Annotated in this window: 58 protein-coding genes, 2 tRNA genes and 1 pseudogene (1 of these 61 only partly in view); 39 read left to right on the top strand and 22 right to left on the bottom strand. The window is 73.2% G+C overall.

All coding sequences use genetic code 11. The annotated features are described in order from the left end of the window. Both ACIGNX_RS04405 and ACIGNX_RS04400 read left to right on the top strand, forming a co-directional pair. A protein-coding gene (locus ACIGNX_RS04405; protein WP_396536209.1) for a P-loop NTPase fold protein crosses the window boundary here: on the top strand, positions 1–340 show its 3' end. It extends 2,351 nt beyond the left edge of the window; 340 of the gene's 2,691 nt are visible here — the last part of the coding sequence; its start codon lies off the left edge, out of view; its stop codon occupies positions 338–340. Positions 341–489: 149 nt separating this feature from the next. Next, on the top strand, positions 490–906 hold the full coding sequence (locus ACIGNX_RS04400; protein ID WP_396536207.1) for a DUF2690 domain-containing protein: 417 nt from the start codon (positions 490–492) through the stop codon (positions 904–906). Between the two features lie 6 nt (positions 907–912). Here ACIGNX_RS04400 and ACIGNX_RS04395 read toward each other — a convergent pair whose 3' ends face one another. After that, entirely contained in the window at positions 913–1,782 is an 870-nt protein-coding gene (locus tag ACIGNX_RS04395; RefSeq protein ID WP_396536206.1) for a helix-turn-helix domain-containing protein, read from the bottom strand. Positions 1,783–1,942: 160 nt separating this feature from the next. On the opposite strand from ACIGNX_RS04395, the gene ACIGNX_RS04390 reads away from it, so the two are divergent. After that, positions 1,943–2,953 (top strand): permease, encoded by a 1,011-nt coding sequence (locus ACIGNX_RS04390; protein WP_396536204.1) that lies wholly within the window; start codon positions 1,943–1,945, stop codon positions 2,951–2,953. Further along, entirely contained in the window at positions 2,950–3,654 is a 705-nt protein-coding gene (locus ACIGNX_RS04385) for a TIGR03943 family putative permease subunit (RefSeq protein WP_396536202.1), read from the top strand. The genes ACIGNX_RS04390 and ACIGNX_RS04385 overlap by 4 nt, the downstream gene beginning before the upstream one ends. Before the next feature lies 1 nt (position 3,655). Here ACIGNX_RS04385 and ACIGNX_RS04380 read toward each other — a convergent pair whose 3' ends face one another. From ACIGNX_RS04380 to ACIGNX_RS04370, 3 genes are read right to left on the bottom strand one after another with little or no spacing between them, the layout of a single operon-like run. After that, on the bottom strand, positions 3,656–4,081 hold the full coding sequence (locus ACIGNX_RS04380) for a Fur family transcriptional regulator (protein WP_396536200.1): 426 nt from the start codon (positions 4,079–4,081) through the stop codon (positions 3,656–3,658). After that, positions 4,078–4,482, bottom strand: coding sequence for an ArsR/SmtB family transcription factor (locus tag ACIGNX_RS04375; protein WP_396536198.1), 405 nt, complete (start codon positions 4,480–4,482; stop codon positions 4,078–4,080). The genes ACIGNX_RS04380 and ACIGNX_RS04375 overlap by 4 nt, the downstream gene beginning before the upstream one ends. A 45-nt stretch (positions 4,483–4,527) precedes the next feature. Further along, positions 4,528–4,794, bottom strand: a complete 267-nt coding sequence (locus ACIGNX_RS04370; RefSeq protein WP_396536196.1) for a DUF6703 family protein — start codon at positions 4,792–4,794, stop codon at positions 4,528–4,530. A gap of 17 nt (positions 4,795–4,811) precedes the next feature. On the opposite strand from ACIGNX_RS04370, the gene ACIGNX_RS04365 reads away from it, so the two are divergent. Beyond that, positions 4,812–5,192 carry an antibiotic biosynthesis monooxygenase gene (locus ACIGNX_RS04365; RefSeq protein WP_396536194.1) on the top strand — a complete coding sequence of 127 codons (381 nt, stop codon included), beginning with the start codon at positions 4,812–4,814 and terminating at the stop codon, positions 5,190–5,192. 102 nt (positions 5,193–5,294) lie between these two features. Then, positions 5,295–6,680: a glycine--tRNA ligase gene (locus ACIGNX_RS04360; protein WP_396536192.1), complete on the top strand. Its 1,386-nt coding sequence runs from the start codon at positions 5,295–5,297 to the stop codon at positions 6,678–6,680. A gap of 104 nt (positions 6,681–6,784) precedes the next feature. Here ACIGNX_RS04360 and ACIGNX_RS04355 read toward each other — a convergent pair. Next, a pseudogene (locus ACIGNX_RS04355) lies at positions 6,785–6,978 on the bottom strand (cupin domain-containing protein); the annotation flags it as partial. Between the two features lie 356 nt (positions 6,979–7,334). Here ACIGNX_RS04355 and ACIGNX_RS04350 point away from each other — a divergent pair. Beyond that, on the top strand, positions 7,335–7,670 hold the full coding sequence (locus ACIGNX_RS04350) for a hypothetical protein (RefSeq protein ID WP_396536190.1): 336 nt from the start codon (positions 7,335–7,337) through the stop codon (positions 7,668–7,670). Positions 7,671–7,869: 199 nt separating this feature from the next. Then, entirely contained in the window at positions 7,870–9,312 is a 1,443-nt protein-coding gene (locus ACIGNX_RS04345) for a SulP family inorganic anion transporter (RefSeq protein WP_396536188.1), read from the top strand. Positions 9,313–9,358: 46 nt separating this feature from the next. On the opposite strand, the gene ACIGNX_RS04340 is transcribed toward ACIGNX_RS04345, so the two are convergent. The 3 genes from ACIGNX_RS04340 to ACIGNX_RS04330 all read right to left on the bottom strand — a co-directional run bounded on the left by ACIGNX_RS04340 (position 9,359) and on the right by ACIGNX_RS04330 (position 11,500). Beyond that, complete coding sequence (locus tag ACIGNX_RS04340; RefSeq protein WP_396536186.1) at positions 9,359–9,823, bottom strand: DUF6194 family protein; 465 nt, start codon at positions 9,821–9,823, stop codon at positions 9,359–9,361. A gap of 72 nt (positions 9,824–9,895) precedes the next feature. Further along, entirely contained in the window at positions 9,896–10,753 is an 858-nt protein-coding gene (locus ACIGNX_RS04335; protein ID WP_396536184.1) for a serine hydrolase, read from the bottom strand. Between the two features lie 15 nt (positions 10,754–10,768). After that, on the bottom strand, positions 10,769–11,500 hold the full coding sequence (locus ACIGNX_RS04330; RefSeq protein ID WP_396536182.1) for a Type 1 glutamine amidotransferase-like domain-containing protein: 732 nt from the start codon (positions 11,498–11,500) through the stop codon (positions 10,769–10,771). Between the two features lie 52 nt (positions 11,501–11,552). On the opposite strand from ACIGNX_RS04330, the gene ACIGNX_RS04325 reads away from it, so the two are divergent. From ACIGNX_RS04325 to ACIGNX_RS04310, 4 genes are all read left to right on the top strand, one after another. Beyond that, on the top strand, positions 11,553–12,191 hold the full coding sequence (locus ACIGNX_RS04325) for a YdcF family protein (RefSeq protein ID WP_396536180.1): 639 nt from the start codon (positions 11,553–11,555) through the stop codon (positions 12,189–12,191). Positions 12,192–12,216: 25 nt separating this feature from the next. Beyond that, complete coding sequence (locus ACIGNX_RS04320) at positions 12,217–13,479, top strand: deoxyguanosinetriphosphate triphosphohydrolase (RefSeq protein WP_396536178.1); 1,263 nt, start codon at positions 12,217–12,219, stop codon at positions 13,477–13,479. A 247-nt stretch (positions 13,480–13,726) separates the two neighbouring features. Then, positions 13,727–14,773 carry a serpin family protein gene (locus tag ACIGNX_RS04315; RefSeq protein WP_396536176.1) on the top strand — a complete coding sequence of 349 codons (1,047 nt, stop codon included), beginning with the start codon at positions 13,727–13,729 and terminating at the stop codon, positions 14,771–14,773. Positions 14,774–14,834: 61 nt separating this feature from the next. Continuing rightward, positions 14,835–15,401 (top strand): carboxymuconolactone decarboxylase family protein, encoded by a 567-nt coding sequence (locus tag ACIGNX_RS04310; protein ID WP_396536174.1) that lies wholly within the window; start codon positions 14,835–14,837, stop codon positions 15,399–15,401. On the opposite strand, the gene ACIGNX_RS04305 is transcribed toward ACIGNX_RS04310, so the two are convergent. Continuing rightward, positions 15,398–16,312, bottom strand: a complete 915-nt coding sequence (locus ACIGNX_RS04305) for a sigma-70 family RNA polymerase sigma factor (protein ID WP_396536172.1) — start codon at positions 16,310–16,312, stop codon at positions 15,398–15,400. The genes ACIGNX_RS04310 and ACIGNX_RS04305 overlap by 4 nt on opposite strands. A gap of 34 nt (positions 16,313–16,346) precedes the next feature. Here ACIGNX_RS04305 and dnaG point away from each other — a divergent pair, with 34 nt between their 5' ends. From dnaG to ACIGNX_RS04290, 3 genes are read left to right on the top strand one after another with little or no spacing between them, the layout of a single operon-like run. Continuing rightward, positions 16,347–18,236 carry a DNA primase gene (gene dnaG, locus ACIGNX_RS04300; RefSeq protein ID WP_396536170.1) on the top strand — a complete coding sequence of 630 codons (1,890 nt, stop codon included), beginning with the start codon at positions 16,347–16,349 and terminating at the stop codon, positions 18,234–18,236. Further along, positions 18,236–18,739, top strand: a complete 504-nt coding sequence (locus ACIGNX_RS04295) for a hypothetical protein (RefSeq protein ID WP_396536168.1) — start codon at positions 18,236–18,238, stop codon at positions 18,737–18,739. The genes dnaG and ACIGNX_RS04295 overlap by 1 nt, the downstream gene beginning before the upstream one ends. A 59-nt stretch (positions 18,740–18,798) precedes the next feature. Further along, positions 18,799–19,545 (top strand): trans-aconitate 2-methyltransferase, encoded by a 747-nt coding sequence (locus tag ACIGNX_RS04290; protein ID WP_396536166.1) that lies wholly within the window; start codon positions 18,799–18,801, stop codon positions 19,543–19,545. 48 nt (positions 19,546–19,593) lie between these two features. Here ACIGNX_RS04290 and ACIGNX_RS04285 read toward each other — a convergent pair whose 3' ends face one another. Further along, positions 19,594–19,824, bottom strand: a complete 231-nt coding sequence (locus ACIGNX_RS04285) for a hypothetical protein (RefSeq protein WP_396536164.1) — start codon at positions 19,822–19,824, stop codon at positions 19,594–19,596. Positions 19,825–19,962: 138 nt separating this feature from the next. Between ACIGNX_RS04285 and ACIGNX_RS04280 the strand changes: the two genes are divergently transcribed. From ACIGNX_RS04280 to ACIGNX_RS04270, 3 genes are all read left to right on the top strand, one after another. Then, positions 19,963–20,034, top strand: a tRNA-Asn gene (locus ACIGNX_RS04280). 122 nt (positions 20,035–20,156) lie between these two features. After that, positions 20,157–21,002, top strand: coding sequence for an oxygenase MpaB family protein (locus ACIGNX_RS04275; protein ID WP_396536163.1), 846 nt, complete (start codon positions 20,157–20,159; stop codon positions 21,000–21,002). Positions 21,003–21,088: 86 nt separating this feature from the next. Continuing rightward, a tRNA-Ile gene (locus tag ACIGNX_RS04270) sits at positions 21,089–21,163 on the top strand. 63 nt (positions 21,164–21,226) lie between these two features. On the opposite strand, the gene ACIGNX_RS04265 is transcribed toward ACIGNX_RS04270, so the two are convergent. Beyond that, a complete protein-coding gene (locus ACIGNX_RS04265) occupies positions 21,227–21,619 on the bottom strand; it encodes a hypothetical protein (protein WP_396536161.1) in 393 nt (130 codons plus the stop codon). Between the two features lie 478 nt (positions 21,620–22,097). Here ACIGNX_RS04265 and ACIGNX_RS04260 point away from each other — a divergent pair, with 478 nt between their 5' ends. The 5 genes from ACIGNX_RS04260 to ACIGNX_RS04240 all read left to right on the top strand — a co-directional run bounded on the left by ACIGNX_RS04260 (position 22,098) and on the right by ACIGNX_RS04240 (position 26,638). Beyond that, positions 22,098–23,159 carry a sigma-70 family RNA polymerase sigma factor gene (locus tag ACIGNX_RS04260; protein ID WP_396536159.1) on the top strand — a complete coding sequence of 354 codons (1,062 nt, stop codon included), beginning with the start codon at positions 22,098–22,100 and terminating at the stop codon, positions 23,157–23,159. A gap of 147 nt (positions 23,160–23,306) precedes the next feature. Continuing rightward, positions 23,307–24,767 (top strand): MFS transporter, encoded by a 1,461-nt coding sequence (locus ACIGNX_RS04255; protein WP_396536157.1) that lies wholly within the window; start codon positions 23,307–23,309, stop codon positions 24,765–24,767. 216 nt (positions 24,768–24,983) lie between these two features. Continuing rightward, positions 24,984–25,949, top strand: coding sequence for an LLM class flavin-dependent oxidoreductase (locus ACIGNX_RS04250; protein ID WP_396536156.1), 966 nt, complete (start codon positions 24,984–24,986; stop codon positions 25,947–25,949). Positions 25,950–26,073: 124 nt separating this feature from the next. After that, entirely contained in the window at positions 26,074–26,304 is a 231-nt protein-coding gene (locus ACIGNX_RS04245; protein ID WP_396536154.1) for an antitoxin, read from the top strand. Beyond that, a complete protein-coding gene (locus ACIGNX_RS04240; protein WP_396536152.1) occupies positions 26,291–26,638 on the top strand; it encodes a type II toxin-antitoxin system PemK/MazF family toxin in 348 nt (115 codons plus the stop codon). Before ACIGNX_RS04245 ends, ACIGNX_RS04240 begins: the two co-directional genes overlap by 14 nt. Positions 26,639–26,708: 70 nt before the next feature. Here the strand turns inward: ACIGNX_RS04240 and ACIGNX_RS04235 are convergent, their stop codons facing one another. Then, entirely contained in the window at positions 26,709–26,903 is a 195-nt protein-coding gene (locus tag ACIGNX_RS04235) for a ferredoxin (RefSeq protein ID WP_396536150.1), read from the bottom strand. Continuing rightward, a complete protein-coding gene (locus tag ACIGNX_RS04230; protein ID WP_396536148.1) occupies positions 26,900–28,099 on the bottom strand; it encodes a cytochrome P450 in 1,200 nt (399 codons plus the stop codon). The genes ACIGNX_RS04235 and ACIGNX_RS04230 overlap by 4 nt, the downstream gene beginning before the upstream one ends. A 186-nt stretch (positions 28,100–28,285) precedes the next feature. Between ACIGNX_RS04230 and ACIGNX_RS04225 the strand changes: the two genes are divergently transcribed. From ACIGNX_RS04225 to ACIGNX_RS04215, 3 genes are read left to right on the top strand one after another with little or no spacing between them, the layout of a single operon-like run. Continuing rightward, positions 28,286–29,158 carry an ABC transporter ATP-binding protein gene (locus ACIGNX_RS04225; RefSeq protein ID WP_396536982.1) on the top strand — a complete coding sequence of 291 codons (873 nt, stop codon included), beginning with the start codon at positions 28,286–28,288 and terminating at the stop codon, positions 29,156–29,158. Then, a complete protein-coding gene (locus ACIGNX_RS04220) occupies positions 29,155–30,006 on the top strand; it encodes an ABC transporter permease (protein WP_396536146.1) in 852 nt (283 codons plus the stop codon). The genes ACIGNX_RS04225 and ACIGNX_RS04220 overlap by 4 nt, the downstream gene beginning before the upstream one ends. Beyond that, a complete protein-coding gene (locus ACIGNX_RS04215; RefSeq protein WP_396536144.1) occupies positions 30,003–30,242 on the top strand; it encodes a helix-turn-helix transcriptional regulator in 240 nt (79 codons plus the stop codon). Before ACIGNX_RS04220 ends, ACIGNX_RS04215 begins: the two co-directional genes overlap by 4 nt. A gap of 41 nt (positions 30,243–30,283) precedes the next feature. Here the strand turns inward: ACIGNX_RS04215 and ACIGNX_RS04210 are convergent, their stop codons facing one another. Both ACIGNX_RS04210 and ACIGNX_RS04205 read right to left on the bottom strand, forming a co-directional pair. Then, positions 30,284–31,438, bottom strand: coding sequence for a macrolide family glycosyltransferase (locus ACIGNX_RS04210; RefSeq protein ID WP_396536142.1), 1,155 nt, complete (start codon positions 31,436–31,438; stop codon positions 30,284–30,286). 137 nt (positions 31,439–31,575) lie between these two features. Continuing rightward, on the bottom strand, positions 31,576–32,190 hold the full coding sequence (locus ACIGNX_RS04205; RefSeq protein WP_396536140.1) for a TetR/AcrR family transcriptional regulator: 615 nt from the start codon (positions 32,188–32,190) through the stop codon (positions 31,576–31,578). A gap of 65 nt (positions 32,191–32,255) precedes the next feature. On the opposite strand from ACIGNX_RS04205, the gene ACIGNX_RS04200 reads away from it, so the two are divergent. The 5 genes from ACIGNX_RS04200 to ACIGNX_RS04180 all read left to right on the top strand — a co-directional run bounded on the left by ACIGNX_RS04200 (position 32,256) and on the right by ACIGNX_RS04180 (position 37,586). Beyond that, complete coding sequence (locus ACIGNX_RS04200) at positions 32,256–33,386, top strand: FAD-dependent monooxygenase (protein WP_396536138.1); 1,131 nt, start codon at positions 32,256–32,258, stop codon at positions 33,384–33,386. A gap of 171 nt (positions 33,387–33,557) precedes the next feature. After that, positions 33,558–34,727, top strand: coding sequence for a nitric oxide synthase oxygenase (locus ACIGNX_RS04195; RefSeq protein WP_396536136.1), 1,170 nt, complete (start codon positions 33,558–33,560; stop codon positions 34,725–34,727). A gap of 83 nt (positions 34,728–34,810) precedes the next feature. Then, a complete protein-coding gene (locus tag ACIGNX_RS04190) occupies positions 34,811–35,908 on the top strand; it encodes a Re/Si-specific NAD(P)(+) transhydrogenase subunit alpha (RefSeq protein WP_396536134.1) in 1,098 nt (365 codons plus the stop codon). Then, on the top strand, positions 35,905–36,219 hold the full coding sequence (locus ACIGNX_RS04185; RefSeq protein WP_396536132.1) for an NAD(P) transhydrogenase subunit alpha: 315 nt from the start codon (positions 35,905–35,907) through the stop codon (positions 36,217–36,219). The genes ACIGNX_RS04190 and ACIGNX_RS04185 overlap by 4 nt, the downstream gene beginning before the upstream one ends. Next, positions 36,216–37,586, top strand: coding sequence for an NAD(P)(+) transhydrogenase (Re/Si-specific) subunit beta (locus tag ACIGNX_RS04180; RefSeq protein ID WP_396536130.1), 1,371 nt, complete (start codon positions 36,216–36,218; stop codon positions 37,584–37,586). The genes ACIGNX_RS04185 and ACIGNX_RS04180 overlap by 4 nt, the downstream gene beginning before the upstream one ends. On the opposite strand, the gene ACIGNX_RS04175 is transcribed toward ACIGNX_RS04180, so the two are convergent. Both ACIGNX_RS04175 and ACIGNX_RS04170 read right to left on the bottom strand, forming a co-directional pair. Continuing rightward, positions 37,583–39,628: a putative bifunctional diguanylate cyclase/phosphodiesterase gene (locus ACIGNX_RS04175; protein ID WP_396536128.1), complete on the bottom strand. Its 2,046-nt coding sequence runs from the start codon at positions 39,626–39,628 to the stop codon at positions 37,583–37,585. The genes ACIGNX_RS04180 and ACIGNX_RS04175 overlap by 4 nt on opposite strands. Positions 39,629–39,634: 6 nt before the next feature. After that, the gene (locus ACIGNX_RS04170; protein ID WP_396536126.1) at positions 39,635–40,441 is read right to left on the bottom strand and encodes an SAM-dependent methyltransferase; all 807 of its coding nucleotides are present in this window, start codon (positions 40,439–40,441) and stop codon (positions 39,635–39,637) included. Between the two features lie 511 nt (positions 40,442–40,952). On the opposite strand from ACIGNX_RS04170, the gene ACIGNX_RS04165 reads away from it, so the two are divergent. From ACIGNX_RS04165 to ACIGNX_RS04155, 3 genes are read left to right on the top strand one after another with little or no spacing between them, the layout of a single operon-like run. After that, positions 40,953–41,390 (top strand): MarR family winged helix-turn-helix transcriptional regulator, encoded by a 438-nt coding sequence (locus ACIGNX_RS04165; RefSeq protein ID WP_396536124.1) that lies wholly within the window; start codon positions 40,953–40,955, stop codon positions 41,388–41,390. Further along, on the top strand, positions 41,380–41,733 hold the full coding sequence (locus ACIGNX_RS04160) for a fluoride efflux transporter FluC (protein WP_396536122.1): 354 nt from the start codon (positions 41,380–41,382) through the stop codon (positions 41,731–41,733). Before ACIGNX_RS04165 ends, ACIGNX_RS04160 begins: the two co-directional genes overlap by 11 nt. Then, positions 41,730–42,062 carry a fluoride efflux transporter FluC gene (locus ACIGNX_RS04155; protein ID WP_396536120.1) on the top strand — a complete coding sequence of 111 codons (333 nt, stop codon included), beginning with the start codon at positions 41,730–41,732 and terminating at the stop codon, positions 42,060–42,062. Before ACIGNX_RS04160 ends, ACIGNX_RS04155 begins: the two co-directional genes overlap by 4 nt. Here ACIGNX_RS04155 and ACIGNX_RS04150 read toward each other — a convergent pair. Then, complete coding sequence (locus tag ACIGNX_RS04150; protein WP_396536118.1) at positions 42,052–44,304, bottom strand: HelD family protein; 2,253 nt, start codon at positions 44,302–44,304, stop codon at positions 42,052–42,054. The two genes, ACIGNX_RS04155 and ACIGNX_RS04150, sit on opposite strands and share 11 nt — an antisense overlap. Positions 44,305–44,538: 234 nt before the next feature. After that, positions 44,539–45,378, bottom strand: coding sequence for an SGNH/GDSL hydrolase family protein (locus ACIGNX_RS04145; protein ID WP_396536116.1), 840 nt, complete (start codon positions 45,376–45,378; stop codon positions 44,539–44,541). Between the two features lie 210 nt (positions 45,379–45,588). Between ACIGNX_RS04145 and ACIGNX_RS04140 the strand changes: the two genes are divergently transcribed. The 4 genes from ACIGNX_RS04140 to ACIGNX_RS04125 all read left to right on the top strand — a co-directional run bounded on the left by ACIGNX_RS04140 (position 45,589) and on the right by ACIGNX_RS04125 (position 48,973). Continuing rightward, positions 45,589–46,278, top strand: a complete 690-nt coding sequence (locus ACIGNX_RS04140; RefSeq protein WP_396536114.1) for a hypothetical protein — start codon at positions 45,589–45,591, stop codon at positions 46,276–46,278. 224 nt (positions 46,279–46,502) lie between these two features. Next, complete coding sequence (locus ACIGNX_RS04135; RefSeq protein WP_396536112.1) at positions 46,503–47,069, top strand: TetR/AcrR family transcriptional regulator; 567 nt, start codon at positions 46,503–46,505, stop codon at positions 47,067–47,069. Positions 47,070–47,123: 54 nt separating this feature from the next. Further along, positions 47,124–48,485, top strand: a complete 1,362-nt coding sequence (locus ACIGNX_RS04130) for a dihydrolipoyl dehydrogenase family protein (protein WP_396536980.1) — start codon at positions 47,124–47,126, stop codon at positions 48,483–48,485. Positions 48,486–48,601: 116 nt separating this feature from the next. Beyond that, positions 48,602–48,973 carry a hypothetical protein gene (locus tag ACIGNX_RS04125; protein WP_396536110.1) on the top strand — a complete coding sequence of 124 codons (372 nt, stop codon included), beginning with the start codon at positions 48,602–48,604 and terminating at the stop codon, positions 48,971–48,973. A 33-nt stretch (positions 48,974–49,006) separates the two neighbouring features. On the opposite strand, the gene ACIGNX_RS04120 is transcribed toward ACIGNX_RS04125, so the two are convergent. Continuing rightward, positions 49,007–50,251, bottom strand: coding sequence for a hypothetical protein (locus ACIGNX_RS04120; RefSeq protein ID WP_396536108.1), 1,245 nt, complete (start codon positions 50,249–50,251; stop codon positions 49,007–49,009). Between the two features lie 433 nt (positions 50,252–50,684). On the opposite strand from ACIGNX_RS04120, the gene ACIGNX_RS04115 reads away from it, so the two are divergent. Further along, the gene (locus tag ACIGNX_RS04115) at positions 50,685–51,188 is read left to right on the top strand and encodes a DUF3145 domain-containing protein (RefSeq protein WP_396536106.1); all 504 of its coding nucleotides are present in this window, start codon (positions 50,685–50,687) and stop codon (positions 51,186–51,188) included. A gap of 144 nt (positions 51,189–51,332) precedes the next feature. Here ACIGNX_RS04115 and ACIGNX_RS04110 read toward each other — a convergent pair whose 3' ends face one another. Continuing rightward, positions 51,333–53,051 (bottom strand): ABC transporter ATP-binding protein, encoded by a 1,719-nt coding sequence (locus ACIGNX_RS04110; protein WP_396536104.1) that lies wholly within the window; start codon positions 53,049–53,051, stop codon positions 51,333–51,335. Further along, positions 53,051–54,643 carry an ABC transporter ATP-binding protein gene (locus ACIGNX_RS04105; RefSeq protein ID WP_396536102.1) on the bottom strand — a complete coding sequence of 531 codons (1,593 nt, stop codon included), beginning with the start codon at positions 54,641–54,643 and terminating at the stop codon, positions 53,051–53,053. Before ACIGNX_RS04105 ends, ACIGNX_RS04110 begins: the two co-directional genes overlap by 1 nt. Positions 54,644–54,807: the final 164 nt, after the last annotated feature.

Below are 54,807 nucleotides of genomic sequence, written 5' to 3'. Positions count from 1 at the left end.
CCGGCCGGGCGAGTTCCAGGCGGTGGTCGTGCTGCTGGGCATCACCACCGCGGCACCCGGGCTCGCCGCCGACGTCCTGGCCGCTCCGCCCGAGTCCGCCGACGTCCGGGGCGGCCTCGCCCACCGCGACCCGGGCACGTCGTGGGCGTCGTTCGCCGCCGACCTCCTGCCGCGCGACGGGCGTTCGCCGGTCACCGGCCGGGTCACGCCGGAGCGGGCGGCTGCGTGGCTGCGGCTGCACCACGGCCTCCACGGCGTCACCGACCTGGTGACCCTGCCCGACCTGACCGTGTTCCAGGCGTGGGTGCCGCACGTTCGGCGGTTCTCCTACCTGCGCTGAGGACCCACCGCCGCCGGCCACCCGTCCGGAACCGCCCGACCGGTTGATTGTCCGGTGTCCACCGTGCTTCCCGGTCATCAAATCCGGGCCTATCCCGGTGGTGGGACCGCCGGTCGGCGCGTCCCACGGCTCCGAAGGAGGGAACGGTCATGGTGAACTTCGCGAAGGCGTTCGGCGCGGTGGCGGTGGCGGGACTGGTGGCGGCCGGGGCGTTCGCCGGGTCCGGCAGCGCGGCGGCGTCCGCCGGCGACCCGATGGTGACCAGGTGCGCGTCCGACGCGTACACCGTCACCACCCAGCCGATCACCAACGGCGGCGGCGGGGTGGTCGGGCAGGTGCAGTTGCGCTACTCCCCGCGCTGCGGCACCAACTGGGCCCGGGCGGTCAGCTACATCGGCTCGGCCTACCTGCAGGCGGACGTGGCCTCGCCGTCGGACTACGTCTGGTTCACCGCCACGTCGACCTCGATCTACACCGACATGGTGTACGCGCCCAACGGCACGTGCGCGCGGGCGAGCGCCTCGATCAACAACGGTCCGTGGAGCGCCTACGCCGTGGGTTGCTGACGCGCGTCACGTCGCCGGCGGCGCGACCGCGGTCATGCCCCGGTAGCACGCGGTGACGCCGTCGGTGGTGCTCCAGCCCGGGCCGGTCAGGCCGACCCGGGCCCGGACGCACTGCCTGGTGCTGTTGACGACGTTGCCGAACACCGGCAGGCCGGTGTAGCGGGTGGTGAACGCCTGCTCCCGCGCCGGCTCGTCGTCGGGGCCCACGGTCAGGCGCGCCTCGATCGGGCCCGGCTTGGTGATCGTGGAGTAGCGGGGGTCGCCGGGCGTGAACCGGGGCCAGCTCACCCCGCACACGGGCGCGTAGCGCAGCTCGACGACCCCGACGGGCACGCCGTCGAGGTTCACCTCCCTCGCGTCGAGCGTCACCGCGCCGGGGTCGTTGGCGCACCCGGTGTCCTCCGGGTCGGCGCCGTCGGCGACCTGCCGCGTGGCCGCCGTCGGCGGTGGCGGGGCGTCGTCCGTGCCGGAGACGGCCTTGGTGAGCACCAGCGCGGCTGCCGCGACGACGAGCACCGCGCCGATCGCGACGCCGATGAGGCGGCGACGGCCCGCAGGCGGCTGGTCGGGCGGCGGCGGGTCGGGCGGTGGCTGGTCGGGCACCGGGTCGGGCTCGTCGCGCAGCTCGTCCCAGCGCCGCCGCCACTCGGCGTGGTCGGTGACGCCGCAGGCGAGCAGGAAGGCCTCGACCGTGGGCCAGCTCGGCACCGCGCGCCCGCCGGCGGCCTCGGACAACGTGGTGGGCGAGCGGTGGGCCTTGCGCGACATGGCCCGGTAGGTCGGCTTGCCGGCCGCGTCCCGGGCCCGCCGCAGGTCCGCGGCGAACCGGGTCAGCGGATCGTCGCCGGCGTCCAGTGAGCGCTCGGACCTGCCCATGGTCGGCTCCTCGTGCGGCGGGCCTTCGATTGTGGTTACGACCGCGCCCGCCGGGGATAGGCCGATCAGGTTCGTTCGGCGGGCGGCGACCGGGTGCCGACCACGACGCCCCGGTGGAGGTCGGCGAGCGCGGGGCGCCGGTTCTGGCATCATTTCGAAAGTGACAATCACTGGCGAGATCCGCGGCGAGCGCCGGCGCCGCACGCCACCGCGCTGGAAGGTCACTTCGCTCGAAGTGCTCTGCGTGCTGCTCGTGCTGGCGCTGGTGTTCCAGGACTGGCTGGTCGGCGTGCTGGACGTGCCGGTCCTGCGCACGGCGTCCACGGTGTTCGTCGCGGTCTGCGTGCAGGCCCTGCCGTTCCTCGTCCTCGGCGTCCTGATCAGCGGGGTGATCGCCGCGTTCGTCCCGGCCGGTGTGCTGCGCCGGGCGCTGCCGGGCAGGACGGCGCTGGCCGTGCCCGTCGCCGGCGTCGCCGGGGTCGCGCTGCCGGGCTGCGAGTGCGCGTCCGTGCCCGTCTCCCGCCGGCTGATGCAGCAGGGCGTGGCGCCCGCCGTGGCGCTGACGTTCCTGCTCGCCGCGCCGGCGGTGAACCCGATCGTGCTGGTGTCCACGGCCGTGGCGTTCCCCAACGCCCCGGTGATGGTGCCCGCGCGGTTCGCCGGGGCGCTGCTCACCGCCGTGGCCATGGGCTGGCTGTGGACCCGGTTCGGCAAGGCCGGGTGGATCGCCGAACGGGCCCTGCGCCGCCTGCCCGACCACGACGGCACGTCCCGCTGGGTCGTGTTCGCCGAGACCGCGCGGCACGACCTGGTCGACGCGGGCGGGTTCCTGGTGCTCGGCGGCGTGTTCGCGGCGGCGTTCAACGTCCTCGTGCCGCAGGCGTGGCTGGAGACGCTGGGCGGTCAGGTCGTGCTCGCCGTGGTGGTGCTGTCGCTGCTGGCCGTGGTGCTGGCGCTGTGCAGCGAGGCCGACGCCTTCGTCGCGGCGTCGATGTCGGCGCTGCCGCTGCTGCCCCGGCTGGTGTTCCTGGTGGTCGGCCCGGCGGTCGACGTCAAGCTCGTCGCGCTCCAGGCGGGCGCGTTCGGCAGGTCCTTCGCGGCGCGGTTCGCCCCGGCCACGTTCGTGGTGGCGATCGCGTCCGCCCTGGTGGCGGGAGCGGTGTTCCTGTGAGGCGCGAGACGCAGAACATCCTGCTGGTCCTGCTCGGCGGCGCGCTGCTCAAGCTCGCGCTGACCGGCACGTACCTGCGCTACGTCAAGGAGTCGTTGCAGCCCTGGCTCGTCGTGACGGGCGCGGTGGTGGTGGTGCTCGCGCTCGTGTCGATCGCGCGTGACGTCCGGGGTGGCGTTGAGCACCACGGCGGGCACGAGCACGGCACGTCCCGCAGCCCGTGGATGCTGCTGCTGCCGGTGCTCGCCGTGTTCCTGATCAGCCCGCCGGCGCTGGGCGCGGACACGGTCAACCGGTCCGACCGCAACGCCGTCCAGGAGGGCCGGGCGGCGAGCGGGTTCGCGCCGCTGCCCTCCGACGAGGTCGTCCCGCTGACCCTCGGCGAGTTCGTCACCCGCACCGCGTGGGACGACTCCGGATCCCTGGACGACCGCACGGTCAAGCTCACCGGGTTCGTCGTGCGCAAGGACGCCGACGTGCTCCTCGCCCGGCTGACGATCTCCTGCTGCGCGGCGGACGCCTCGCCGGTCAAGGTCCGGATGACCGGTCAGGACTTCGCCGCGCTGCCGACCGACCAGTGGGTCGAGGTCACCGGCCGGGTGGTGCCCGGCTCGGCGACCAGGGAGAACGCGTTCGTGCCCACGCTGACCGCGACCCGGGTCGTGCCGATCGCCACGCCCGAGGACACCTACGAGGGGTGAGCTACGACGACGTCCTGCCGCAGCACTCGCGGCACGTGCCGAAGATCTCCACGGTGTGGCTGACCTCGACGAACCCGTTCTCGGCCGCCACCCGGTCCGCCCACTTCTCCACCGCCGGGCCCTCGACCTCGACGGTGCGCCCGCAGCCCCGGCACACCAGGTGGTGGTGGTGGTGCTGGGAGCAGCGGCGGTAGATCGCCTCGCCGGAGTCGGTGCGCAGCACGTCCACCTCGCCGGCGTCGGCCAGCGACTGCAACGTGCGGTAGACCGTGGTCAGGCCGATGCCCTCGCCGCGCTTGCGCAGCTCCTCGTGCAGCTCCTGGGCCGAGCGGAACTCGCCGAGCGAGTCGAGCAGCTTCGACACGGCGGTGCGCTGCTTGGTCGACCGCAGCCCGGGCACCGCGGTCGGACGTTCGCCGGTGGTCACATCTCCTCCGTCCGCGAGGGCCGTCCGGTCTGGTCGTCGCCACGCGGCTGCCCCTCGTCCACGTGGGTCACCGCGTCCACCACGATGTGCGCGAGGTGCTCGTCCACCAGCCGGTAGACGACCTCGCGGCCGTGCCGCTCGCCGTGCACCACGCCCGCCGCCTTGAGCACCCGCAGGTGCTGGCTGATCAGCGGCTGCGCCACGCCCAGCGACTCGACCAGCTCGTGCACGCACCGGTCGGCCTCGCGCAGCTGCAGCACGATCGCGATCCGCACCGGCGCGGCGAGCGCGCGCAGCAGCTCACCGGCCGCGGACAGGGTCCGGGTCGGCTGCCGCGGCGCGGGTGGTGGTACCCCCCGCTCCGGCGAGTGCACGTGCTCGCCCCGCACACCGACCGTCACGGCGCCTCCCACGTGGTATGGATTTTCACCACCGATACTACGGCGCTAGAGCACCGACACCGTGATGAGCACCAGGACGCCGAGGACGAGCACCCTGAGCACGCGGGCGCTCGGCGTGAGCAGCGGCCACGTGGTGGCCAGCAGCGCCGCCACGCCCAGCGCGAGCAGGCCCAGCAGCAGCGCGCCGACCGTCCCCCGCAACCACACGCCCAGCAGGAACACCGCCAGGACCAGCGCGAACGCCGCCGGCGCGGGCACCCGGGAGAGCGGTCCGGCGCCGGGGATCAGGGTCCGCTTGTTGTCACGTGCCACCGTGGCATCCTTGCACCGTGCTGCTCGTGTGCCGCTTCACCGTGGCGGAAACCGGCGTCGAGGCGTTCACCGGGCGCGTCGACCGGGCGTTGGCCCTGCTCACGGCCCAGGCGGGCTGCCGGCGGGCCCAGCTGTCGCGGTCGACCGACGAGGCGGACCGGTTCGTGCTCACCGTCGAGTTCGACTCGGTGGTGGCCTACCGGCGGGCGCTGTCGCCGTTCGAGGTGCGCGAGCACGTCGTCCCGCTGCTGTCGGAGGCCGCCACCGACGAACCGGCCGCCTACGAGCCGCTCCTGGTGGCCGCCGACGGTGCCGTGCGCCGCGAGGTGAGCCTGCTGGCGCGGGACGCCGGCACCGTGCGGCTGGGCGAGGCCGCCGGGCCCAGCTCTCCCCGCTGACCTGCGCCACCCGGTTGCCCGCCACCCGGTCCCCTGAGGGAGGTCGGACGGGGAGGACTACCCTGGTCCCCTCCCCGTTCTGCATCTCCCGATGGAGTGTCCGTGGCAGCCGATCGCATCGAGACCGTCGTCAGCCTGTGCAAGCGCCGCGGGTTCGTGTACCCGTGCGGCGAGATCTACGGCGGCACGAGGTCGGCCTGGGACTACGGCCCGCTCGGCGTTGAGCTGAAGGACAACATCAAGCGCCAGTGGTGGAACTTCATGGTCCGCGGCCGCGAGGACGTCGTGGGCCTGGACTCGTCGGTGATCCTGCCCCGCGAGGTGTGGGTGGCGTCCGGGCACGTCGAGGCGTTCGTCGACCCGCTGATCGAGTGCAACTCGTGCCACAAGCGGTTCCGGCAGGACACGCTGGTCGAGGAGTACGCCGAGCGCACCGGCAAGCAGGTCGCCGAGGGCGACGTGTCCGACGTGCCGTGCCCGAACTGCGGCACCCGCGGCCAGTACACCGAGCCGAAGATGTTCAACGGCCTGCTCAAGACCCACCTCGGCCCGGTGGAGACCGACGAGGGCCTGCACTACCTGCGCCCGGAGACCGCGCAGGGCATCTTCACGAACTTCCTGAACGTGCAGACCACCTCGCGCCGCAAGCCGCCGTTCGGCATCGGCCAGATCGGCAAGAGCTTCCGCAACGAGATCACGCCGGGCAACTTCATCTTCCGCACCCGCGAGTTCGAGCAGATGGAGATGGAGTTCTTCGTCGAGCCGGGCACGGACGAGGAGTGGCACCAGTACTGGATCGACGAGCGCACCCGCTGGTACACCGAGCTGGGCCTGTCCAAGGAGAACCTGCGGCACTACGAGCACCCCAAGGAGAAGCTGTCGCACTACTCGAAGCGGACCGTCGACATCGAGTACCGGTTCCGGTTCGGCGGGCAGGAGTGGGGCGAGCTGGAGGGCATCGCCAACCGCACCGACTTCGACCTGACCACGCACTCGAACCACTCGGGCGTCGACCTGTCGTACTTCGACCAGGCGACCAACTCGCGCTACCGGCCGTTCGTGATCGAGCCCGCCGCGGGCGTGGGCCGGCCGATGATGGCGTTCCTGCTGGAGGCCTACACCGAGGACGAGGCGCCCAACGCCAAGGGCGGCGTGGACAAGCGCGTCGTGCTCCGGCTGGACCGCAGGCTGGCGCCCGTGAAGGCGGCCGTGCTGCCGCTGTCGCGCAACGCCGAGCTGTCGCCGAAGGCGCGTGACCTGGCCAACGCCCTGCGCAAGCACTGGAACATCGAGTTCGACGACGCCGGCGCGATCGGCCGCCGCTACCGCAGGCAGGACGAGATCGGCACGCCGTTCTGCGTGACGGTGGACTTCGACAGCCTCACCGACCACGCCGTGACGGTGCGCGAGCGCGACACGATGTCGCAGGAGCGCGTGTCGATGGACCAGCTCGAGGGCTACCTGGCCGCCCGCCTGATCGGCGCGTGACCGGTACCGCCGGTCCTGAGCGTTGAACTCGGGGGTCCTGAACGTAGGACTCTCGGGTCCTGGACGTAGGACTCTCGCGCTCTGAGCGTAGGACTCTCGCCGTGCAGCAGCCGCAGCGCGCGCCCGACGACGGGATCGGCGTGCGCCGAGTACCAGGCGGGAAGGCGCGCCCCGGCTAGCGGAACCGCACCCGCAGCACCGGGATGAGCAGCAGGTCGAGCAGGCGGTCCAGCACGGCGGACCGACCGGGTTCGTCGCGGGTGACCTCGGCGGCCGGCAACGGCACCAGGGGCAGGTCCGCCGGCGGTACCACGCCGTCAACGGCGCGCGGTCCGCCACGCGCAACGACCATGGCGGTTCCAGCACCGTGCGCATGAGGAACGCGCCACGGGCGAGCAGTGGGCGCGGTACCTGCGCGAGCGGGTGCCCGCGAACCACCTCCGGGCGCTGCTGTCGCTCGCCGCCGTCGCGTCCTGCGCCGTCGACTCCCTCCCCTGATCATCACTCTCAGTTAGATTGCACCCTTTCGGTGGCCTTCGTCACGAACCAACGAGTGAATATCCGGCCGGATTCGAGAAAGACGGTTCCGGATTAACCGCCGCGTCACCCTGCTTTGTGACACTGGACCACGGACGCGGCTCATCGGGGGGTGTCATGGCGCGCGTAATCGTCATCGCGCTCGCACTGGCCCTCGTCGGCGTGCTCGCGCCCTCGCCGTTCGGGCCCGTCGGCGTGGTGCGGTCCGCGCCCGTCGGCCACACCGCGAGCGCGCCGGAGGAGGAACCCGTCCGCGAGTGCCGCGGCGGGCCCGAGGCGCGATCCCTCGGCACCCGGTCCTCGCCCGCCGGAACGATCCCGAGGCCGCGCCGCGCCCTCCCCGCCGCGCACCGCCGCCCCGCGCCGACCACCACCCCTCCCGTGAGCCGGAACCGGGACGACTGCCTGCGCGCCTGGTCCACCCCATCGGCTTTGCAGGTGTTCCGGAACTGATCGACACCCCACCACCGGTAGATCGCATCGTCCGCACGCAGACGAGTGGGGTAAATCGAATGCCGTTCCGTCAACGTCCCCGGCCCGCCCGCACGCATTCACCACGCCGTTCCCAGGAAATGGGACGAGCGGGCGCGAGCCGACCGAATCGAGCCACCCGCGCGCCCTCACGCCCGGTCACCGGCCCGGGAGCCGCGCCATGAGCACCCGGACCGAACGACCGGCCACGTCGACCCTCTGGCCCGACGTCGGCGCTTCGCTGGTGGTGTTCCTGGTGGCCGTCCCGCTGTGCGTGGGCATCGCCGTCGCCTCCGGCGTGCCCGCCGAACTGGGCATCGTCACCGGCGTGGTGGGCGGCCTCGTCGTCGGCCTGCTGCCCGGCAGCACGATGCAGGTCAGCGGCCCGGCGGCGGGCCTGACCGTCCTGGTCGCCGACACCGTGGCCGCGCACGGCCTGCGCGCCCTCGGCCTCATCGTGCTCGGCGCGGGCCTGCTCCAGGTGGCCATGGGGCTGCTGCGCCTGGGCCGCTGGTTCCGCGCCATCTCGCCCGCCGTGGTCCAGGGCATGCTCGCGGGCATCGGCCTGGTGCTCGTGCTGGGCCAGCTCTACCCGTTCGCCGGGCAGGACCAGCCCACCACGACCGCCGCGAAGTTCGCCGGGCTGGCCGACCTCTTCCCGACCGCGCTGACCACCCCGGCGGGGTTGAGCGGTCTCGCCGTCGGCGCGCTCACGCTCGTCGTGGCGTGGCTGTGGAAGCGCACGCCGTGGCGCGCCGTGCCCGGCATGCTGGTGGCCGTCGTGGTCGCCGCCGCGGTGGGCGCGCTGCTGCCGCTGCCGCGCATCGAGGTCGGCTCGCTGACCGACGTCGTCGCGCTGGTCGACTTCTCCCTGCTGGACGCGGGCCTGCTGGGCTCGGTGCTCACGATCGGGCTCGTCGCCTCGGCGGAGAGCCTGTTCAGCGCGGCGGCCGTGGACCGCATGCACAGCGGTCCGCGCACCCGGTACAACCGGGAACTGGTCGCGCAGGGCGTGGGCAACACGCTGTGCGGCGTGCTCGGCGCGCTGCCGATGACGGCCGTGATCGTGCGCAGCGCGGCCAACGTGGACGCCGGCGCCCGCACCCGGCTGTCCCGGGTGCTGCACGGCGTGTGGCTGCTGCTGTTCGCCGTGCTGCTGCCCGGCGTGCTCGCGTACGTGCCGCTCGCGGTGCTGGCGGCGCTGCTGGTGCAGGCGGGCTGGAAGCTCCTGGCGCCGGGGCGGGTCCTGGCGCTGGCCCGCGAGGACCGCGCGGAGGCCGGGGTGCTGGTGCTCACCGCGGGCCTGATCGTGGTGACGGACCTGCTCACCGGCACCCTCGTCGGCCTGCTGGCCGCCGTGGTGAAGACCGCCTGGGACATGTCCCGCCTGACCGTCACGGTGACCGCGCACGACGAGGACCACCACCACGTGGCGGTGCGCGGCAACGCGACGTTCCTCAAGCTCCCGGGCCTGCTGGAGACCCTGGAGGCCGTGCCGGACGGCAAGCACGTCCGGGTCGACCTGACCGGGGTCCGCCACCTCGACCAGGCGTGCGGCCAGGCGATCGACCAGTGGGCCGCCGGGCGCGTCGGCGTCGAGCTGATCCGCCCGGTGTCCGACTGAGCGACGGGTGCCCGGCGCGGGACCGCCCCCGCGCCGGGCCCCCGGCTCACGCCTTCGCGCGCCGCGCGTGGTTGGCGTGCTTGCGCGCCGCGAACCCGTGCGCCTCGACGAGCATCGACCGGACGGCGTCGAGCGTCTCGGCGATCGGCGCGACCACGCACACCCAGTACTGGGACGCGTAGTGCGGGTGCGGCATCACCAGGTCCTGGCGGGCGTAGTCGAACCCCGTGTCGAGCACGCCCCGCTCGTCGCGACGGGTCGGCGGCGCACCGAACAGCGCCGTGTACGTCGCCTTGGTCAGCCCGATGTTCAGCCGGTACACGCCCGGCCTCGTCAGGTCGGACACCCGGTCGTAGTTGTCGGCCGTGACGATCGTGGCGAACGGCAGCTGCCGCTCCGGCGGGAGGTCGCCGTCCGGGTCGTAGAGGAAGAACACGTCGCCGCCCGCTTCGAGGACGCGGGTGCCGGCGAAGGTGGAGCGGATGTGGTCGGTCATCTCATCGGCGTTCACCCCTTTGAGCGTAACTTTGAACATCCCTGTGAGGCTTCACCGCGAAAACTCCACGGAAGTGGTGGCGAAGCTTCAACTCCGCAGGTCGGCGGCCAGGGTGTGCGCGACGGTCGTCAGGCGGTCCTTCGCTTCCCGCTCCGTGACGTCGGTCTGGATCGTCAGGACCGCGACGGCGTAGCGGTCGGCCACGACGCCGGACGTGTGCAGGTAGAAGTCGGCCGGCTGGTACCACATCCAGCCCTGCTTGGCGTAGGCGTCGGTGCCCGGCGCGAGCAGCCCGTACGCCTGGTCGGTGCCGTCGGCGGCGGTGGGGGAGGCGGTCGACAGGGCGGTGACGACGAAGTCCCGGTCGGCGGCGGGCAGTTCGGTGGCGATGTAGCGGTAGAGCGCCACGACGTCGCCTGCGGACATCACGACGTCACCCCACTGCGTCTCGTCGCCGGGGACGTGCGTGTTCGCCAGGCCGACGCGCGCGGCCACGCGGTCGACCGCGCCCATGCCGTCGTGCGCCGCCCACAGGTCGTTCATGGCGTCGTCGTCGCTCAGCCTCAGCGCCCGCCGCAGGAGGTCGCGGTCGTCGGCCGAGACCTCGCCGGCGGTGAGCAGGTCCACGGCGACCAGGAGCTTGCTCAACGACGCCGTGCGGAACGGCGCGTCGGCGTCGTGACCGGCCGTCGCGCCGGTCTCCAGGTCCACCACGGCGAGGCCGAGGTCGACGTCACCGGCCGCCCCGACCGCCCGCGCCACCGCCGCCGAGAGGTCCGGGGCGGGGTCCTCGGCGGCACGCGGCGCGGCCGGGCGCGGGGTGTCCGCGGCGGCCTCGGTCGCGGCGCGCGGCACCCGCGCGGTGGTCTCCGAGGCTCTCGGGACGGCCACCGCCACCACTGCCGCGACCACCGCCGCCACGACCCACCACCAGCGTTCTCGCACCCCTCAACAGTCCGTTCACAACCGCCTGACGTCGAGTCGATCCTCCTGTGCGTATCCTGAAGGTTCATCACATCGGACGACGTACGCGCCGCCGGAGCGCCGTTCGGACACCGCCTCCACGAGGTCCTCGCCGCGGTAGACGAGCCCCGCGCCGTCGTCGGTGCAGTGCGTCACCGGCAGCACGCCCGACGCCACCGCCGCGTGGATCGCCGGCCGCCGCGCCGCCTCGCTGTCGTAGTGCACGCCGTTGCCGTACGGCAGGAAGCCGAGGCCGTTGGTGATCACCCGCAGTTCCGGCCCGAACGAGTCCGTCGCTCCGCCGACGAACCAGCAGATCGACCCGGCCGACACCCCGCCCAGCACGACACCGCCCTGCCACGCCGCGCGCAGCGCCGGCCCGAGGTCGTGCACCGCCCACACGGCCAGCAGGTTCGCCACCGACCCGCCGCCGACCCACACGACGTCGTGCTCGCGCAGGAAACCGGGCACGTCGGTCGTCGGCGGCATGGTGAACAGGTTCAGGTGCGAGACCTCCCACCCGGCCAGTCGCCCGGCCTCGGAGATGTCGGCGTTGAACCACCGCTGGTCGCCCGCCGCCGTGCCGATGTGGCACAACCGCGGCTTGCGGCCGTGCACCCCGGACAGGTCCACGGCGTGGTGGACGAGCGAGTGGAACTCGAGGTTGGTGCGGCGCCCGGCGCGGAAGCCCCCGGAGGTCGCGACGATCGTCGGCTGGTCTGCTGCCATGCCGTGATCCTGGCAGCGTTGCCGCCGTGACGGGTGTGGGATCATCGCCGCCGTGACGTTCCTGCCGAGACTCCGCAGGCTTGCCGCGCGCGTCGTCCTCGGCGGCCTCGTGATCGGGCTCCTGGTCGTCGGCGGCACGGCGTTCCGCGTGTGGCAGGTGGCCCGCGAGGACGACCGCACCCACGCCGACATGGCCGTCGTCCTGGGCGCGGCCCAGTACAACGGCGTGCCGTCGGAGGTGCTGGAGGCACGGCTGGAGCACGCCCGCAGGCTGTACGAGCAGGGCGTGGTCAACTACATCGCCACCACCGGCGGCAGGCAGCCGGGCGACAACTTCACCGAGGGCCAGGCCGGCCGGATCTGGCTGGAGGCGCACGACGTGCCCGCCGACCGCATCCTCGAGATCGGCGAGGGCACCGACACGCTGGGCAGCATCCGCGCCCTGGCCACCGCCGCCCGCGCCAAGTCCCTGACCACGGCCGTGATCGTCAGCGACCCGTGGCACTCGCTGCGGGCGCGCACCATGGCCGAGGACGAGGGCCTGTCGGCGTGGACCTCGCCGACCCGCAGCGGGCCGAACGTGCAGACGCGGGAGACCCAGCTGTTCTACATCCGCCGCGAGACCGGCGCGCTGCTCTACTACCACCTGATGAAGGCGCCGGCGGGCGCGTTCGACGGCATCCTGCTGTGACCGGGCGTCCCCTTACGCTGGGTCGATGATGCACGGCTACACCCCGCACGACACCGCGCGGCTGCTCCCCGAGCTGCCCAAGACCGCGGTGCTGCCCGGGGCGCGCACCGAGCGCCGCTCGGCGTTCTCCCGCGACCGGGCCCGGGTGCTGCACTCGGCGGCGCTGCGCAGGCTCGCGGGCAAGACGCAGGTCGTCGGACCGGGCGAGGGCGCGGAGGTGACCGGTGTGCCCCGCACCCGGCTCACCCACTCGCTCGAGGTCGCCCAGATCGGCCGGGGGATCGGGGAGGAGCTGGGCTGCGACCCCGACCTGGTCGACACCGCGGGCCTGGCGCACGACATCGGGCACCCGCCGTTCGGGCACAACGGCGAACGCGCGCTGGACGAGCTGGCCGGGCCGTGCGGCGGGTTCGAGGGCAACGCCCAGACCCTGCGCATCCTGACCCGCCTCGAACCCAAGACCGCCCGGGGCCTCAACCTGACCCGGGCGTGCCTCGACGCGGCGACGAAGTACCCGTGGACCCGGCGTCCCGGCATGGTGAAGTTCGGCGTCTACGACGACGACCTCGACGTGTTCAACTGGCTGCGCGAGGGCGCCCCGGACCGGCGGCGCTGCCTGGAGGCGCAGGTCATGGACTGGGCCGACGACGTCGCCTACTCCGTGCACGACGTGGAGGACGGCGTGCTGACCCACCGCATCGGCCTGTCCGCCCTCGGCGACCCGGCCGAGCGCGCCGCCATCGCGGAGCTGGCGTCGAAGCACTTCTCCGACGCGCCGGTGTCCGTGCTCGAAGCCACCGCGACCGAGCTGCTCGGCCTGCCGGTGATCGCCGAACTGGCCCGGTACGACGGCTCGCTGCGCGCCCAGGTGGCGTTGAAGCGGCTCACCAGCGAGCTGGTCGGCCGGTTCGCCTCCGCCGCCGTCGGCGCGACCAGGGAGGTGCACGGCGACGGCCCGCTCGGCCGCTACCGGGCCGACCTGGTCGTGCCGCCGCGCGTCGCGGCCGAGGTGGCGCTGCTCAAGGCGGTCGCGCTGCGGTACGTCATGAGCGACCCGTCGCGGCTGGAGATGCAGGCGCGGCAGCGGGAGCTGCTCGCCGAACTGGTCCACCTCCTGCTGATGCGCGCGCCCGACACGCTGGACCCCGCGTTCCACCCCGCGTGGTCCGCCGCCGGCACGGACGCCGAGCGGCTGCGGGTCGTGGTCGACCAGGTCGCCTCGCTCACCGACGCCCAGGCCGTGGCCTGGCGGCGGGCGCTGGCCGCGGACAGCCCCGCGCCCCTGTGACCGGTGGCACACTCGACGTCATGGCCGATGAATCCAGGAGACCGCCGGGCCGACCGTGGCCGTGGCGCAGACCGACCCGAGATCCGGTGCACGCCGGCGGCGAGTTCCCGTACGACGGGTGGGACGACCACCCCGACGACGGGTCCGCCGGGGTGCGCGAACCGCGTCACCCCAAGCCGTTCGGACCCGTGAGCGGCGCGGGCGAACGCCCCGTCCCTGACGACCCCATAGCGGTCAAGGAGACCCTGTGCCTGATCGAACGCACCTGACGTTCGCCCTGACCCTCCACGACGCCGTCGCGCCCGACCGCGCGCGCAACGCCTGCTGGTCGCCGTACTCGGTGGCCGCGGCGCTCGGCATGACGGCGCGCGCGGCGCGTGGGGGGACCAGGGAGGAGCTGGTCGCGCTGCTCGGCGAGGACCACGCCGACGTGATCAAGAACGCGGTGGTCGGCGACGACGCCGAGTTCGCCGTCGCCAACACCCTCTGGGCCTGGGACCGGCTGCCGATCGAGGACGCGTTCCTGGCCGAACTCGCGGGGTGGCCGGGTGGGAAGGCGCGCTCGGCCCCGTTCGCCGAGGACCCGGAGGGCGCCCGGGAGCTGATCAACGCCGACGTGGCCGAGACGACCCGCGGGTTGGTCCCCGAGCTGCTCGCCGCCGGCGCGATCACGTCCGACACGGTGGCCACGCTGGTCAACGCGCTGTACCTGAAGTGCGCCTGGCGCGAGGAGTTCCCGGAGCACGACACCGCCGACCGGCCGTTCCGCGGTGTCAGCGACGTCCCCACCATGCGCCGGGAGGGCGACCTGCGGTACGCCCACCGCGACGGCTGGGAGGCCGTGGCACTGCCCGCGCGCGGCGGTGTCGAGGCGGTCGTGCTGCTGCCCGACGGCGACCTGGGCGGCACGGAGGGCGTGCCCGCCGTGCTGGAGGCGCTGGAGCGCGAGCGGGTCGAGCTGTTCCTGCCCCGGCTGGACCTGACCGTGAACGCCTCGCTCGCCGAGGCGCTGCGGCGGGTCGGCGTGCGCGCGATGTTCACCAGGCAGGCCGACTTCGGCGGGCTGACCCCCGACCCGCGGCTGTACGTCGACGACGTGGTGCACGAGGCCGTGCTGCGGTTGGACGAGCAGGGCTTCGAGGGCGCGGCGGCGACCGCCGTGGTGATGCGCCTGACCTCGTTCATCCCCGCCGAGCCCGCCCGCACGGTCCGCGTCGACCGGCCGTACCTCCTGCTGGTCCGGCACGTCGACACCGGCGCGGTGTTCTTCCTGGCCCAGGTGGCCCGCCCCTGACCCCTGTCACGTCCCGCGCCCCCACCTCGTCCACCGGGTAGACCCGCACCGAGGAGGGGCCATGCCCAGGATTCCCGTCGTCACGACCGCCAAGGCCAACCCGCTGGTGAAGCTGGCCTACCGGTTCGCCCGCAAGCGGTTCGGCGCGGTGCCGGAGCCGTTCGCGGTGGCCGCGCACCACCGCCGGTTGTTCGTCGCGAGCGCCCGGCACGAGGTGGTGGTGGAGAAGGCCGCCCGAGCGCTGCCCGTGTCGCTGCGCGAGCTGGTGGTCTACCTGACCGCGGTGAGGCTGGGCTGCTCGTGGTGCGTCGACTTCGGCACCATGCTGATCAAGCACGAGGGCCTGGACGTGGACCGGCTCAAGGAGATCCACGACTACCGGACCTCGGACAAGTACACCGGGCTGGAGAAGCTGGCCCTCGCCTACGCCGACGCGATGACCGAGACGCCCACCGCCGTCACCGACGAGCAGGTGGCCGAGCTCGACCGGCGGCTGGGGCACGAGGGCCTGGTCGAGCTGACTTACCTCATCGCGCTGGAGAACCACCGCGGCCGGTTCAACTCGGCGTTCGGCATCACCGACCAGGGCTTCACCTCCGGCGACGCCTGCCGGGTGCCGATGCCCTAGCGCGACGGGAACGGCACGTGGCCGAGCTTGTCCGGGTTCGACACGTCGTACAGGCCGGCCACCCTGCCGTCGCGCACCACGATCGCGCTGACCCGGGCCGTCAGCTCGCCCTGCGCCGCGAACACCAGGCCGACGTCGCCGTTGACCAGCACCGGCTCGCCCTCGACCGCGCCGTAGCGCCGCAGCAGGCCCAGCACCAGCCGCGCGACCTTGTCCGGGCCGCTGACCACGTTGAACGCCGTCCTGGCCTTGCCGCCGCCGTCGCCGACCAGCACCACGTCCGGGTGCAGCAGGCCGATCACCGCGTCGACGTCCCCGCTGGCCAGGGCGTGCAGGAACCGTTCGAGCACCTCGCGCTGCTCGTCCAGCGCCACCCGCGGCGGCGGGTCGGCGTCGGCCGCGGCACGCCTGCCCCGCGACGCGTGCTGGCGCGCGGTGGCGACCGTGCAGCCCAGCGCGTCGGCGATCTCGGCGAACGGCACGTCGAACGCGTCGTGCAGCACGAACGCCACCCGCTGCTCGGGCGTGAGCCGGTCCAGCACGACCAGCGCCGCCATGCGCACGCCGTCGTCGCGCACCACCGAGTCCAGCGGGTCGCCCTCGCCCGAGGTCACCAGGGGCTCGGGCAGCCACTGCCCGACGTAGCTCTCCCGCCGCGCGGTCGCCGACCGCAGCCGGTCCAGGCAGATCCGGCCCACCACGGTCGTGAGCCAGCCGCGCAGGTCGCGGATCTCCGCGCGGCCCTGCTCGGTGAGGCCGGTCAGCCGCAGCCACGCCTCCTGCACCGCGTCCTCGGCGTCGGCGACGCTGCCGGTGAGCCGGTAGGCCACCCCGATCAGGTGCGACCGGTGACCGGTGAAGGTCGTGGCCAGGCCGCGCTCGGCCGCCAGGGTCTGCTCGCCTGCCGTCACGGGCACCAGTCTGCCGGCACTAGACTCGCTCGACGTGGCAGGACGCATCCGGGAGAGCGACATCGCACTGGTGCGCGACCGGAGCCGGATCGACGAGGTGGTGGGCGACCACGTCTCGCTGCGCCGGGCCGGCGGGGGCGCGTTGAAGGGCCTGTGCCCGTTCCACGACGAGAAGTCGCCGTCGTTCAACGTCCGGCCCACGCACGGCACGTTCCACTGCTTCGGCTGCGGCGAGGGCGGCGACGTCATCGCGTTCGTGATGAAGGTCGAGCACCTCGGGTTCGTGGAGGCCGTCGAGCGGCTGGCCGACCGCGCCGGCATCCAGCTCACCTACGAGGGCGGCGGCGCGACCGTCCAGCGCGACCGCGGCACCCGCAGCAGGCTCATCGAGGCCCACCGCGCGGCCGCCGAGTTCTACGCCGAGCAGCTGGCCACGCCCGAGGCGCTGGCCGCCCGGGAGTTCCTGGCGCAACGCGGCTTCGACGAGGCCGCGGCCCGGCAGTTCGGCTGCGGTTTCGCGCCCGCCGGCTGGGACCGGCTCACCAAGCACCTGCTCGGGCGCGGGTTCGAGCTGACCGAGCTGATCAAGGCCCAGCTGACCAAGGAGGGCAGGCAGGGCCCGATTGACCGGTTCCACCGCAGGCTGCTGTGGCCGATCCGGGACATGGGCGGCGACGTCGTCGGCTTCGGCGCGCGCCGGATCTTCGACGACGACCCGATCCAGGCCAAGTACCTCAACACCAGCGAGAGCCCGATCTACAAGAAGTCGCAGGTGCTGTTCGGGCTGGACCTGGCCAAGCGGGAGATCGCCAAGCGCAGGCAGGCCGTGGTGGTCGAGGGCTACACCGACGTGATGGCCATGCACCTGGCCGGCGTGCCCACGGCGGTCGCGTCCTGCGGCACGGCGTTCGGCGCGGAGCACATGAACGTGCTGCGGCGGCTGCTGATCGACGACTCGCTCAACGGCGAGGTGATCTTCACCTTCGACGGCGACGCGGCGGGGCAGAAGGCGGCGCTGAAGGCGTTCGAGGGCGAGCAGGCGTTCTCCGCGCAGACCTACATCGCGATCGCGCCGGACGGCATGGACCCGTGCGAGCTGCGGCAGGTCAAGGGCGACGTGGCCGTGCGCGACCTGGTGGCCCGCCGCACGCCGCTGTTCGAGTTCGCGATCAGGACGCGGCTGAAGGACTACGACCTCGACTCGGTGGACGGCCGGGTCGAGGCGTTGAAGACGATGGTGCCGTTCGTGGCGCAGATCAAGGACCGGGCCAAGCGGGACGGCTACGCGACCCGGCTGGCGTGGTGGGTCGGCTGGGAGGACGAGTCGGCCGTGGTGCGCCGGGTGCGGGAGACGGCCACCGGCCGGGCGCCCGCGCGGCGCGCGCCGCTGGCGGACCCGAACCAGGGCGCGCTCGCCGTGGACGTCGACGGCCCGCCGCGCCCGGACCCGCGCGACCCGGCGCTGTGGGCGCAGCGGGAGGCGTTGAAGGCGGCGTTGCAGCTGCCCGAGATGGCCGGGCCGTACTACGACTCGCTGCCCGACGAGGCGTTCACGCACCCCGCGTACCTGGCGCTGCACCAGGCGGTCCGGGAGGCGGGAGGCGCGTCGTCCGGGCTGTCCGGGCCCGCGTTCCTGGACGCGGTGTCGCAGGCGTGCCGGCAGCAGTCCGTGCGGTCGGTGCTGACGGAGCTGTCCGTCGAGCCGCTGCGGGTCAAGGCCGAGGACGAGTACCGGTACGTGCAGAGCGTGCTGGCGCGGTTGCAGCAGATCCTGGTGGCCGGGCAGATCACCGAGATCAAGTCCCGGCTGCGGCGCGTGTCGCCGATCGAGGAGCCCGACGAGTACCGGGCCCTGTTCGGCGACCTCATCGCGCTGGAGGACTACCACAAGGCGCTGGGCCAACAAGCGGTGGGCGGGCTGTGATGGGGCTGTTCCGGAGGGTTTTCGGCTCGGGCGCGCCCGAGGGGTTCACCGGGTCGCTGGACGCCGACGAGAACGTGCTGGCGTCGGCGCCGGTCGGCGGCGAGTGGCTCGTGGCGACGTCGCACGGGCTGTGGCTGCCCGGTCCGCGCCGGGTCGGGTGGCACCTGATCAGCAAGGCGACGTGGAGCGGGAACGCGCTGGCGGTCGTCGAGGCGGTCGAGGACGGCACGGCGGGCGCGGCCGTGGTGCTGCGCGACCTGCCGGCCCAGCGGTTCCCGCTGGAGTCGCCGGGCAGGGTGCCGGAGGCCGTGCACGAGCGCGTGACCGGGTCGATCAAGTCGCGGGAGCACAACGCGACGGTCGGCGCGTGGTTCGTGCAGCGCAAGGTCGCCGGGCGCGACGGGGTGGTGCTGCAGGTGCGGCCGGATCCCGGGGTGGACGTGGACCGGGTGCGCGAGGTGGCCGCGTCGGTCGCGGCGAAGATCGCGAAACTGCGCGGTTGACTCCTAGCAGTACGCGCGTACTGTAGCAGTACGTCCGTACTGCTACTTGGGGTGTGCGCATGTGGGATCCGGGCAAGTACCTCGCCTTCGCCGACCACCGGTCGCGGCCGTTCCACGAGCTGGTGGCCCGCGTCGGCGCGACGTCGCCGCGGCGGGTGGTCGACCTGGGCTGCGGTCCGGGCACCCTGACGGCCACGTTGGCCCGGCGGTGGCCCTCGGCGGTGGTGGAGGCGCTGGACTCGTCGCCGGAGATGGTCTCGGCGGCGCGGGAGCGCGGGGTCGACGCGCGGGTCGGCGACGTGGCCTCGTGGGAGCCGGGGCCCGACACCGACGTGGTGGTGACCAACGCGGTGCTGCAGTGGGTGCCGGGGCACGAGGAGCTGCTGCGGGGGTGGGCGCGGGCCCTGCCGTCCGGCGCGTGGCTCGCGCTGCAGGTGCCGGGCAACTTCTCCGGGCCGTCCCACGAGCTGGTGCGGTCGCTGGTCGAGTCGTCGTGGCCGGAGCTGCGCGGAATCCCGCGGGCGTCACCGGTGCTGGACCCGCGGGGGTACGTCGAGGTGCTCGACGGCTGCGCCGTCGACGCCTGGGAGACGACCTACCTGCAACGGCTGGAGGGGGAGGACGCCGTGCTGGAGTGGATCACCGGGACCGCGTTGCGGCCGATCCGGGCGGCGCTGGACGACGAGCGGTGGGCCGCGTTCCGGGAGCAGTTGGCGCCGCTGCTGCGCGAGGCGTACCCGCGGCGGGCGGACGGCACGACCTGGTTCCCGTTCCGCCGGGTGTTCGCGGTGGCGCGGGTGCCGTGAACGCGCCGAGGCCGCCCCGGGGTGCCCGGGGCGGCCTCGACGAGCGGGTCACGCGCGCGGGATGACGGGGTCGCGCCGGTGGCCGTTCGAGTTGGTCGGCTGGCGCCGGGCGAAGCCCGTCTTCTCGCCCACCTTGGCGCGCACGATGCCGGCCGCGCCCTGGACTGCGGGGTGGTCGGCCAGCGAGCGGTAGGCGCGCACGATCTGGTCGTAGCGCTGGCGTCCGGCGCGCGCCCCTAGGACGTAGCCGACGGCGGCGCCGAGCAGGATGCCCTTCATGAGGTGGTCCTCTCCTGGAGATCGTGCCTGGTCACACCCCTTCCTACCCCATGAGGAGGGGGGTGTGCGCGAGCACTGTCGCTGATGCGCTAGAGTTACGTCCTGTCGGGCCGGGAGGCCCGACCCACAACAGAACATTCCCCCTTAGCTCAATGGCAGAGCATTCGACTGTTAATCGAAGGGTTACTGGTTCGAATCCAGTAGGGGGAGCACGATGGCACCCCAGGTCCGCAACGGGCCTGGGGTTTCTGTCGTCTCATGGGGCGGGGGTACCCGCGAGTCACCCGTTTGTCACCCCTTCGGGCCGCCTTTCTTGCGGCAGGCTGGGCCGCATGGCCGACCGCTTCGCCAACCGCCGCCGGATCACGTCCCTGGACCCGGAGCGCGACCACGTGGAGATCCTGCGCATCTCCTCCGGGTACGAGTTCCCGTGGGACTACGTGAGGTCGCTGGAGTTCGCCTTGTTCCGCACGTACTGCGTGCCGTCGATCTCGGCCCTGCTGGCGAAGACGGGCGAGTTCGAGCGCAGGCCGCAGCAGCGGTACGACGACACCGCGCTGCTGATGGCCGAGCTGGTGGAGCACGGGTACGACTCGCCGCGGGGCCGTGAGGCGTTGCGCGTGGTGAACCGGCTGCACGGGCGGTACGACATCGCCGCCGACGACATGCGGTACGTGCTGTCGACGTTCATCTTCGACCCGATCGAGTGGATCACCCGGTACGGCTGGCGGCCGTTGACCGACCACGAGCGGCTGGCCGCGTTCCACTTCTACTCGGCCGTGGGCGTCCGGATGGGCATCAAGGAGCTGCCACCGACCTACGAGGAGTACCGGGCGTTCAAGCGGGAGTACGAGCGGGAGAGGTTCACCTACAGCGACACGAACCGGGCGATCGGCCGGTACACGCTGGACCTGTTCTGCTCCTGGTACCCCCTGCCGCGCGCGATCACGGCCAGGGCGGTGCTGGCGATGCTGGACGAGCCGATGCTGCGGGCGTTCGGCTTCCCGTCCCAGCCGCCGTGGCTGACCCGGACCGCCGACCTGGCGCTGCGCCTGAGGGCCGCCGCCGTCCGCCTCCTCCCGCCGCGCAGGACACCACGCCTGACCAACGACCCGAAGAACCGCACCTACCCGGGCTACCCGACGGGCTACCGGCCGTCCGACCTCGGAGCCCCGTAGTCCACGAGTGCACAGCTTGGTCACGCCGCCCGGGTTGTCGAGACGCGGGGCCGTCCCCCTCTGTACCCTGCGGAACCGCACGTCAGGGGGCGGTAGCTCAGCCGGTCAGAGCAGCGGACTCATAATCCGTCAGGTCGTGGGTTCGAACCCCACCCGCCCTACTCGTCGATCAGCCCGAGCCCCGGTGGGGATCCACCGGAGGCGGTCCGGCCGGAGCGGTCGGGTCATTCGTCGGTCTTCTTCGCGCTGAGCAGGATCTCCGTGTCGCAGTCGACGACCTCCCCGGCGGCCACGCTCTGGGCGGTGGTGATCCAGTTGCGGTCGATCACCAGGAGGCGGCCCCGGCCCGTGGCGTCCTCCTCGCGCAGCCTGTAGAGACCGGCGGCTTGCATGGTGTCCTGCGCGGTCTGGTGGACCATGCCCACCACGGCCGGGACGGTGCACGTCTTGGTGGCCTTGGGAGAGGGGCGGGTCCCCGTGGTCGGGACGGGCGCCGTCGTGGCCTCGCGGCTGGTGATCGGCGCGGTGGTGCTGCCGGCCTGACCCGCGGGCGACGGGGTCGAGCAGGCGGTGAGGGCGGCGACGGCGCCCAGCAGCACGGCTAAGCGGGTCCTCATGGGCTCCTCCTCGACAGCGCGCATCGGTGGACGCCGGTGCAGGGCGTCAGGGCAAGCGGACGCCCCCGTCGGACGGGCACACCGCTCACCCTGTCGGGCCGGCGCGGCGGTGACCAGACGGCGACTCGGTGGTGTTCGGGCAGCCGCGCGGTGCCGGGTTGCTTCGGTCCGAAGTTGTCGAGGGACGGGTCGACGCACGGCGATCAGGCCGCTGACCTGCGATAACGACGATCAACCGGGTACTGGCGGAGCGAGCGGTCGGGAAATTCCAGGGTTGAGCGACCAGTTTCGCGGTTCCGCGGTGTCAGCCCTTCCGAGAGCAACGACCCGAGAGCAACGACCCGCGCGCCCACCAGGCCCGCGCCGACCCCACGCCGTCGCACTCCCGACGGCCGCACCACCGATCCGACGCCACCCGCGCGACCCGTGAACCTCGACGAGCGGCGGGCGGCGAACACAGGGACAAGAAGGAGCCACCATGCGAGCAATCCCGCCGGCCGGGGGAGCCGACCGCGCCCAGCGCTCGGCCGAGGAGCTGCTCGCGCTGGCGCGCGGGGGTGACGGGGAGGCGTTCCGGGGGCTCGTGGAGCCCTACCGGCGGGAGCTGCAGGTGCACTGCTACCGCATCCTCGGCTCGGTGCAGGACGCCGAGGACCTGTTGCAGGAGACGCTGCTGGCGGCGTGGCGCGGCATCGGCGGGTACGAGGAGCGGGCCTCGGTGCGGACGTGGCTCTACCGAATCGCCACCAACCGCTGTCTCAACGCACTGCGGGCCGGGACCCGTCGTCCGAACGACCATGCGGCCTACCAACCGGAGGTCCCGTTGCCCGAGCCATCTCACCGCCGAGCGGAGCCGAGCTGGCTGGAGCCGTACCCCGACGCGCTGCTCGACGAGATCGCCGACGACCTGCCGGGGCCGGAGGCGCGGTACGAGGTCCGGGAGTCCGTGTCGCTGGCCTTCCTGACCGCCCTGCAGCAGCTGCCGCCCAAGCAGCGGGCCGTGCTGGTGCTGCGGGACGTCCTGGGGTTCCGGGCCGCCGAGGTCGCGACCATCCTCGACACCAGCGAGAACGCGGTGACCAGCGCGTTGAAGCGGGCCCGGGGCGCGCTCGCGCAGGAACTGCCCGGAGCGGACCGCGACAGCGCCCCGCTGCCCAACTCGCCGCTGGAACGCCGGATCGTCGACGACTTCGCCCGCGCCTTCCAGGCCGGTGACGTCGACGCGATCGTCGACCTGCTGACGAACAACGCGCGGCTCACCATGCCGCCGCTGCCGCTGGAGTACCAGGGACACGACGCGATCCGTCACTTCCTGGCCACGGTGGCGCTGCGCGACGGGATGCGGCACGTGCTCATCCCGACGCGGGCCAACGGCCAGCCGGCGTTCGGCTGCTACCTGCGCGACCCGCGCACGCCGATCCTGCACGCGCACGGCGTGCTGGTGCTGACCCTGACCGGGAAGCTGATCACCGGGTTGACCCGGTTCCACGACAACTCGCTCCTGCCGATCTTCGGACTACCCCGGTCGCTGCGCGCCTGACGACCGCGGGTCCGTCGCGCGAGTAATCCGACAGCACGTCCAGGAACGCATGCGACCGGTCATGCCTGGAATGGAACGGCAAGGCTGTGGCACTCGTCCACGGCACCTGCCTGCTCTTTTATCGACGAAGTGAACCGAAGGAGAACGGTGAGTACCGAAACGGGACGGATGACGTCCAAGCAGGCATGGACATTGGGGCTCGCCTCACTGGCGTCGTTCATGATGGCCCTGGACAGCCTCGTCGTGACCACCACGCTGAGCACGATCCGCGCGGATCTGACGGCGTCCATCGAACAGCTCGAATGGGTTGTCAACGCGTACAACCTGACGTTCGCGGTATTGCTGCTGACCGGCGCGGCGCTGGGTGACCGATTCGGCCGCCGCAAGATGTTCAACACCGGTCTGGCGTTGTTCACGCTGGCGTCGGTGGCCTGTGCGCTGGCCCCGAACATCGTGTTCCTGATCGTCTCCCGGGCGTTCCAGGGCGCGGGTGCGGCGATGGTGCTGCCGCTGTCGCTCACGCTGATCACCGCGGTGTTCCCGCCGCAGACGCGCGGCAAGGCGATGGGCCTCTACCTGGGCCTCACCGGTCTGGCCACGTTGAGCGGCCCCTTCATCGGCGGCGCGATCGCGCAGGGCCTGGCCTGGCAGTGGATCTTCTGGCTGAACCTGCCGATCGGCATCGTCGCGATCGTGCTCGCCTCCTCGAAGGTCGACGAGAGCACCGGCCCGAACAACAAGCTCGACCTGGGCGGCCTGGTCCTGGTGACCCTGGGCGCGTTCGGCATCATCTGGGCCCTCGTGCGCGGCAACGCGGCGGGCTGGGGCAGCGTCGAGGTCGTCGCCTCGATCGTGGTCGGCGTCGTGCTCATGATCGCGTTCGTGCTGTACGAGAAGCGCACGCCGCGCCCGATGGTCCCGATGGCCTTCTTCAAGCTGCGGGCGTTCTCCACCGCCAACCCGGCGAACTTCCTGGTGTTCGCCTCGCTGTACGGCACGATGTTCTTCCTCGCGCAGTACTTCCAGCTGGTCAAGGGCCACGGCCCGCTGGTGGCCGGCCTGATGCTGATGCCGTGGACCGGCACGCTGATGGTGTGCGCGCCGATCGCGGGCCGGCTGGTCGACAAGGTCGGTGAGCGCAAGTTCGTCGTCGGCGGCCTGTTCCTGCAGGCGATCAGCATGGCGTGGATGTCGATCGCGATCGACACCGACACCTCCTACCTGGAGATCCTGCCCGCGCTGGTGATCGGCTCGGTCGGCATCACCGCGGCCATGCCCGCGGCGCAGAAGGCGGTCGTGAGCGCGGTGCAGCCGCAGCAGATCGGCCAGGCGTCCGGCGTGTTCATGATGCTGCGCATGTTCGGCGGCGTGTTCGGCACGTCGGTGTCGGTCGCCGTGTTCGGCGCGGTCGGCGGTTACGCGACGTCGGCCGAGTTCGCCGACGGGTTCTCGGGCTCGATGACCGCGGTCGCGATCCTCGCCTTCGTCGGCATGCTCATCGGCCTCGGCATGCCGAGCCGCAAGCCCGCCCCCGCCGCCGCCGCTCCCGCCGCCGCGTCGGCGGCACCGGCGCCGGCCGCCCCGGTCGCGCAGGCCGAAAAGGCGTAATCGCGCGCCACAAACGAATACGAGGACCACAGCGGTTCAATAGTCACGAACGTCGGCGGACGCGGCCGGCGTTCGTGGCTATTGCTGTTGCCTGCTGCGCTCTTACAGCCGAAAAAGATCGGCACACGAGAAGAAGCTTCGGGTTCGAACCGCGTGATAAAAATTGGTGGTCACGTGGCGACGTCCAATCCGCATTCTTTTTGAGAGGGGTACGGTGTGAGCGCAGAAATTGGTGTCGCGCTGCCGGTCCGAGAATATTCGATGTTGTACCCGACCGACGCGGCGGCTCCGCTGATCAACCTCGCGAAGAAGGTGGAGGAACTCGGGTTCGACTCGGTCTGGGTCGGCGACTCCTTCGTGACCCGGCCCCGCCTGGAGCCGTTGTCCCTGCTGGGTGCGATCGCCATGGTGACCCGGGACGTCACCATCGGCACGGCGGCGCTCACGGCCGTGCTGCGGGAGCCGAAGGCCCTCGCCCACGCCATCACGACGCTCGACCAGCTCAGCAACGGCCGCCTGAAGATGGGCCTCGGCATGGGCGAGCCGCTGCCGGTGAACAACGAGAGCGACCTCGTGCCCATGTCCTACACCGAGCGGATCACCCGCGTGGACGAGATGGTGCGGGCGTTCAAGACGGTGTGGGAGGACCGCGAGGGCGACCTGAAGGGGCGCTACTACAACCTGAACGAGCTGCGGCAGCAGGGCCCGCCGCAGACCAAGGGCGGTCCCGGCATCTACCTGGCCAGCAACGGCAAGCCCAAGGCGGTCCGGCGCACGGCCGAGATGTACGACGGCTGGATGCCGGTGCACATCGACGCCGAGGGCTACCGCCACTCGCTGAACCGGATCCGCGAGCACGCGCGGAGCATCGGCCGCAACCCCGACGAGATCCGACCGACGATGTACATCAACGTCAACATCGGCCAGGACACCGCGGCGGGCGAGGCGGCGCTCAACGAGTACACCACCCGGTACTACCAGCTGCCCCAGACCACCATGGCGAACTACCAGAACTACTTCGGTGGCACGGAGAAGGGCCTGGTCGAGCACCTGCGCGAGTTCGTCGATGCCGGCTGCCGGCACATCATCCTGCGCATCAACACGTTCACCGACTACGACGACATGCTCCGGACGATCGGCGAGAACGTGGTGCCCGCCATCCACGAGATCGAGGTGGACTGACGGTCGCGCCGCAACGGGGCGGGCGACCGCACGCTCCACCTCCACGCGCCGGAGGTGGATCGGACGCGGTGGCCCGCCCTCCGGGCGGTGTCGGCGCGGTAGTACCGGAGGTAGCATCGGGGGTGTGAAAATCAGTGTGAGCCTCCCGGAGGAGGACGTAGAGTTCGTTGATCACTACCTGCGGCAACACCGCAGCTCGTCGCGGTCGTCGGTGATCCACCAGGCGATCGGGCTGCTGCGCGAGGCAGGTCTGGAGAACGCCTACGCGAGCGCGTGGGAGGAGTGGGAAGCGGAGGGGGACGCCGACATGTGGGACGTGACCGCCCCGGACGGTGTCCACGATGCGCCGCGGTGACATCTACTGGGTGGACCTGGAGCCGGTGCGCGGCGCCGAGGCCAACAAGGTCCGCCCGGCCGTGGTCGTGAGCAACGACGCGGCGAACCGGGCCGCCACGCGGGGCGGCCGGGGTGTGGTGACCGTCGTGCCCATCACCTCCAACACCGCGAAGGTGTACCCGTTCCAAGTGCTGCTGCCGGCGAAGGACTGCGGGCTCGCCGCGGACTCCAAGGCGCAGGCCGAGCAGGTGCGCACGGTCGCCGCGGCCAGGCTCCGCGCCCGGATCGGCGGGCTGCCGCCGGCCGTGCTCAAGCAGCTCGACGAGGCCCTGCGCGTGCACCTGGCCCTCTGAGCGCCGTCGCCGGCACCGGGTCGGCGCGGCGCCGCCGGGACCGTCCGCGAACGGCCCCGGCGACCCGACGTCAGCCCAGCACGCGGATGGCGCCGGCCGGGCACAGGTGCGCCGCTTCCCGCACCGCCTCCTCGTGCTCGCCCGACGGGGACGGTTGCAGCAGCACCACCGTCCCGTCCACCTCGTCCTGGTCGAACACCTCGGGGTCGGTCAACGCGCACATGCCCGCCCCCGCGCAGCGGTCCTGGTCAACTTCGATCTTCACGAGAACTCCACCGGCAACTCGTGCACGCCGTAGATCGACATGTCGGTCCGCATTCTGACCTCCTCGAGCGGCACCGCGAGCCTCAGGTCCGGGAACTCGCGGAACAGCGAGGCGAAGCCGACCCTCATCTCGATCCGCGCGAGCTGCTGGCCCAGGCACTGGTGCACGCCGTGGCCGAACCCGAGGTGCCCGATCGCGGACCGGAGGATGTCGAACTCGTCGGGGCGCTCGAACCGAGCCGGGTCGCGGTTGGCGGCGGCCACGGAGATCGAGACCGACTCGCCGGCCCGCACCACCACACCGCCCACCTCCACGTCCTCCAGCGCGGTGCGCAGCGTGCCGAACTGGATGATCGTCAGGTACCGCATCAGCTCCTCGACCGCGCCGTCGACCAACGACGGGTCGGCCCGCAACGCGGCGACCTGCTCCGGGTGCTGCAGGAGCAGCAACGTGCCGATGCCGAGCATGTTCGCCGTGGTCTCGTGACCGGCGACGAGCAGGAGCAGCCCCATGTTGGCGACTTCCTCGTCGGTCAGCTCGCCGGTGGCGATCAGGCCGGTCAGCATGTCGTCGCCCGGCTCGTCGTGCTTGCGCCGGGTCAGCCGGAGCACGAACTGCTCCAACCGCTCGAACGCGGCCATGATCTCCTCGAACGTGGAGTCGAGCCGCAGCACCCGCGCGGTGTCCCGCTGGAACGTCTCCCGGTCGGCGTACGGCACGCCCAGCAGCTCGCAGATCACCAGCGACGGCACCGGCAGCGCGAAGTCCGCCACCAGGTCGACGGGCGAGCCGGACGCCCGCATGGCCGCCAGGTGCTCGCCCACGATCTCCTGGATGCGCGGCATGAGCTGGTTCATCCGCCGCACGGTGAACTGGCCGGTGAGCAGCTTGCGGTACCGGGTGTGGTCGGGCGCGTCCATCCCGATGAACATGCCCGGCTTGGCCGGCGGCCGCTTCGTCATCGGCTGCCCCCCTACCGTCCGGGGCGAGTGGTGCAGCTCGACCCGGCTGCTGAACCGGCGGTCCGCGTGCACCTCGCGCGCCAGCTCGTAGCTGGTCACGAGCCACCCCAGGTGGCCGTCGGGGAACTTCATCCGGCTGATCGGGGCCCGTTCGCGGAGCAACCCCAACTCCGCGGGCGGATCGAACGCCGTGCTGCGCTTCGTGGGCAGCTCGGAGTACAGCGTTTCGGTCATCTCGCACACCTCCCAGTGCGTTAAGGGACCTGCTTCGCAACGTACAGAAGATTCACGAAGCCGTGAAGTAAATAAGCCGTAGTGAACGGCTGTAGTACGACTGATAGCAGGTGTGCTACAAAATGCCCGACGACTCCGACAAGGGGAGGTGAGGGGTCCTTGGTCATCGAGGTGCGCGATCTGCGGATGCGCTACGGCACGGCGGACGTGCTGCACGGGGTGGACTTCACCGCGGACCAAGGCGAGGTGGTGGCGCTGCTCGGGCCCAACGGCGCGGGCAAGACCACCACGATCGAGATCCTGGAGGGCTTCCGGCTGCCCTCCGACGGCCACGTCCGGGTGCTGGGCGTCGACCCGGCCACCGGCGACGAGGCCTGGCGCGCGCGGCTCGGCGTGGTGCTCCAGTCGTGGCGCGACCACGGCCGGTGGAAGGTGCGGGAGCTGCTGCACCACCTCGGCCGCTACTACGCGCCCTACGCCACGCGACGCCAGTCGCGGCCGTTCGACACCGACGAGCTGATGGAGACCGTCGGGCTGGCGCCGCACGCCCACCAGCGGATCAGCCGCCTGTCCGGCGGCCAGCGGCGGCGGCTGGACGTGGCGATCGGCATCGTCGGCAAGCCGGAGCTGCTGTTCCTGGACGAGCCGACGGCCGGGTTCGACCCGCACGCGCGCCGGGACTTCCACGACCTGGTGCACCGGCTGTCGGACCTGGAGGGCATGACGATCCTGCTGACCACGCACGACCTGGCCGAGGCCGAGCGGCTGGCCGACCGCATCCTGGTGCTCGCGGGCGGCCGGATCATCGCCGACGGCAGCCCCGAGCAGCTCGGCCGCCAGGTCGCGGGCAAGTCCGAGGTCCGCTGGACGCACGACGGCCTGCGGCACGTGCACACGGCGGAGGACGCGACGTCGTTCGTGCGCGAGCTGCTCCGGCAGCACGCCACCGGCATCTCCGAGCTGGAGGTGCGCCGCAGCACGCTGGAGGACACCTACATGGCCCTGGTGCAGCGGCACGAGGGCGGTCGGGCGCAGGACGAGGAGGTGGCCGCGCTGTGAGCACCGCGACGCACGCCGTCCGGCTGGGGGTGGACCGCGGGCTGCGCGAGTTCCGCCACTCGCTGGGCAGCTCGGACCAGATGTACAACCTCTTCACCGCGCTCGGCTTCTTCACCGTGCTGTGGTTCCAGCGGGACTCGCCCGTCGACGGGGCGGGCGTGGCGCTCGCCGCGCTGACCCTGCCCGGCATGCTCGGCATGGGGGTGGTGATCAGCAGCCTCATCGGGCCCGCGGGCCAGCTCGCGGTCAACCGGGAGGACGGCACGCTGCTGCGCGCCAAGGCGGTGCCGCACGGCATGGTCGGCTACCTGGTCGGCCGGGCCGTGCACACCGCGCTCGACGCCGCGTCCGGCCTGCTGGTCGTCCTGGTGCCGGGCGTGTTCCTGGTCAACGTGCTGGCGGACGCGGCGGTGCCGGACGTGCTGGGCCTGCTCGCGGTGCTGGCGCTGGGCATGGCGTCGGTGCTGCCGTGGGGCGCGGTCGCCGGGTCGATCACCAAGAGCCCGTCGGGCGCGATGGGCATGACCATGCTGCCGCTGATGGGCCTCGCCGCGATCTCGGGCATCTTCTACCCGATCACCGCGATGCCCGGCTGGGTGCGGGCGGTGGCGCAGGTGTTCCCGCTGTACTGGGCCGGCCACGGCGCCCGGGCGGCGCTGCTGCCGGACTCGGCCGCGGTCGCGGAGCTGGGCGGCACGTGGCGGTTGCCGCAGATGGTCGCCGTGCTCGGGGTGTGGGCGGTGGTCGGCTTCGCGCTTGCGCCTACGATCCTGCGTCGGATGGCTCGCCGGGAGTCCGGAGCGGAGATGGAGCAGCGCCGCCAGGCGGCGATGCAGAGGGTGCGATGAGCGAAAGCGTCTACAACCGGATCGCGATGCTGCGCGCGGAACGGGGTGTGTCACGCCGGCAGCTCTCCGAGGCGTTGGGCATCCACTACCAGACCGTGGGCTACCTGGAGCGGGGCGAGTACAGCCCCAGCCTGCACCTCGCGCTGCGCATCGCGCGGTACTTCGAGGTGCCGGTGGAGGTCGTGTTCTCGACCGACCCGTTCCCCCGGTTGGGCAGCGGCGAGCGATCCGCGTAGGCGGACCGAGGGGGCGGCGCGCTCGCGCCGCCCCCTCCGCGTCATCCCAGCCCGGCCTCGATCACGTCGGCCGCGGCGCTCGTGCCGCCCGCCGCCCGGACCTCGGCGGCGAGCGCGGCCAGCCGCGCGGCCACGTCCGGGTCGCCCGCCAGGTCGAGCACGGCGGACCGCAGGTCGGCGGCGGTGGCGGTGGCCCGGTCGAGGTGCCTGCCGACGCCGAGCTCGACCAGGCGGGCCGCGTTCATCGCCTGCTCGCCGAGCACGGGCAGGCCGACCATCGGCACGCCGTGGTACAGCCCCTCCATCGTGCCGCCCATGCCGCAGTGCGTGATGAACGCGGAGGCGTGCGACAGGACCTCCAGCTGCGGCACCCACCGGTGCAGCTCGAAGTTGGCCGGCGGCACGCCGAGCGCGGCCGGGTCGACGTGCTTGCCGATGCTCGTCACCACGTGCCAGTCGAGGTCGCCGAACGCCTCGAAGCACCGCCGGTAGACCTCCGGCTCGTTGGTGTAGGCCGACCCGAACGACACCAGCAGCACCGGCCGACCGCCCGCGGGAGGCGCCCAGGTGCCCTGGAACGCCGACCGGTCGCCCAGGCAGGGACCGACGAACTCGTACTTCGGGTGCACCGACTCGGGGCGGGGCTGGAACGACCGCGCGATGCCCACCACCGCCCGGTCCGGGTCGGCGACGTACGTGCGGCCGGGGATCGCGCAGCCCTCGGCGGCCAGCCACCGGTCCAGCTCGCCGAAGAACGCCACCACCTCGGGCCGGTCGTACAGGGGCGCCAGGTCCTCCTCCACGCCCTCGTAGGCGACGAACGTGGGGGAGAACTGGATCGCCGGGACGCCCCAGCGGGCGGCGAGCAGGCGCGCGGTCCACGCGCCGATGTCGTAGACGACCAGGTCCGGCCGGTCGTCGGCGTACGCGGCCGCCAGCACGGGCAGGACGGCCTTGGCCTCGGCGAGGAACAGGTGCATGGCGGGTGCCATCTCCGTCGGCCACTCGCGGTCCTCGGCGGGCAGGCCGGTCGGGTGGACCACGGGCGTGGCGCCCGCCGAGGCGACGAGGGGCGCGAAGGCCGGTGCCGCGGCGTAGCTGACGCGGTGGCCGCGGGCCACCAGCTCGGTGACCACGGGCAGCGTCGGGTTGACGTGGCCGTGGGCGGGGATGTTGAGGAAGGCGATGTGTGACACGGGTCTGCTCCGCATGGGTCGAGGGGTCGGCTCGAGAACCCCGTCACGCGTGGCGCGTGGGGGTGGACGGCTGACCTCGCTCAGAGGTGGAAGACCCGGAACGCCCACATGCGACCAACCGTAGTGGCGGCCGCGACTCATTTTCCGAGCACGCCCCGCAGCGCCGCGCGGACCGCCGCCGCCAGCTCGGCCCGGCTCGCGGCCGTGCCGGGTGCCGGCGCGCCGAGCGCGCCCGCGCCCACCAGCCGGTCGAACACCAGGCCGTCGACGAACGCCACCAGCTCCCGGCCCTGCCGCTCCGGGTCCTCCGCGCCCAGCGCCGCCAGCAGCGCCCGCGCCTGCGCCCGCGGCCGTTCGCCGTGGGTCAGCACCCCGCGCAGCTCTGGGTGGTGGGTGGCCTCCAGCAGGCACGCGTACCGGGCCAGGGTGCGCTCCCGGGCGGTGCTCATCCAGTGGTCGAGCACGCGCGCGACCGCCTCGGCGAGCCGGTCGAGGTCGGGCGGCACGTCCGCGCCGGCCACCGCCACCCCGGCGTAGCTCGGCTCGGCGTCGTCGAGGTCGGCGTCATCGAGGTCGGCGAGCCGCCGCACGACACCCTCGACCAGCGCCTTGCGGGTGCGGAAGTAGGCCGAGGTCGAGCCCGGGGGCACGCCCGCCCGCGCGTCCACGGCGCGGTGGGTCAGCCCGCGCATCCCCCTGGTCGCCACCACGTGGATCGCGGCGTCGGCCAGCGCGGTCACGCGCTGCGTCACGGCGACTCCTTCCTTCTACACCTGTAGAGTACGAGATCTCTACAGGTGTAGAAGGAGTGGGTGCGGTGAAGGCGGTCGTGGTGGGCGGTGGCCTGGGCGGCGTGGCCGCGGCGGTGGCGCTGCGGCGGGTCGGCTGGGAGGTCTCGGTGCTGGAACGCGCGCCCGAGTTCGGCGAGGTGGGCGCGGGCATCGGCGTGATGCCCAACGCCCTGCGCGCGTTGGAGGTGCTCGGGCTGGCCGACGACGTGCGGCGGATCGGCACGCCCCGCGTGACGGGCCGCGTCCTGGACCCGAGGGGGCGCACGCTGACGCGCGTCGACCCGGCGGACTCCACGCGCGTGGTCGCCGTGCACCGGGCGGACCTGCACCGGGTGCTGCGGTCGGCGCTGCCGGACCGGTGCCTGGTCACCGGCACCGAGGTGCGCTCGGTGGCCGAGCTGGACGCGGACCTCGTCGGGGCCGACGGCATCGGCAGCGCCGTGCGGCGGGAGCTGTTCCCGGGGATGCCCCGGCCGGTGTACGCGGGGGCCACGGCGTGGCGCAGCGTGACCACCGCCCGGTTCCCGCGCGACCTCGCGATCGGCCAGACGCTCGGGCCCGGGGTGGAGTTCGGCGTGCTGCCGCTGGGCGACGGCCGGGTGTGCTGGTACGCGGCCGTCGTCGCGCCCGCGGGCGGTCGGGCGGAGGACGAGCTGGGGGAGGTGCGCCGGCTCGTCGCCGGGTGGCACGACCCGATTCCGGCGCTGCTGGACGCCACGCCGCCGGGGACCGTGCTGCGGCACGACCTCCACGAGCTGGCCGCGCCGCTGCCGACCTACGTGCGCGGCCGGGTGGCGCTGCTCGGCGACGCGGCCCACGCGATGACCCCCTACCTGGGCCAGGGCGCGTGCATGGCGATCGAGGACGCCGTGGTGCTGGCCGCCGCGTGCGCCCGCGCCGGTGACGTGCCGACCGCGCTGGCCGAGTACGACCGGCGCCGCCGCCCGCGCACGCAGGCGATGGCGAGGGCGTCGCGCGCGCTCGGCCGGGTGGGGCACCGGGTGCGCAACCCGGTGGCCGTGGCGGTGCGCGACGCCGTGATGCGGGCGGTGCCCGCGTCGGTCGGCAGGCGCGGGATCACGAAGTTCCTCGCGTGGACACCACCGTCGTTGTCACCCGATAGGGGCGAAAACGGCTGTGGTGTAAGTCACAACTAGCCCCTGGGGTTCCGTTAAATAACGATCCGATATCACCCGTTTTTGCAGGATGACTCACTCTCCTGCGCGATCAAGCCCTTACCCAGCGACACCAACAGCGCTGCGCTGCGGTGTCCCGACGACCGGCACGGCGGTGCGCCGGTCGTCGCCGGCCAACTACGGTGTGCCGCCATGGCCCCCGTCCCCTCGTGTCCGGCTGAAGCCATCCCCGATCACGAACCGCACGACCGAACCGCCGACGCCGTCGACCTCGCCGAGGCCGACGACTTCCTGCGCCTGCACCACGCCGAGCACCCCGAGCTGGGCCCGGTGGAGCACCGCCTCGCCGAGGTGCACGCCGAGGTCGCCGCCACCGGCACCTACCGCCACACGCCCGAGGAGCTGACCTTCGGCGCACGGGTGGCGTGGCGCAACAGCGCGCGCTGCATCGGCCGGCTCTACTGGCGCAGCCTCAAGGTCCGCGACCTGCGGGAGCTGCGCGACCCCAAGGAGGTCGCCGACGAGTGCGTCGAGCACCTCAAGCTCGCCGGCAACGGCGGGAAGATCCGCCCGGTGATCAGCGTGTTCGCCCCGGACGAGCCGGGCAGGCCCGCGCCGAGGATCGTCAACGAGCAGCTGATCCGCTACGCGGGCTACGTCGGCGCGGACGGCGGCGTGCTGGGCGACCGGCGCAACGCGGAGCTGACCGCGAAGGTGGTGGAGCTGGGGTGGCGCCCGCCCGCCCGGCGCGGGCCGTTCGACGTGCTGCCGCTGGTCGTGGAACGGGAGGACGCCGAGCCGGCCCTGGTCGAGCTGCCGCCCGACGCGGTGCTCGAGGTCCCGATCGGCCACCCCGAGCTGCCGTGGCTCGCCGACCTCGGCCTGCGCTGGCACGCCGTGCCCGCGATCAGCAACATGCGGCTGCGCATCGGGGGCGTCGACTACCCGGCCGCGCCGTTCAACGGCTGGTACATGGGCACCGAGATCGGCGCGCGCAACTTCGCCGACACCGACCGGTACGACCTGCTGCCGTACCTGGCCAGGCGGATGGGGCTGGACACCTCGTCGGTGCGGACGCTGTGGAAGGACCGCGTGCTGGTCGAGCTGAACCGGGCGGTGCTGCACTCCTTCGCGGAGGCCGGCGTGACCATCACCGACCACCACACCGAGTCCGACCGGTTCCTGACGCACCTCGAGAAGGAGGAGGCGGCGGGCCGGACGTGCCCGGCGGACTGGACGTGGATCGTGCCCCCGATGTCCAGCGGCGTCACCAGCGTCTTCCACCGCTACTACGACAAGCGGGAGCTGGTGCCGAACTTCTTCCCGGGCGACACCAGGGGCGTGTGCCCGGTGATCCACTGAGGAACTCAGCAAGACGTATGTACGGTTAACGTCAAAGTCCGCGTGTGGCGTAGATCACCTTTGGCGGACTAGGGTGACTCTCCGTGAGAGTGGGCATACCCGTCGAGGCGCGGCCCGCCGAGCGCCGCGTAGCCGGTCTACCGGAAACGGTGACCACGCTGATCGGTGCCGGACTCACGGTCGACGTGCAAGCCGGAGCGGGCCGACACGCCCACGCCTCCGACGCCGCCTACCGCGCAGCCGGTGCGAACGTCGTCGCCGACCACCCGGCCGGGCGCTCCGACGTGATCGTCTCCGTCCAACCGCCGACGCCCGAGCAGGCCGCCGCGCTGCGCGAGGGTGACATCACCATCAGCTTCCTGCAGCCCGCCGGCGAGCCGGAGCTGATCGAGGTGCTCAAGGCCAACAAGGTCACCGCGTTCAGCCTCGACCTGCTGCCCCGCGTCACCAGGGCGCAGTCCGCGGACGCCCTGTCGTCGCAGGCCCTCGTCGCCGGCTACCGGGCGGTGATGGAGGCGGCCGGCCGGCTGCCCCGGTTCCTGCCCATGTTCACCACCGCCGCGGGCACGATCCCGCCCGCCAAGGTGCTCGTGCTCGGCGCGGGCGTGGCCGGGTTGCAGGCCATCGCCACCGCCCGCCGCCTCGGCGCGGTCGTCGAGGCCTACGACGTGCGCGCGGCGGCCAGGGACGAGGTCAGGAGCCTCGGCGCGCGGTTCCTCGAACTGGACCTGGAGACGCAGCAGGGCGTCTACGCGCAGGCGCAGTCCGAGACCTTCCTGGAACGCCAGCGCGAGCTGATCGCGGAACGGGTCGCCGCCTCCGACGTGGTGATCTCCACCGCCGCCGTGCCCGGCCGCAAGGCGCCCGTGCTGGTCACCAACGACATGCTCAAGGCCATGGCTCCCGGCTCGGTCGTGGTCGACCTGGCCGCGGAGTCCGGCGGCAACGTCACCGCCAGCAGCCCCGGCGAGGAGACCTGGGTCGGCGAGGTCCTCGTCTACGGCGCGCGGAACCTGCCCAGCAGCATGCCCGTGCACGCCAGCAGGCTCTACGCGCGCAACGTGGCCAACCTGCTGCTGATGATGACCCGGGACGGCCGGGTCGTGCCCGACCTCTCCGACGAGGTGCTCTCCGGCTGCTGCCTCACGCACGCGGGCGAGCTGAGGAGGGAGCTGCCGTGATCGACCTGTTGACGATCTTCGTGCTGGCCGTGTTCGTCGGCTTCGAGGTCGTGTCGAAGGTGTCCACGATCCTGCACACCCCGCTGATGTCGGGCGCGAACGCCATCCACGGCGTGATCCTGGTCGGCGCGATCCTGATCACCGGCCGGGCCGAGCACGCGCTGGAGCTCGTGCTCGGGCTCGTCGCGGTCTTCCTGGCCACGGTCAACGTGGTGGGCGGCTTCGTGGTGACCGACCGGATGCTGGAGATGTTCAAGGGCCACAAGCCGGTCAGGCGCGCGACCGACGGGCACGAGGAGGTGGACCGGTGAGCAGCCCCACCTGGGTCCAGCTCGCGTACCTGGTCGCCGCGCTGTGCTTCGTGCTCGCGCTCAAGGGCCTGAGCACGCCGAAGTACGCCCGCGCGGGCAACCTGCTCGGCGCGGCGGGCATGGCGCTGGCCGTGGTCACGGCGTACGCGCACGGCGCGGTGCACAACGGGCTGCCGATCCTGCTCGCCGTGGTCGCGGGCGTGGCCGTGGGCATCCCGGCCGCGCGGTCGGTGAAGATGACCGCCATCCCGCAGATGGTCGCGCTGTTCAACGGCGTGGGCGGGGCGGCGGCGGCGCTGGTGGCGTTGGCGGAGTTCCTCGCCTCGCCGCACGGCGGGGTGCTGTTCCAGGTCGCCACCGTGCTGACCGTGCTGATCGGCTCGGTCAGCTTCTCCGGCAGCGTGGTCACGTTCCTCAAGCTCCAGGAGGTCATGACCACCCGGCCCGTGCTGCTGCCCGCCGGTCAGTTCCTCGCCGTCGGCGTGGCCGCGGTGAGCGCGCTGCTCGCCCTCTCGGTCGTGCTGACCGGCAACGGCGTGCTGCTGGTGCTGCTGGCGGTGGCGGGCCTCGCGCTGGGCGCGCTGTTCGTGCTGCCGGTCGGCGGCGCGGACGTGCCCATCGCGATCTCGCTGCTCAACGCGTTCACCGGCCTGGCCGTCGCCGCGTCCGGTTACGTGCTGGCCAACACCCTGCTGATCGTCTCGGGCACGCTCGTCGGCGCGTCCGGCACGATCCTGACCAGGCTCATGGCCCAGGCCATGGGCCGGTCGCTGACCAACATCCTGTTCGGCGCGTTCCAGGCGACCACGACGGCGGCGGCCACCGGCGAGGACCGCACGGTGCGCGCCGGCACGGTGGAGGACGTGGCGATCCTGCTCGGCTACGCCCACTCCGTGCTCGTGGTGCCCGGCTACGGCCTGGCCGTCGCGCAGGGCCAGCACGCGGCCCGCGAGCTGGCGCAGGTGCTGGAGCACCGGGGCGTCACGGTGCACTACGGCATCCACCCCGTCGCGGGCCGGATGCCCGGCCACATGAACGTGCTGCTCGCCGAGGCGGACGTGCCCTACGAGCACCTCAAGGAGCTGGACGACGTCAACCCCGGCATCGGCAGCGTCGACGTGGTGCTGGTGGTCGGCGCGAACGACGTGGTGAACCCGGGCGCGCGGGACGAGCCGACCAGCCCGATCTACGGCATGCCGATCTTCGACGTGGACCGCGCCAAGGCCGTGGTGTTCATGAAGCGCTCGATGCGGCCCGGCTTCGCGGGCGTGGACAACAGCCTGCTCTACAACCCGAAGACCACCATGCTGTTCGGCGACGCCAAGGAGTCGCTGACCAAGCTGCTGGCCGCGGTGAAGCAGGTCTAGCCGGACAGCTCGTACCCCGGCACGGCGGGCGCGAGGTGGTCGCCGAACGCGGCGTCCACCCCGACCCGCGCCCACCACGCGACCTGCTCCCCGGTCGCGAGGTCGGGCACCAGCACCGCCACCCCGGAGGACCGGATCAGCGCCACCATCCGCGCCACGGCGTCGTGCAGGAACGACTCGGGCCGCCCGGCGAGCCGGCGCACCACCGACGGGTCGAGCACCAACTCGTCCACCGGCAGCTCGTCCAGCAGCGACAGCTCGGCCTGGCCGCCGTTGAACCGGGTCAGCCCGGTCGCGATCCCGTTGTCCCGCAACACCTGCGCGTTGTCGTCGCCCAGACCCTCCAACGTGGACCGGGTGTCGAGGAAGATCCGCAGCCGGGACGCGGGCAGGCCGGTCTCGTCCAGCGTCCGCTTCACCGTGCGGACCAGGTCCTCGTCGCGGGACTGCATCGGCGACAGCTCGAAGTACAGGTCCCCGAACGCGTCCGGGTCGCTCGCGTCCGAGGCGGCCTCGGCCAGCGCCCACTGGCCCAGCGCCAGCGACAGCCCGGTCTCCTCGGCCAGCGCCACGCACTCGTCGTGCCCGACTTCCTCCCAGCGCAGCCGGGCCACGTGCCCGAGGACGCGCCCGCCCACCGGGTCCACCACGGGCTGGTACTCGACCTCCAGCTCGTGCTCGGCCAACGCGCCGGGCATCCGCGCCGCCCGCGCCTGCCGCTCCCGCAGCAGCCGGTCGGCGTGCCGGTCGTAGGGCTGCCACTGCCGCTTGCCGCCCGCCTTGGCCCGCCGCAGGGTGGCCTCGGCCGCGCGCAGGACCTCGGCGACGTCCCAGCCGGCGGGCGGCCGGTCGACCACGCCGATGCCGGCGGACAGCGCCACGCCGTTGTCCATCGGCCGCCGCAGCGCGTCGTTGATCCGGTCGACCATGGCGGGCACGCCGGGCGTCGTCGGCGAGTTGTCCACCACGATGGCGAACTCGTCGCCGCCCATCCGGGCGACCAGCGCGACCTCGTCGGCCACCAGCGCTTCGAGCCGGTGGCCCACCTCGACGAGCAACCGGTCGCCGACGGCGTGCCCCAGGCCGCTGTTGACCAGCGAGAACGCGTCGAGACCGAGGTGGTAGAGGGTGATCCCGGCGCGGGAGGCGCCGTGCAGCGCCTCCAGCCGGGAGGCGAGGCGCTGCCGATTGGCCAGCCCGGTCAGCGAGTCGTGCAGCAGCTGGAAGTCGAGGTTCTTCTGCAGCAGGTGCAGCTCGCTGACGTCCTCGGCCATGGTCACGTGGTAGGCGGGCGCGCCGTCCGCGTCGCGCAGCAGGGACACCGCCAGGTGCACCCACACCGGCTCGCCGTCCTCGCGCAGCAGCCGCCGCTGCTCGCGCACCCGCGCCACGCGGCCCTCGCCGACCGACCGGTACGCGACCGCCAGCGCCTCGGCGTCGGTCGGGTCGAACAGCTCGACCAGCCGCAGCCCGGTCAGCTCGCCCCGGTCGCGGCCGATCATCTCGGCCAGCGCGCCGTTCGCCTCGACGCACCGGCCGCCCAGGTCGGTGATCGCGATGCCGAGCGCGGAGGAGTCGAACACCTCGCGGAACCGGGCCTCGCTGACCTTGAGCACGCGCTCGGCCCGCAGCTTGGCCGCCAGCAGCGCGCGCTTGACCTGCTCCTGCTGGTCGAACGCGTCCAGCCGCATCGCGGTGGCGAAGCCGGTGCTCACGCTGCCGAGGATGGCGACGACCTTCTCCGCCAACCGCGGCACGTCCCGCAGCTCCGGGCTGAACAGCAGGGCGTGCCCGAGCACGTCCACCGTGCGCTGCAACGTCTCCGGGCCGTTGAAGCGCTCCTCGACCAGCCGGTGCCCGACCACGGCCACCGGGTCGGCGGTGAACGGCTCGGCCTGCACCGCGTCGGCGATCAGGTCGACGAGGCCGAGCAGGTACCGCTCGATCTCCAGCGGCGACATCGGCACGTACGCGGTCGGGTAGACCGCGCGCGCCCACTCGCGCGCGATCTCCTCCCGCCGCGCCCTAGCGGCCGGCGACACGTCGGCTCACCGCTTGCGCCCGACCCCGGCGAAGATGCCCGCGCGGTCGGCGTCCTCTTCGCCGGCGCCCGGCTCGGGCCGCCACAGCGGCAGCGGCACCACGCCCGGCTCGACCAGGTCGAAGCCCTCGAACAGGGCGGTGATCTCGGCGTGGGTGCGCGGGTACATCGGGTTCGCGCTGCGCCTCATCACCTCCACGACCCCGGCCATCTCCCCGGGTTGCAGGTCGGAGGTGAACTGGGAGAGGGCGAGGTGGCTGCCCGGCGGCACGGCGTCGCGGTAGGCGGCCACCACGGCGCGCGGGTCGGCCTCGGGCGGCACGAAGTGGAAGACGCCGACGGCCAGCAGGCCGACCGGTTCGGCGAAGTCGATCAAGCCCGTCGCCCGGGCACCCGCGAGCACCGCGGCCGGGTCGGTCAGGTCCTCCTGGAGGATGGTCGACCGGTCGTCGTCGGCCAGCAGCATCCGGCTGTGCGCCACGGCGACGTCCTCGTAGTCGACGTAGACCACGCGCGACCCGGGCGCGGCCCTGCGCGCGACCTCGTGCACGTTGCCGACCGTCGGGATGCCCGAGCCCAGGTCGAGGAACTGCCGCACGCCCGCGTCGACCAGGTGCAGCACGGCCCGGCGCAGGAACGCGCGGTTGAGGCGGGCGATGGTGCGGGCGTTGGGCTGGGCGCGCAGGAACCGCTCCGCCAGCTCCCGGTCCGCGGCGAAGTTGTGACCCCCGCCGAGGAGGTAGTCGTAGAGCCGCGCCGCGCTGGGCAGCCCGGGGTCGACGTCGTCGGGGACCCAACTCAGCCGATCCGCCACCTGTTCCTCACCCGTGTGCGTGCAACCGGGGGCCTTCGCCCCGCTGGGGCGAGATTACTGATCGGCATCGGCCCGGTGGCAGGGGGCGGGGGAGCTTGTCCCCGATCGGCGTACACAGGGTGAGCGATGCGATGACGCTCGGTACTCCGAATGCCACGCTGAGTCCCCTGAGGGCGTGGTCGTGTACCGGGGGCGCCACGCGGAGTGCCGTGCCGGGAGCGTCGGCACGGCCGCCTGGCGGGCGGTGTCGGCGGCCGGCGGGTGACCTCCACTCGGGTGATGCTTCGGGGATCGTCCCGCGATGCGGGCGGGCGGGTGTGACGGCGCTCGCGTCGAACGGCCCTCGCAACGCCCCCGCGGGCACCTCCCCGGGGGTCGGTCGGGTCGCACCGGCCCAGGTGGCGACCCCTGCGCGACCGAGGGGGCCTCACGACCGGGGCGGGCCGCCGATGATCTGTCGCCGGCAGAGCATCTCGGGCCTCGACCTATCGCGAGCCAGTACCATTCGCGCATGTCAGACGAGGCACGCACGCTCACCGACGTGGTCACGAGGCTGCGCCGGGCACTGCGCACGAGCATCCGGTCGGAATGGCCCTGGGACTCCCTGCCGATGGCCCAGGTGGAGCTGCTCCAGACCCTCGCCGAGCGGGCGCCGATGCGCGTGGGCGACCTCGCGGCCGAGCTGCGGCTCGCGCCGAACACCGTGAGCGGCCTCGTCGGCCAGTTGATCGAGAACGGCCTGGTGGAGCGGGGCGGCGACCCCAGCGACCGCCGCGTGGCCCGGCTCTCCGTCACCCCGCAGGGCCACGAGCAGCTCGCCGTCTGGCAGGCCGCGCACGAGAAGCGCATCGGGTCGGCGCTGGACAAGCTCGACCCCGGCGAGCGCGCCGACGTGGTCCGCGCCCTCGCGGCCCTGGACCACCTGGTCGACCACCTGCGTGCGCACTGAGCCGCGGGCGGTCGCGGCCGTCGCCCTGGGCGGTGGCCTGGGCGGCCTGGCCCGGTTCGGCCTGTCCTCGCTGGTCCCCGGCCCGTGGGGGACCCTGCTGGTCAACGTGTCGGGCTGCGCGCTGATCGGCGTGCTGATGGTCCTCGCGCCCCGCCTGCACCCGCTGGCCCGGCCGTTCCTCGGCGTCGGCGTGCTCGGCGGCTACACCACGTTCTCGGGCTACGCGGTCGACGCGGTGCGGCTGGGCGGCCTCGCCGCCGTCGCGTACCTGGTCGCCACGCTGCTCCTGGCGCTGGGCGCGACCTTCGCCGCGATGGCCGTGACGCGGAGGGTGTCGCCGTGACGGTGCTGCTGGTCTTCGTCGGCGCGGCGGCGGGCGCGTCGCTGCGGTACGCGACCGGCCTGCTGCTCCGGCGGGAGTTCCCCCTGGCCACCCTCGTGGTGAACGTCGTCGGCTCGTTCGTGCTCGGCTGCGTGGTCGGCGCGTCGCCGCACCTGGTCGCGCTGGTGGGCAGCGGCCTGTGCGGCGGCCTCACAACCTACAGCACGTTCAGCCACGAGACGGTCCGGCTGGCCGAGGGCGGTAGGCACCTGCGGGCGTTCGCGAACGTCGCCGCGAACCTCTGCGGTGGCCTGGCCGCCGCCGCCCTCGGCTGCGCGATCAGCCGGTAGCCGCCAGCCGGCCCAGCACCTCCGGCAGGTCACCGGTGTGCACGACGCCGAGGCGCTGCGTGGCGCGGGTCAGCGCGACGTACAGGTCGCTCGCGCCCCGCGGGGACTCCGCCAGGATGCCCGCCGGCTCCACCACCAGCACCGAGTCGAACTCCAGGCCCTTGGCGTCGGTCACGCCGAGCACGACCACCTGCGCGTCGAGGTCGTCCGAGGCGCCGGGCACGGTGGCGCGCAGCGAGGCCACCGACGCGGCCGGCACGATCACCGCCAGCTTGCCGTCCCCGATCGCGGCGACCTCCTTGTCCACCGCGGACGGCAGCGCCTCGGCCAGGGAGTCCACCCGCAGGCTCCACGGCTCGAACCCGCTGTCGCGCACCGACGTCGGCGGCACGAGGTCCGGGTCGACCGACCGCAGCACGTCCGCCGCCACGGCCATGATCTCCGACGGCGTCCGGTAGTTCACCGTCAGCTCGGTCAGCTTCCAGCGGTCCATCACGTACGGCGACAGCACCTCGTGCCAGGACGAGGCGCCGGCGATGTCGCCGGTCTGCGCGATGTCGCCGACCACGGTCATCGACTTGGACGGGCACCGGCGCATCAGCGTCCGCCACGCCATCGGCGACAGCTCCTGCGCCTCGTCCACGATGACGTGCCCGAACGTCCACGTGCGATCCGCCGCGGCGCGCTCGGCCGCCGTCTCGTAGCGCTCGACGCCGTGCCGCTCGGCCAGCCGGTGGGCGTCGACCAGGTCGGTCGCCATCAGGATGTCCGGGTCGGCGTCGTCCTCCAGGTCGAGGATGTCCAGCACGCCCTGCGCGTAGTCGATCGCCTGCCGCCGCTGCCGCTCGGCCCGCGCCTTGGCCTCCGTGTCGTCCTCGCCGAGCAGCTCGGCGGCCTCGTCCAGCAGCGGCACGTCGGCGGGGGTCCACTCGGAACCGCGGGGGCGGACCAGCAGCTCCCGCTCGGCGGGCGACAGCTTCGGCGCGGCCTTCGCGATCAGCTTCGGCGAGGCGAACAGGTCCTCCAGCAGCCGCTGCGGCGACAGCGTCGGCCACAGCCGCTCGACCACGGCCTGCACCGCCGGGTCCTCGCGCAGCTCGCGCCGGATGTCGTCGACGTCGGCCTGGTCGAGCAGGTGCCTGCCCAGCCGGGACACCGCCTGCGCCGCCAGCGTCGAGACGATCTCCCGCTGGAACGTGCGCCGGGCCTCGTTGTGCGGTCGCCTGGTGCGCCGGGCCCGGCCGCGGGCGTCGCTGATCGCCCGCCGGTCCAGCCTCAGCACGTCCTGGTCGAACGGCACCTCGACCTGGCTCGGCGCCTCCTGCCGGTCCCGGATCGCGTGCGCCACCACGTCCGCCATCCCGATGCGGCCCTTGAGCGCGGCCACCTCGGCGGGCTCGCGGCCGACCGCGGTGAGGCCGGGGAACAGCTCGCCCACGGTCGACAGCAGCACGCCCGTCTCGCCCAGCGACGGCAGCACCTGGCCGATGTAGCGCAGGAACGTCGCGTTCGGACCGACGACCAGCACCCCGCGCTTGGCGAGCTGCCGCCGGTGCGTGTAGAGCAGGTAGGCGGCGCGGTGCAGCGCCACCGCCGTCTTGCCGGTGCCCGGACCGCCCTGCACGACGACCACGCCGTTCAGCTCGGTGCGGATGATCCTGTCCTGCTCGGCCTGGATGGTCGCGACGATGTCGCCCATCTGGCCCGTGCGGCTCGCGTTCACGGCGGCCAGCAGGGTCGCCTCGCCGGTCAGGCCCTCGGACGGGCGGGTCGGGTCGACCGAGTTGATGTCCAGCACCTCGTCGTCGAAGCCGACGACCTTGCGCTGCTTGGTCCGCAGGTGCCTGCGCCGGCGCACGCCGTCCGGCGCGGCCGCGGTGGCGAGGTAGAACGGGCGGGCGGCGGGCGCGCGCCAGTCCATCAGCAGCGGCTCGTACTCCTTGTCCTCGTCGAACAAGCCGATCCGGCCGATGTAGAAGCGGTCGTCGGTGTCGAAGTCGAGCCGGCCGAAGCACAACCCGTTCTCCACCGCGCTGTACTGCGCCAACTGGTCGGAGTACATGGCCACCGAGGTGTCCCGCTCGGAGCGCATCTGGTGCGTCCCGCCGGTTTGCCGCAGCGCCCCGGCCAGGCGCTTCGAGCTCTGTTCGCGGAGGTCGTCCAGCCTGCCGTACAGCATCGACACGTATTCCTGCTCCGACTCGGTTTCCGCGAGCCGGAGGTCATCGGAGGGGCTTGACAACGTGCCTCATTTCTGGATAGCGTGGTTTATCAGCCTGTGTCGCATTGCGGCTGACAGTTTCCTGCGGGCTTGCCGTCGTGCGCCCGTCCCGTGCAGAACGTCTAATCTACTACACGGTCTCGGCGCTCGTGCGTGAACAAACCCCGGCCGGCCGGTCGACCCCGTGATGTAAGAAGGCCGCCGCCGAGCGGGTGCTCGACGACGGCCTGACCTGCCCCGCGACCCCCCTGGAGGCTACAACCGCTCGGCGACGATCCGGCCGATCGCGGCCATGCCGTCCGCGTTCGGGTGCAGCGGCGCGGCCGTCCCGTTCGCCACCACGCCCTCGAACCACCGCTCCCGCGACGGCGCGCACGAGTCGTGGCCTGCGGTCGGCTGCTCGATGTCGACGAACGACGCGCCGCGCGCGGCCGACTCGCGGGCGAGCACCCCGTTCAGCCGGTGGACGCTGCCCTGGAGGTAGTCCGCGTCCCGGGCCCAGATCGGCTGGTCGGGGTGGCAACCGCCGGGCCGGATGTAGGTGCCGTAGCCGACGACCACGACGCGGGCACCCGGCGCGCGCCGCGCGATCAGGTCGAGGGCGGCGGCGAACTCGGCGGCGTAGGCGTCGATCGCCTCGGCCAGCCGGTCCCGACCGCCCTCGGTGAACGCGGCGCGGCATGACCGGCCCACCGGCTCGGGCAGCAGGTTCACGCAGCTCACCGCCGCGTCGACCAGGCGCACGTCGTTGCCGCCGATGGTCACCGTCACCAGGTCGGTCGTCGCGCTCAGCGCGTTCGCCTGCGGCGGCTGCGCGCCCAGGACTCCGGACTGCTCACCGGCCAGGTCGTCGGTGACCGCGCCGGAGCACGTCACGTCGGTCAGCCGCGCGCCGATCCGCTCGGCCAGCGCGTTCGGCCAGTTGCGCGTCGAGCGCAGGCACTCCGGGGCCGCCGGGTCCTGCTGGGGGATGAGCGGTCCCGCGGCGGCCGAGTCGCCCAGCGCCACGTACTCGACGCCGGGGTCGGCGGTCGCCGCACCGGTGGTCCAGGTGATCGCCAGCGTGGCCAACAGCACCGGTAGCAGCCTGCGCACGAGCGCCTCCTCTTCGTGATCGGGATGTCCGCTGGACATGATGTGGCCTGCGCCGCGCGGGTGAGCCGGTGAGCGGCCGCAGATCACCCGAGCGGGTCGGCGGCGCGATCGGCACGCCCGGTGAGGGCCCGCCACCCGATGAGCGGCTGTGCGAAGGCACGCGGGTGAAGGGGGATCACGGGCGCCGACCGCTCCGGCAGGCTGGGACGGGTGAAGGAGAAGCGCCAGGAGCTGGCGAGGCTGTGCCGGACCGCCGTCGACCGGTCGAGGTGGCAGCTCGCGTTCGCGGTGGTCGTGTCGGCGTGGTCCCTGGCGTGGGTGGCGGGTCAGGCCCTCGGCGGCGCGCCGAGCCCGCTGGAGGTGCTGCCGGTGCGGTGGGCCGGGCTGCCGACGGGGTGGCTGGACGCGACGCGCGCCTGGTTCGACGGCCGCACCGGCTTCCTGGCCGTGGCGGGCGGGCTGCTGTGGGCGATGACCAGCCCGCACCGGCAGTCGTCGGCGCTGGTCGGCTGGCTCGCGGTGATGGCGGCGGCGGAGGACGTCGGCTACGTGGCGGTGCGGTGGGCGCTGGTGGCGCTGGCGGTGTTCCTCGCGGTGATGGGCCTGGTGTCGCTCACCGGGCGGCGGGCGTTCGTGGTCGACCGGGTCGCCGTCATCCCCCGCGACGTGGCCCGCGCGGGCGCGACGGCGGTGGCGCTGTCGGCGGTCGTGCCGCTGGTGGCACCCGGCCTCGTGCTGGTCCGGCTGGTCGGCCCCTACGTGACTCGCCCGCCGCGCCGCCGACCGGGGGCGCCGATCGTCGGCCCGTCCTCCGCCGAACGGCCGCCGTCGGGCCTGCGGAGGTCCGAAACGCCAGGTGAACTGCCCGGACAGCTCCCCGCCCAGCGCGGAGCGCGCTGAGCGAACGCTCGGATTTCGCGATCGAGTGAGGGTATGCAAATAGTTTTGCGCCCCAACAATCAACCGACTGAAGCCGAGTGAACCTCACATCACATTCCGGAATCGCCTGTTTGGGCTTACCGGTCCGTATCCATCAAGATGTGCGAGTGCCAGAAAATCCCGCCGAAAACCGCTTAGCCAAGGTGATGCGTCGTCAGCCCGTTCAGCAGCGGGGCGCCGCGACGGTGTCCGCGATTGTCGATGCCTGTGCGACGCTGCTCAACGACTACGACTACGACGACATCACCACCGCCCGGATCGTCGAGCTAGCCGGTGTGCCAATTGGATCGTTCTACCAATACTTCCCGGACAAGCGCTCCGTTGTGCACGCGTTGGCGCTGCGCGGTATGGAGGAGTACCTGGGCCGGGTCGAAACGCTGTTCACGGAGGGTCGGATCGCCGAGGACTGGCGCGAGGCCGTGCGCCAGGTCGTCGGCGTCTACCTGCGGATGCTGGTCGAGATCCCCGGTTTCGGGCGGGTGCGGTTCAGCGACCTGCTCGACGGCCACCGCCTGGACTCCTCCGTCGACCAGTACGAGCTGATGGCCGAACGGCTGCGCGACCTGTTCCTCGGCCGCTTCGCGGTCCGCGGCGACGCGCCGGTCACGCTGACCTTCCGGATGGCCGCCCAGACGGCCGACGCGATGTTCAAGCTGGCCGAGCGCGTCGACCCCGACGAGCGGCCGGTGGTGCTGCGCACCGCCGACAGCGTGATGGTGAAGATGCTGGCAGGTGTGTTCGACCCCTCGTGACTTGCCGCACCGGTCCGGGTGGTGTGGGGTGGACCGGTGAGCGACGACTTCGACGTGATCGTGATCGGCGGCGGCCCGGTGGGCGAGAACGCCGCCGCCCGCACCGCCGCCGGTGGCCTGCGGACCGCGTTGGTGGAAGCCGAACGCGTCGGCGGTGAGTGCTCGTACTGGGCCTGCATGCCGAGCAAGGCGCTGCTGCGCCCCGGCCACGCGCTCGCCGCCGCCCGCCGGGTGCCGGGCGTGCCGGTCGGGGAGCGGCTCGACCCGGCGGAGGTGTTGAAGCGCCGCAACTCCTTCACCTCCGACTGGGACGACTCGGGCCAGGTCGAGTGGGCCGAGGGCGCCGGGCTGACCGTCGTGCGGGGACGCGGTCGGCTCGTCGGCGAGCGCCGGGTCGACGTGGACGGCCGCGTGCTGACCGCCTCCAGGGCGGTCGTGGTCTGCACGGGCAGCGTGCCGCGCGTGCCGTCGCTGACCGGGCTGTCGGACGTGCCGTACTGGACCTCCCGCGAGGCGACCTCCGCCCAGGAGGTCCCGGAGTCGCTGGTGGTGCTCGGCGGCGGCGTGGTCGGCGTCGAGATGGCGCAGGCGTGGGCCCGGCTCGGCTCGCGCGTCACGCTGGTGGTGTCCGGCCCGCGGCCGCTGCCGAAGTTCGAGCGGTTCGCGGGCGACCTGGTCGCCGACGGGCTGCGCGAGGACGGCGTCCGGATCGTCACGGGCGCGAAGGCGACCGGCGTGTCCACTTCGGACGGCGAGGTGTCGTTGCGGCTGTCGGACGGCTCCGCGGTCACCGGCGCGCACCTGCTGATCGCCACCGGCCGGCAACCGGCCACGTTCGACCTCGGGGTGGAGCCGTTCGGCTTCACGGCGGGCGAGGCGCTGCCGGTGGACGACACCGGCCGGGTGTCCGGAGTGGACTGGCTGTACGCGGCGGGCGACGTGACCGGCCGCGCGTTGCTCACCCACCAGGGCAAGTACGCCGCGCGGGCGGTCGGCACGGCGATCGTCACCGGCGCCACGAACCCGGAGCCGTGGACCGCGCCGGTGGCGACGGCCGACCACACCGCCGTGCCGCAGGTGGTGTTCACCGACCCCGAGGTGGCGTCGGTGGGCCGGACGGAGGCGCAGGCGCGCGAGGAGGGCCTGGACATCCGGGTGATCGACCTCGACATCGCGGTGGCCGGGTCGTCGCTGCACGCCGACGGCTACCGGGGCAAGGCGCGGATGGTCGTGGACGAGGGCAGGCGCACGCTCGTCGGCGTCACGTTCGCCGGCCCGGACGTGGCCGAGCTGATCCACGCGGCCACGATCGCGATCGTCGGCGAGGTCACCGTGGACCGGTTGTGGCACGCCGTTCCGGCGTACCCCACCATCAGTGAGGTGTGGTTGAGGCTCCTCGAGGCCTATGGTCTGTAGCGCTGCGTGCCCGGGCTTCAGCACATCGTGCACAGTCTGGGCCGAGTGCCGCACCGATCGTGGGCCAGAGGGACTCTTAACCTCAAAATGCGGCTTCAGCTCACTAGACTGCCGCTGTGACCAGGGGAACCGTGGCTCTCGCGATCTGCGCGGTGCTGTGGTGCGCCTTCGTCATCGCGTCCACGTTCCTGCCCGGTTGCCCGTCCTGGCCGCCGGTCGCGGTGTACCTGCCCGGCTTCCTGATCGCGCCGGTCGTGCTGCACACGTTGCTCCGGGCGCGGTCCAACGCGCTGCTGTGCCTGGCGCACGTGCCGAAGCCGGTGCTGTTCAGCGGGTTCGCGGTCGCCGTCGGCGGGTGGCTGTTCTCGTTCGGGACGATCACCGGCAAGCCGGGCACCGAGACGCTGTGCGCGGTGGCCGGCCTGGCGATCGTGCTGCACGTGGCGTTCGGCCTGATCGGCGTCGGCATGGTGCGCACCGGCCGGTGACGGTCGGCACCGCGCACGGCCCCGTGACGAGGGCTACTGGGTGGCCGGGAGGCGCAGCGCCTGCTCGATCACGGCGGTGAGCCTCGGGTCGGCCGGGTCCTGGTCGCCCTCGGACCACACGACCTGGGTGATGCGGACCTGGGCGCCCTTCGTCGTCACGCGGATCGCCGACCGGTCGAACGACGCCGGACCGCCCTGCCAGGCGCGTCCCTCACCGACCAGCGCGGTGACGCCCCCCGAGCCCACCACCGAGGCGATCCCGTGCAGCTCGGCCGCGCGGGTGGCGTCGGGCAGGCTCAGCTCGGCGATCGCGACCGCCGCCCCGCGCCCGTCCACAGTGGTCTCGAACTGGGCGCGTCGCAGCTGCATGCACACGTGCTCGGACAACCACGCCCGCACGTCGCCGAACGCGTGCCCGGCGCAGTCGTCGGTGCGGTCCGCGCCGCGGGGCGCGAAGCTGCGGCCGTCCACGACGACTGTGGTCGGCGGCGGGGTCGGCGGGGCGGAGGCGGAGCTGTCCGCGGACTCGCCCGACGACAGCGAGACGACCAGCAGCACCACGAGCAGCACGGCCACCACCGCGCCGCCCACGTACGGGAGCACCTTGCGGCGGGTCGGGACCGGCGCGACCTTCGGCAGCAGCACCGTGTGCGCCGACGCGAGGTCGGCCTCGGCGTCGGAGAAGCCCTCGGCGACCAGGTGCCGGCGGGTGGGCGGCACCCCGGTCGGCGCGAGCACGGCGACCAGCTTGGCCGCGTGGTCGGCGGAGCACCGCCGGTCGCTGGTGGCCAGCTCCCGCGCGGCGGCCAGCAGCGTCGTCGGCTTCGGGTGCAGGACGCGGACGCCCCGGTTGAGGTCCACGGTCGGCTGCACGACCTGGCCCACGTACGGGCCCACGGCCACGACGGTGGTCACCGGCAGCGGCTCGCCCCGCATGTCCTGGATGCGGCGGGCGACGGCGGCGGTGGCCTCCAGCGCCTCGGCGGCCGGGCTCGTCGCGCCGTCCGGGCGGCTCAGCGGCCAGCCGTCGATCTTCCACTGCCCGTTCAGCGGGGCCTCCAGCCGCATGGCCGGGTCCGGCAGGTCGACGCCGACGACCACCAGCACGCCGCGGGGCAGCACGACCACCGCGTCCAGCTCGCGCGGGCTGTCCGGCGGCCGGACCCCGAGCAGGGCGACACCGCCGAGCACCGCGTCGCCGACGCCCCACGTGCTCAGCGCGGCGCGCACGTCCGCGCCCACCGCGGAGGGCTCGGTGCCGAGTCGGATCAGCCGCACGGGATCACCACGCCGTGCCGGTCGGGATCACCACGCGGGCGGGGGCGCCACACGATCGGGGTTGCCACACGGTCGGACGTTGCCACACGGTCGGACACGGTAGCGCCGTGCCGGGTCGGGCCGACGCCCGCCCGCCGGGGCGCGGTGCGGGGTGACCGCGATCACCGGGCGCGGGGGCGCGGGTGGTTCGCCGCGCCGGGTGATCGCCCTCGGCGCTCTCGTGATCGCGCAAGGTGACCCCGGGCGCGGGCGCCCCCCTCGATTTGGGGTCGAAAGTCCTGTATCCGACCCGGGCGGGTGAGGATCGGGCTGGTTCTTATGGCGGACCGCTGCCGCAGCGGGCAGAATGACCAAGGCGGGAATTCACAAGATCGTCCGTGATATCGACAGGTCGTAGGGGAAGACGTCCCTCGTCGAGTAGCGGAGGTCAGCTGTGAGCACCCGTGGCAGCAGCAGTGGCGTGGTCTACGTCCACTCGTCGCCGTCTGCGGTCTGTCCGCACGTCGAGTGGGCGATCTCGGGCACCCTCGGTGAGCGAGCGGACCTGAAGTGGGTGGCGCAACCCGCGGCACCAGGTCAGTTGCGCGCCGAGTGCAACTGGACCGGCGACGCCGGCACCGGCGCCAGACTCGTGTCCGCGCTCAGGGCGTGGCCGATGCTCAGGTTCGAGGTGACGGAGGACCCGAGCCCTGGCGTGGACGGTGCGCGGTACTGCTTCGCGCCCGTGCTGGGGTTGTGGCACGCGCGGACGAGCGCCAACGGAGACATAGTCGTTCCCGAGGACCAGCTCCGGGCGCTGGCCGCGCGCAGCCGGGGCGGTGAGTCGTTCGCGCACGGGGTCGACGAGATCCTGGGTGCGGCGTGGGACGACGCCCTGGAGCCGTTCCGGCGGGCTGGTGATGGTGCGCCGGTGACGTGGTTGCACAGGGTGGGGTGAGGTCCCGGGTGCCGGTTGGACCGGGCGGCTCGGTGGATCGGGTCCGGTTCGAGGTGGCCTGGCTTCGGGTGCCTTGGGCAGGCCGGACCCACGTCACCTCCGGCCTCGGCCGGCTGGCCGCGGGTCCGGTGTGGCCGGGGTGGGTCAGGCGGTGAGCTGTCGCCGGGTCGTCGTGCTCGGGGCTTGCTGCCAGGCGGCCATCAGGTCCTGGTAGAGCGGTGAGGTGGCCAGGAGGTCGTGGTGGTTGCCCAGCAGCGGGGGGCCGCCGTCCATCAGGAGGACCTGGTCGGCGCGCAGGGCGGACGAGAGCCGGTGCGCGATGACGACCAGGGTGCCCGGGCGGGTGGCGAAGGCCCGTTCGACCCGGGCCTCGGCCCGGGGGTCGAGGGCGGAGGTGGCTTCGTCCAGGATCACGACGTCGGCCGGTGAGGCGTGGACGCGGGTGGCGGCCAGCAGTTGGGCTTCGCCGCTCGACAGGCCACCGCCGTTGTGGCCCAGCGGGGCGGAGAGGCCGCCCAGCTTGGCGATCAGGTCGGACGCGCCCACGGCGGCGGCGGCTCCGAGCAGGTCCGCGTCGGTGGCGTCGGGGGCGAGGAGGGCCAGGTTCTCGCGGACCGTGCCGGTGAACAGGTAGGTCTCCTGGGGGACCAGGGCGATCCGGCGGTGCCGTTCGGAGGGGGCCACCGCGCGGACCGGGACGCCGCCGAACGCCACCGTGCCGGCCTGCGGCTCCACCAGGCCCGTAAGGAGGCCGGCCAGGGTGGACTTGCCGATGCCGCTCGGGCCCACCACGGCGAGGTGCGCGCCTTCCGGCAGGGTCAGGTCCAGGTCGCGGACCACCGGTTCGGCGGTCGGGCTCCAGCCGAACGTCACCCGGCGCAGTTCCACCTCGGCGCCGGTCGGCACGGCGTCGCCGGTGGGTTCGGCGATCGGCGGGGCGGCCTCGGACAGCCGGCGCAGGGCGACCACCAGGCGCAGGACGACGGTGCTGGTCGTGTCCGCCAGGCGGCGCAGGGCGGGCTGCACGCTGGTGCTCAGGTAGACCACCGCGCCCAGCACCTCGCCGGCGGTCAGGGTGCCCGAGCGCACCATGCCCGGCGCCACCACCAGCAGCAGGAGCAGCGGGGCGAAGCCGCCGAGGGCGATCACCACGCCCCGCAGGGCGGTGGCGAAGGCCATCCGCACGGTCGCGGCGGCCTGGTGGTCCACGGCGGCCATGACGTCGTGCAGGGCGTGGTCCGCGCCGTCCACCGCCCGCACGTCGCGGACGCCGAGGAACACGGTGCCGGCCACCGAGGCGGCCTCCTCGTCGGCCAGCACGAGGCGGCGCTGGCCGCGGGCCAGGGAGGGGAGCAGGAGGCCGAACAGGACCAGTGCCGCGACGACCGGGAGGACCACCAGCCAGGCCAGCGAGGAGACCGTCGCGGCCAGGCCGACGAGGGCGGCGCCGGTGGTGACCAGCAGGGCCCTGGCCTGGACCAGGACGCCGGCGGTGGCGTCGCGGACCACCTCGACGTGCCTGGTGATCCGGGCGACGGCGCTGGCGTCCGGTTGCCGGGTGCGGGAGCCCGCGTGCAGGACGCCGCGCACGACCTGGCGGACCAGGGCGTCGCGCAACGGCTCGACGACCGCGCCCAGGCGCGTGAAGACCTGGCGCAGCCCGAAGCCCCCCAGGACCGCGACGGCGGCGAACACCAGGAGCCACAGGACGCCGGTCCACGGCTTCCCGGCGGCGAAACCGCGGTCGACGGCCAGGCCCACCAGGCGGCCCGACAGCAGTGCGGGCACGCCCTCCAGCACCGACCACCCCAGCAGCACCGCGATGCCCCGCCGCTGGTCGCGCAACGCCCGCAGGTACCCCATCAGCCGAACACCGCCCGGTACTCGTCGTCGTCCCACAGCTCGGAGTGCGGTCCCACGGCGCGGACCCGGCCCCCGTCCAGCCACACCACGACGTCGGCCCGCCGGGCGGTCGCGGCGCGGTGCGTGACGACCACCCGCGTCCGACCGGGCAGCGCCGACTCGACCGCGCGCTCCACAGTGGACTCGGTGACCACGTCGAGGCTCGCGGTGGCGTCGTCCAGCACCAGGACGGCCGGGTCGCGGACGAACGCGCGGGCCAGGCCCAGGCGTTGCGCTTCGCCGCCGGACATCGGCGCGGTGGACATCGGGGTGTCGTAGCCCCGCGGCAGGCGCACCACCACGTCGTGCACCTGGGCGGCCCGGCACGCCGCCTCCACGTCGGACCGGCCGAGGTCCGTGCCGTAGCGGACGGCGTCGGCGACGGTCGCGCCCACCAGCGCCGGTCGTTCGAACGCGTAGCCGACGGAACCGCCGCGGCGCACCTCGCCCGAGGCCGGTCGGGACAGCCCGCCGATCACCGAGGCCAGGGCGGACTTGCCCGAACCCGACCGGCCGACGACGGCGACGAACGCCCCCGGCGGCACGGTGAGGTCCACGTCGTGCAGCGCGCCGGGCACGGTCACGGAGGTGAGGACGACCTCGCCGGGTTCGGCGGGCCCGGGCCGGTGCGCTTCGGGGACCGGGGTCTCCAGGACCTCCTCGATCCGCTTGGCGGAGGCCCGTGCGCGTTGCAGGGCGGTCAACAGGGTGGTCTGCCCGACCACCGTCATGCCCAGGGCCACGTAGCCGAGGGCGGCCAGCACGTCGCCGACGCTCAACCGGCCCGCGACCACGCCGAACCCGGCCGCGACCAGCACCGCCAGCTCCACCGCGGGCAGCAGCAGGCCGGCCCGCCAGATCATCCGGGCCTGCGTGCGCCACATGCCGACGCCGGCGGAGGTCAGCCGGGGCAGCGGGCGCAGCACGCGCTCGGCCTCCTGGTCGGCCTTGCCGGAGGCGGCGATGGTGCGCAGACCGCCCACCGCGTCCACCAACCGCGCGGACAGCTCGCCCGACACCTCCTGGTAGGTGGCCACGTCCGCGGCCGTCAGCCGCAGGTGCGACCGCACCAGCAGCGCCGCCAGCGGCACGCTCAGCAGGAACACCGCGGCCAGCCGCCAGTCCAGCAGCGCCAGCGCGGTGATCGCGCCGGCCGCGGTCAGCACCGAGATGCCGAGGTTCACGCCGAGCACCGCGACGCCGCCCGCGATGGCGCTGTCGCCGGTCAGCCTGCTCACCGCGTCACCGGCCTCGAACCGGGACGGGTGGCCCAGCGCCAGCAGGTGCCCGGTCAGCCGGTGGCGCAGCCACGCGGCGCCGCGGGCGGTGATCGCCGCGGCCAGCACGACGCCGATCGCGTCGCCGACCACCTCGACGCCGGCGAGCCCCACCAGCCACCACACCGTGCCGCCGTCCAGCCGGCCTGCCAGCGCCATGTCGATCGCCGAGGCCAGGGCCGTCGGCAGCAGGAGGCCCGCGGCGGTGGCGGGCAGCGCGTTCAGCGCCAGCAGCAACCACCGGAGGTCGCGCCGGATGACGGTGGACAGCACCACGATCTGGGACTCCTAGGTCTGTCGCCGCGGTGGGCGCATCATGTGTCGGGGGTCCGACGGCACGCCGTCGGACCCCCCCGCGGTCGGGGGGCCCGGGGGACCCGGGGGACAGGCCCCCGGGGGGGGGCGCCCCAGGAGCGGGGCCCCCCCCCCGGGCCCGTCGG

The sequence above is a fragment of the Actinosynnema sp. NPDC053489 genome (assembly GCF_044544865.1).
GTDB lineage: Bacteria > Actinomycetota > Actinomycetes > Mycobacteriales > Pseudonocardiaceae > Actinosynnema.
This window is presented reverse-complemented; position numbering and strand designations above follow the sequence as displayed.

Excerpts from the sequence above, each read along its gene's own strand:
- ACIGNX_RS04260 (WP_396536159.1), top strand. The coding sequence starts at position 22,098 with ATGCGAGCAATCCCGCCGGCCGGGGGAGCCGACCGCGCCCAGCGCTCG.
- ACIGNX_RS04225 (WP_396536982.1), top strand. The coding sequence starts at position 28,286 with ATGCGCTACGGCACGGCGGACGTGCTGCACGGGGTGGACTTCACCGCG.
- ACIGNX_RS04195 (WP_396536136.1), top strand. The coding sequence starts at position 33,558 with ATGGCCCCCGTCCCCTCGTGTCCGGCTGAAGCCATCCCCGATCACGAA.
- ACIGNX_RS04400 (WP_396536207.1), top strand. The coding sequence starts at position 490 with ATGGTGAACTTCGCGAAGGCGTTCGGCGCGGTGGCGGTGGCGGGACTG.
- ACIGNX_RS04310 (WP_396536174.1), top strand. The coding sequence starts at position 14,835 with ATGCCCAGGATTCCCGTCGTCACGACCGCCAAGGCCAACCCGCTGGTG.
- ACIGNX_RS04240 (WP_396536152.1), top strand. The coding sequence starts at position 26,291 with ATGCGCCGCGGTGACATCTACTGGGTGGACCTGGAGCCGGTGCGCGGC.
- ACIGNX_RS04320 (WP_396536178.1), top strand. The coding sequence starts at position 12,217 with ATGATGCACGGCTACACCCCGCACGACACCGCGCGGCTGCTCCCCGAG.
- ACIGNX_RS04165 (WP_396536124.1), top strand. The coding sequence starts at position 40,953 with ATGTCAGACGAGGCACGCACGCTCACCGACGTGGTCACGAGGCTGCGC.
- ACIGNX_RS04330 (WP_396536182.1), bottom strand. The coding sequence starts at position 11,500 with ATGGCAGCAGACCAGCCGACGATCGTCGCGACCTCCGGGGGCTTCCGC.
- ACIGNX_RS04215 (WP_396536144.1), top strand. The coding sequence starts at position 30,003 with ATGAGCGAAAGCGTCTACAACCGGATCGCGATGCTGCGCGCGGAACGG.
- ACIGNX_RS04265 (WP_396536161.1), bottom strand. The coding sequence starts at position 21,619 with ATGAGGACCCGCTTAGCCGTGCTGCTGGGCGCCGTCGCCGCCCTCACC.
- ACIGNX_RS04290 (WP_396536166.1), top strand. The coding sequence starts at position 18,799 with ATGTGGGATCCGGGCAAGTACCTCGCCTTCGCCGACCACCGGTCGCGG.
- ACIGNX_RS04275 (WP_396536163.1), top strand. The coding sequence starts at position 20,157 with ATGGCCGACCGCTTCGCCAACCGCCGCCGGATCACGTCCCTGGACCCG.
- ACIGNX_RS04345 (WP_396536188.1), top strand. The coding sequence starts at position 7,870 with ATGAGCACCCGGACCGAACGACCGGCCACGTCGACCCTCTGGCCCGAC.
- ACIGNX_RS04395 (WP_396536206.1), bottom strand. The coding sequence starts at position 1,782 with ATGGGCAGGTCCGAGCGCTCACTGGACGCCGGCGACGATCCGCTGACC.
- ACIGNX_RS04350 (WP_396536190.1), top strand. The coding sequence starts at position 7,335 with ATGGCGCGCGTAATCGTCATCGCGCTCGCACTGGCCCTCGTCGGCGTG.
- ACIGNX_RS04230 (WP_396536148.1), bottom strand. The coding sequence starts at position 28,099 with ATGACCGAAACGCTGTACTCCGAGCTGCCCACGAAGCGCAGCACGGCG.
- ACIGNX_RS04285 (WP_396536164.1), bottom strand. The coding sequence starts at position 19,824 with ATGAAGGGCATCCTGCTCGGCGCCGCCGTCGGCTACGTCCTAGGGGCG.
- ACIGNX_RS04295 (WP_396536168.1), top strand. The coding sequence starts at position 18,236 with ATGGGGCTGTTCCGGAGGGTTTTCGGCTCGGGCGCGCCCGAGGGGTTC.
- ACIGNX_RS04110 (WP_396536104.1), bottom strand. The coding sequence starts at position 53,051 with ATGGGGTACCTGCGGGCGTTGCGCGACCAGCGGCGGGGCATCGCGGTG.